The organism is Corynebacterium sp. CCUG 65737, assembly GCF_024454115.1.
Classification (GTDB): domain Bacteria; phylum Actinomycetota; class Actinomycetes; order Mycobacteriales; family Mycobacteriaceae; genus Corynebacterium; species Corynebacterium genitalium.
Genome location: NZ_JAGPZB010000002.1, coordinates 57,017 through 114,687 on the forward strand (window position 1 = coordinate 57,017; position 57,671 = coordinate 114,687).

At 62.3% G+C, this 57,671-nt stretch carries 52 protein-coding genes (1 of these 52 cut by a window edge); 38 read left to right on the forward strand and 14 right to left on the reverse strand.

The annotated features are described in order from the left end of the window. Window positions 1-37 precede the first annotated feature (37 nt). Window positions 38-343 (forward strand): hypothetical protein, encoded by a 306-nt coding sequence (locus tag KBX17_RS02275; protein ID WP_256018361.1) that lies wholly within the window; start codon window positions 38-40, stop codon window positions 341-343. Continuing rightward, window positions 331-597 (forward strand): hypothetical protein, encoded by a 267-nt coding sequence (locus KBX17_RS02280; RefSeq protein ID WP_255994819.1) that lies wholly within the window; start codon window positions 331-333, stop codon window positions 595-597. The genes KBX17_RS02275 and KBX17_RS02280 overlap by 13 nt, the downstream gene beginning before the upstream one ends. Window positions 598-608: 11 nt before the next feature. Here the strand turns inward: KBX17_RS02280 and treY are convergent, their stop codons facing one another. Genes treY through KBX17_RS02305 form a run of 5 tightly spaced genes read right to left on the reverse strand, consistent with a single transcriptional unit; the run spans window position 609 to window position 7,754 of the window. Beyond that, window positions 609-3,104, reverse strand: coding sequence for a malto-oligosyltrehalose synthase (gene treY, locus KBX17_RS02285; protein WP_256018363.1), 2,496 nt, complete (start codon window positions 3,102-3,104; stop codon window positions 609-611). 28 nt (window positions 3,105-3,132) lie between these two features. Further along, the gene (locus KBX17_RS02290) at window positions 3,133-3,696 is read right to left on the reverse strand and encodes a hypothetical protein (RefSeq protein WP_255994821.1); all 564 of its coding nucleotides are present in this window, start codon (window positions 3,694-3,696) and stop codon (window positions 3,133-3,135) included. 56 nt (window positions 3,697-3,752) lie between these two features. Further along, window positions 3,753-4,922, reverse strand: a complete 1,170-nt coding sequence (locus KBX17_RS02295; protein ID WP_256018364.1) for a BRCT domain-containing protein — start codon at window positions 4,920-4,922, stop codon at window positions 3,753-3,755. Then, window positions 4,919-7,168: a glycogen debranching protein GlgX gene (glgX, locus tag KBX17_RS02300; RefSeq protein ID WP_005289628.1), complete on the reverse strand. Its 2,250-nt coding sequence runs from the start codon at window positions 7,166-7,168 to the stop codon at window positions 4,919-4,921. Before glgX ends, KBX17_RS02295 begins: the two co-directional genes overlap by 4 nt. Window positions 7,169-7,193: 25 nt before the next feature. Continuing rightward, a complete protein-coding gene (locus KBX17_RS02305; RefSeq protein ID WP_255994823.1) occupies window positions 7,194-7,754 on the reverse strand; it encodes a TetR family transcriptional regulator in 561 nt (186 codons plus the stop codon). A gap of 133 nt (window positions 7,755-7,887) precedes the next feature. Here KBX17_RS02305 and KBX17_RS02310 point away from each other — a divergent pair, with 133 nt between their 5' ends. The 17 genes from KBX17_RS02310 (at window position 7,888) to KBX17_RS02390 (ending at window position 23,381) form a co-directional block, all read left to right on the forward strand. Beyond that, window positions 7,888-8,586, forward strand: a complete 699-nt coding sequence (locus KBX17_RS02310; protein WP_255994824.1) for a hypothetical protein — start codon at window positions 7,888-7,890, stop codon at window positions 8,584-8,586. Further along, window positions 8,577-9,089, forward strand: a complete 513-nt coding sequence (locus tag KBX17_RS02315) for a hypothetical protein (RefSeq protein WP_255997930.1) — start codon at window positions 8,577-8,579, stop codon at window positions 9,087-9,089. Before KBX17_RS02310 ends, KBX17_RS02315 begins: the two co-directional genes overlap by 10 nt. Window positions 9,090-9,124: 35 nt before the next feature. Continuing rightward, window positions 9,125-10,435, forward strand: coding sequence for a histidinol dehydrogenase (gene hisD, locus KBX17_RS02320; RefSeq protein WP_255997931.1), 1,311 nt, complete (start codon window positions 9,125-9,127; stop codon window positions 10,433-10,435). After that, window positions 10,435-11,526: a histidinol-phosphate transaminase gene (locus KBX17_RS02325; RefSeq protein WP_255997934.1), complete on the forward strand. Its 1,092-nt coding sequence runs from the start codon at window positions 10,435-10,437 to the stop codon at window positions 11,524-11,526. Before hisD ends, KBX17_RS02325 begins: the two co-directional genes overlap by 1 nt. Beyond that, complete coding sequence (gene hisB / locus KBX17_RS02330; protein ID WP_005289634.1) at window positions 11,519-12,121, forward strand: imidazoleglycerol-phosphate dehydratase HisB; 603 nt, start codon at window positions 11,519-11,521, stop codon at window positions 12,119-12,121. Before KBX17_RS02325 ends, hisB begins: the two co-directional genes overlap by 8 nt. Continuing rightward, the gene (locus KBX17_RS02335) at window positions 12,121-12,297 is read left to right on the forward strand and encodes a hypothetical protein (RefSeq protein WP_255994829.1); all 177 of its coding nucleotides are present in this window, start codon (window positions 12,121-12,123) and stop codon (window positions 12,295-12,297) included. Before hisB ends, KBX17_RS02335 begins: the two co-directional genes overlap by 1 nt. A gap of 5 nt (window positions 12,298-12,302) precedes the next feature. Then, entirely contained in the window at window positions 12,303-13,526 is a 1,224-nt protein-coding gene (locus KBX17_RS02340; protein ID WP_255994830.1) for an MFS transporter, read from the forward strand. A 10-nt stretch (window positions 13,527-13,536) separates the two neighbouring features. Beyond that, the gene (hisH, locus tag KBX17_RS02345) at window positions 13,537-14,175 is read left to right on the forward strand and encodes an imidazole glycerol phosphate synthase subunit HisH (protein WP_256018366.1); all 639 of its coding nucleotides are present in this window, start codon (window positions 13,537-13,539) and stop codon (window positions 14,173-14,175) included. A gap of 64 nt (window positions 14,176-14,239) precedes the next feature. After that, window positions 14,240-14,983, forward strand: coding sequence for a bifunctional 1-(5-phosphoribosyl)-5-((5-phosphoribosylamino)methylideneamino)imidazole-4-carboxamide isomerase/phosphoribosylanthranilate isomerase PriA (gene priA / locus KBX17_RS02350; RefSeq protein ID WP_255997940.1), 744 nt, complete (start codon window positions 14,240-14,242; stop codon window positions 14,981-14,983). Then, window positions 14,970-15,761: an inositol monophosphatase gene (locus KBX17_RS02355; RefSeq protein WP_370687578.1), complete on the forward strand. Its 792-nt coding sequence runs from the start codon at window positions 14,970-14,972 to the stop codon at window positions 15,759-15,761. The genes priA and KBX17_RS02355 overlap by 14 nt, the downstream gene beginning before the upstream one ends. A gap of 32 nt (window positions 15,762-15,793) precedes the next feature. After that, on the forward strand, window positions 15,794-16,570 hold the full coding sequence (hisF, locus tag KBX17_RS02360; protein ID WP_005289642.1) for an imidazole glycerol phosphate synthase subunit HisF: 777 nt from the start codon (window positions 15,794-15,796) through the stop codon (window positions 16,568-16,570). Beyond that, a complete protein-coding gene (gene hisI, locus KBX17_RS02365; protein ID WP_255994834.1) occupies window positions 16,552-16,944 on the forward strand; it encodes a phosphoribosyl-AMP cyclohydrolase in 393 nt (130 codons plus the stop codon). The genes hisF and hisI overlap by 19 nt, the downstream gene beginning before the upstream one ends. Then, window positions 16,934-17,593 (forward strand): TIGR02234 family membrane protein, encoded by a 660-nt coding sequence (locus KBX17_RS02370; protein WP_256018369.1) that lies wholly within the window; start codon window positions 16,934-16,936, stop codon window positions 17,591-17,593. Before hisI ends, KBX17_RS02370 begins: the two co-directional genes overlap by 11 nt. A gap of 20 nt (window positions 17,594-17,613) precedes the next feature. Beyond that, complete coding sequence (locus KBX17_RS02375) at window positions 17,614-18,441, forward strand: indole-3-glycerol-phosphate synthase (RefSeq protein ID WP_255997944.1); 828 nt, start codon at window positions 17,614-17,616, stop codon at window positions 18,439-18,441. 11 nt (window positions 18,442-18,452) lie between these two features. Beyond that, a complete protein-coding gene (gene lgt / locus KBX17_RS02380) occupies window positions 18,453-19,376 on the forward strand; it encodes a prolipoprotein diacylglyceryl transferase (RefSeq protein WP_256018370.1) in 924 nt (307 codons plus the stop codon). 117 nt (window positions 19,377-19,493) lie between these two features. After that, complete coding sequence (gene pyk / locus KBX17_RS02385) at window positions 19,494-20,921, forward strand: pyruvate kinase (RefSeq protein WP_256002497.1); 1,428 nt, start codon at window positions 19,494-19,496, stop codon at window positions 20,919-20,921. A 27-nt stretch (window positions 20,922-20,948) separates the two neighbouring features. Beyond that, window positions 20,949-23,381 (forward strand): excinuclease ABC subunit UvrA, encoded by a 2,433-nt coding sequence (locus KBX17_RS02390; RefSeq protein ID WP_256018372.1) that lies wholly within the window; start codon window positions 20,949-20,951, stop codon window positions 23,379-23,381. 37 nt (window positions 23,382-23,418) lie between these two features. On the opposite strand, the gene KBX17_RS02395 is transcribed toward KBX17_RS02390, so the two are convergent. The 3 genes from KBX17_RS02395 to KBX17_RS02405 are packed head-to-tail and all read right to left on the reverse strand — an operon-like array spanning window position 23,419 to window position 27,645. Next, window positions 23,419-24,147, reverse strand: a complete 729-nt coding sequence (locus tag KBX17_RS02395) for an aminotransferase class IV (protein ID WP_256018373.1) — start codon at window positions 24,145-24,147, stop codon at window positions 23,419-23,421. Beyond that, entirely contained in the window at window positions 24,144-26,015 is a 1,872-nt protein-coding gene (locus KBX17_RS02400) for a chorismate-binding protein (RefSeq protein WP_256018375.1), read from the reverse strand. The genes KBX17_RS02395 and KBX17_RS02400 overlap by 4 nt, the downstream gene beginning before the upstream one ends. A gap of 13 nt (window positions 26,016-26,028) precedes the next feature. Next, on the reverse strand, window positions 26,029-27,645 hold the full coding sequence (locus KBX17_RS02405; RefSeq protein WP_050748805.1) for an AbgT family transporter: 1,617 nt from the start codon (window positions 27,643-27,645) through the stop codon (window positions 26,029-26,031). Window positions 27,646-27,953: 308 nt separating this feature from the next. On the opposite strand from KBX17_RS02405, the gene KBX17_RS02410 reads away from it, so the two are divergent. The 3 genes from KBX17_RS02410 to KBX17_RS02420 all read left to right on the forward strand — a co-directional run bounded on the left by KBX17_RS02410 (window position 27,954) and on the right by KBX17_RS02420 (window position 30,451). Continuing rightward, complete coding sequence (locus KBX17_RS02410) at window positions 27,954-28,256, forward strand: hypothetical protein (protein ID WP_256018376.1); 303 nt, start codon at window positions 27,954-27,956, stop codon at window positions 28,254-28,256. A gap of 730 nt (window positions 28,257-28,986) precedes the next feature. Continuing rightward, window positions 28,987-29,289 (forward strand): helix-turn-helix transcriptional regulator, encoded by a 303-nt coding sequence (locus KBX17_RS02415; RefSeq protein WP_083770279.1) that lies wholly within the window; start codon window positions 28,987-28,989, stop codon window positions 29,287-29,289. Beyond that, on the forward strand, window positions 29,282-30,451 hold the full coding sequence (locus KBX17_RS02420) for an MFS transporter (protein ID WP_256018378.1): 1,170 nt from the start codon (window positions 29,282-29,284) through the stop codon (window positions 30,449-30,451). The genes KBX17_RS02415 and KBX17_RS02420 overlap by 8 nt, the downstream gene beginning before the upstream one ends. A gap of 893 nt (window positions 30,452-31,344) precedes the next feature. Here KBX17_RS02420 and KBX17_RS02425 read toward each other — a convergent pair. The 4 genes from KBX17_RS02425 to KBX17_RS02440 all read right to left on the reverse strand — a co-directional run bounded on the left by KBX17_RS02425 (window position 31,345) and on the right by KBX17_RS02440 (window position 36,361). Beyond that, window positions 31,345-31,998, reverse strand: coding sequence for a suppressor of fused domain protein (locus KBX17_RS02425; RefSeq protein ID WP_256018379.1), 654 nt, complete (start codon window positions 31,996-31,998; stop codon window positions 31,345-31,347). Between the two features lie 44 nt (window positions 31,999-32,042). After that, on the reverse strand, window positions 32,043-32,354 hold the full coding sequence (locus KBX17_RS02430) for a hypothetical protein (protein WP_256018381.1): 312 nt from the start codon (window positions 32,352-32,354) through the stop codon (window positions 32,043-32,045). Window positions 32,355-32,485: 131 nt separating this feature from the next. Next, the gene (locus KBX17_RS02435; RefSeq protein WP_305086159.1) at window positions 32,486-34,879 is read right to left on the reverse strand and encodes a glycogen/starch/alpha-glucan phosphorylase; all 2,394 of its coding nucleotides are present in this window, start codon (window positions 34,877-34,879) and stop codon (window positions 32,486-32,488) included. A 171-nt stretch (window positions 34,880-35,050) separates the two neighbouring features. After that, entirely contained in the window at window positions 35,051-36,361 is a 1,311-nt protein-coding gene (locus tag KBX17_RS02440; protein ID WP_256018384.1) for a DUF4921 family protein, read from the reverse strand. Window positions 36,362-36,392: 31 nt separating this feature from the next. Here KBX17_RS02440 and KBX17_RS02445 point away from each other — a divergent pair, with 31 nt between their 5' ends. After that, a complete protein-coding gene (locus KBX17_RS02445; protein ID WP_256018385.1) occupies window positions 36,393-36,788 on the forward strand; it encodes a hypothetical protein in 396 nt (131 codons plus the stop codon). Here the strand turns inward: KBX17_RS02445 and KBX17_RS02450 are convergent. Then, the gene (locus tag KBX17_RS02450) at window positions 36,758-37,984 is read right to left on the reverse strand and encodes a glycerate kinase (RefSeq protein ID WP_256018387.1); all 1,227 of its coding nucleotides are present in this window, start codon (window positions 37,982-37,984) and stop codon (window positions 36,758-36,760) included. The two genes, KBX17_RS02445 and KBX17_RS02450, sit on opposite strands and share 31 nt — an antisense overlap. A 146-nt stretch (window positions 37,985-38,130) precedes the next feature. Here KBX17_RS02450 and gdhA point away from each other — a divergent pair, with 146 nt between their 5' ends. The 10 genes from gdhA (at window position 38,131) to ffh (ending at window position 51,519) form a co-directional block, all read left to right on the forward strand. Next, window positions 38,131-39,474: an NADP-specific glutamate dehydrogenase gene (gene gdhA, locus KBX17_RS02455; protein WP_005289661.1), complete on the forward strand. Its 1,344-nt coding sequence runs from the start codon at window positions 38,131-38,133 to the stop codon at window positions 39,472-39,474. Window positions 39,475-39,554: 80 nt separating this feature from the next. Beyond that, a complete protein-coding gene (locus KBX17_RS02460) occupies window positions 39,555-40,358 on the forward strand; it encodes a DivIVA domain-containing protein (protein ID WP_005289662.1) in 804 nt (267 codons plus the stop codon). A gap of 74 nt (window positions 40,359-40,432) precedes the next feature. Further along, window positions 40,433-40,993 (forward strand): DUF177 domain-containing protein, encoded by a 561-nt coding sequence (locus KBX17_RS02465; protein WP_256018388.1) that lies wholly within the window; start codon window positions 40,433-40,435, stop codon window positions 40,991-40,993. Next, window positions 40,993-41,751, forward strand: coding sequence for a ribonuclease III (gene rnc, locus KBX17_RS02470; protein ID WP_005289664.1), 759 nt, complete (start codon window positions 40,993-40,995; stop codon window positions 41,749-41,751). Before KBX17_RS02465 ends, rnc begins: the two co-directional genes overlap by 1 nt. Next, window positions 41,752-42,588, forward strand: coding sequence for a bifunctional DNA-formamidopyrimidine glycosylase/DNA-(apurinic or apyrimidinic site) lyase (gene mutM / locus KBX17_RS02475; protein WP_255998299.1), 837 nt, complete (start codon window positions 41,752-41,754; stop codon window positions 42,586-42,588). It begins immediately after the preceding gene. A gap of 57 nt (window positions 42,589-42,645) precedes the next feature. Beyond that, window positions 42,646-44,193, forward strand: coding sequence for a sodium:alanine symporter family protein (locus KBX17_RS02480; RefSeq protein WP_256018390.1), 1,548 nt, complete (start codon window positions 42,646-42,648; stop codon window positions 44,191-44,193). A 10-nt stretch (window positions 44,194-44,203) separates the two neighbouring features. Continuing rightward, a complete protein-coding gene (locus tag KBX17_RS02485; protein WP_040423615.1) occupies window positions 44,204-44,488 on the forward strand; it encodes an acylphosphatase in 285 nt (94 codons plus the stop codon). A 37-nt stretch (window positions 44,489-44,525) separates the two neighbouring features. Further along, window positions 44,526-47,987 (forward strand): chromosome segregation protein SMC, encoded by a 3,462-nt coding sequence (gene smc / locus KBX17_RS02490; protein WP_256018392.1) that lies wholly within the window; start codon window positions 44,526-44,528, stop codon window positions 47,985-47,987. 34 nt (window positions 47,988-48,021) lie between these two features. Continuing rightward, window positions 48,022-49,701: a signal recognition particle-docking protein FtsY gene (gene ftsY / locus KBX17_RS02495; protein ID WP_370687011.1), complete on the forward strand. Its 1,680-nt coding sequence runs from the start codon at window positions 48,022-48,024 to the stop codon at window positions 49,699-49,701. A 75-nt stretch (window positions 49,702-49,776) separates the two neighbouring features. Next, window positions 49,777-51,519 carry a signal recognition particle protein gene (ffh, locus tag KBX17_RS02500; RefSeq protein ID WP_256018393.1) on the forward strand — a complete coding sequence of 581 codons (1,743 nt, stop codon included), beginning with the start codon at window positions 49,777-49,779 and terminating at the stop codon, window positions 51,517-51,519. Between the two features lie 124 nt (window positions 51,520-51,643). On the opposite strand, the gene KBX17_RS02505 is transcribed toward ffh, so the two are convergent. Further along, window positions 51,644-53,983 (reverse strand): acyltransferase family protein, encoded by a 2,340-nt coding sequence (locus tag KBX17_RS02505; protein WP_256018395.1) that lies wholly within the window; start codon window positions 53,981-53,983, stop codon window positions 51,644-51,646. Between the two features lie 274 nt (window positions 53,984-54,257). On the opposite strand from KBX17_RS02505, the gene rpsP reads away from it, so the two are divergent. The 5 genes from rpsP to lepB all read left to right on the forward strand — a co-directional run. Continuing rightward, the gene (gene rpsP, locus KBX17_RS02510; RefSeq protein ID WP_256018396.1) at window positions 54,258-54,770 is read left to right on the forward strand and encodes a 30S ribosomal protein S16; all 513 of its coding nucleotides are present in this window, start codon (window positions 54,258-54,260) and stop codon (window positions 54,768-54,770) included. Between the two features lie 82 nt (window positions 54,771-54,852). Then, window positions 54,853-55,362, forward strand: a complete 510-nt coding sequence (rimM, locus tag KBX17_RS02515) for a ribosome maturation factor RimM (RefSeq protein WP_255995846.1) — start codon at window positions 54,853-54,855, stop codon at window positions 55,360-55,362. Window positions 55,363-55,364: 2 nt separating this feature from the next. Then, a complete protein-coding gene (trmD, locus tag KBX17_RS02520) occupies window positions 55,365-56,570 on the forward strand; it encodes a tRNA (guanosine(37)-N1)-methyltransferase TrmD (protein WP_256018398.1) in 1,206 nt (401 codons plus the stop codon). A 117-nt stretch (window positions 56,571-56,687) separates the two neighbouring features. After that, entirely contained in the window at window positions 56,688-57,035 is a 348-nt protein-coding gene (gene rplS / locus KBX17_RS02525; RefSeq protein ID WP_005289675.1) for a 50S ribosomal protein L19, read from the forward strand. 219 nt (window positions 57,036-57,254) lie between these two features. Beyond that, window positions 57,255-57,671, forward strand: the 5' portion of a protein-coding gene (lepB, locus tag KBX17_RS02530; protein WP_083770353.1) for a signal peptidase I. It continues 285 nt past the right edge of the window; only the first 417 of its 702 coding nucleotides appear in the window; the start codon lies at window positions 57,255-57,257; the stop codon falls past the right edge of the window.

A 57,671-nucleotide genomic window follows, 5' to 3' on the forward strand; every position in this document is an offset into this window, starting at 1 on the left:
GCGGCTGTTCCTGGGCACTGCACCGGGCCAAGTAACAGTGATCGACCACGCATGGCTCACCGGATTCTGCGGCCGCCCGTACGGGCCGGCTGAAGAGCCGACACTTACCCTCAAAGCCGTGGACGGGGAAGTGAACTGGATCGGATTCAACCGCACCGGACTGATGCGCATCCTGCACGCCCTCGACTTCGCGATGCAGAGCCCATCACCGGAAGCGACCATCCCCGAACTGTTCAATAAGTGGATTGATGTCCACCAAGAAGCGAACAACGTCGACATGACCCCCGAGCAGTTCGAACTGAACATCCGCGAAGCGATCGGAGAACGCCAGTGGCTGACCTAAACACCTACCCGGAGCCGAGCGCCACCTTCTCTGGCGACGCATTCCTGCCCGATCCGCCCCCGAACCGGCCTCAGCCGAACTACGGCCCGTCGGCCCCGGCGGCGAACAAAGCGAAGAAGGACGACCCCTACGGCGAGAACTACGAGTTCTGGAAGCAAGGCCTGTCGCCCGTGAAGGTCTCCTACACCACCCAGCTGGTCCTGGCCGTGATCGTGGTCACCATTGTGGTGACCCTCGTGCTCATCTTCGCCTAGCCATTTTCCGCCTAGCTGTCCCAGCGGGCGGAGTCGAGGTGGTGGCTGACTAAAAGTGCGGTGGGCAGAACGTCGAGAAGCTCTGCGCACGGGATCGTGCCCTCGTAGGTTCTCCCGGTGAGGCGGTCTGTCCACTGACCTTCGGGGAGAGTGACGGTGGTGTCGCCCCATCCGCCACTGTCTTCGAGAATAAGGGGCCGGCGCACAGCCAAGCCGATCACGGAGAGGCTGGCCGAATCTGCTCCGCGCGCGATCCCCACAACATGGTTATCGGCCTCGCCGACAGCGAAGACTGCCTGATAGTCACCACCCAGGAAGATGTCCGGGTACTGGCGGCGCAGCATCGCGCCTTCGTGGACAACTGCCTGCTTCGCGCGGTCCGCCACGTCTTCTAGGTGCGGGTAGAGGCCAGTGCCGTCAGCATTATCGCGGGCGAAGCAGAGATCTGCGTAGTGGTCCTCGCTCTCCTTGAACTGGGAGAGCGTTTGTTCGCGGTTGACGTAATCAACAAAGCGGCGGTTATCCGGATCCACCAGGGATAGGTCGATGAACTCCTGGCCCTGGTAGGTGTCCGGGATACCCGGCCCCACGAGTTGAAGCAGCTTCCTGCCGAGGGAGACCTGGACAGCACCCCGGTGGATCTCCTTGACAAAGTCGGTGATCATGCCACTTGCCGGCCCCTCCACGACAGCGTCGACCCAGTCGGTGATGGCCTTTTCGAAGTCGTGGGCGTTGTCGAACCAGGAGGTGTGCACACCCGCCTCGCGCACCGCCTTGACGGCATAATCGCGCAGGCGCTGCTGAACATCTTCGGTGATCCCGTCAGCCGGCCACACCCCGATAATGTTCTGGATCAGGAAGTGCGCGGTGGCCTGATCTGGTGCGGGAACGAGCGCCGTGACTTGCGCGATGAGTTCAGCGAATGTCTTCGGGCGTTCTGTCAGCTCAATGATCCGTGCGCGGGTGTCCTCGCTGCGCTTCGTGTCATGGGTGGTCAGCGCCGTCATGGCGTGCGGCCACAAGTTATTGCGCTCTTGCTGGAGCAGGTGGAATTCAGCCGCCGAGACACCGAACCGTCCAGGTGCCCCGCCGACTTCCTGCAAGGCGACAAGGCGGCAGGCGCGGTAGAACAGCGTGTCCTCCACACCCTTGGCCATGACGGCTCCACAGACCTGCGCGAAACGCGTCTTCGCCTCACCGTTGGCCAGCAACGCCGCGGAGATCAGGTCAAGGGCAGCGCGCCGGGACGGGAAACGGCGCACCATGTCGGCCACGACAGTAGAAGTCTGACGTGACAGCGAGATGTAGTCAGCGCGGTACACCGGCATGGCAGCAATGAGGTCGATCACCGTCTTGGTCAAGTCTTCTTCGGAGACATTGGAGCCGGCGGTGGAGAAGTTGTCGCGGCGGATGGCGCGTGTCAGACGGCGGATCTCTGCGGCGAGCTCGGACTCGGCGACGTCGCGCTTGAGCTGGTGCTCTGCGGCCTCGGTGGCGGGCTCATCCCAGGTAGACCCGGACTGGCGCAAAGACAGCATGCTCATGGAGTCTTCGGCTTCGCGGTTGATGAAGATCCCGTCGAGTTCGCGCAACGCGTCGTAGCCGGTCGTGCCATCGACCGCCAGGCGTGGATCGAGCGGCTCGGTGACTCCGAGGATTTTCTCTGCGACCAGCCAGCGGTCATCCCCAATGAGGTCACGAAGTCGGTTGAGATACGTGAACGGATCCGCCAGACCGTCCGGGTGGTCGACGCGAATGCCGTCGATGAGATCTTCAGCAATGAGCTGACGCAGCACCCGGTGTGTGTGCTCGAAAACGAGCGGATCTTCCTGGCGGATACCGGCCAGCCCGTTGACGGAGAAGAAACGGCGGTAGGAAATGACACCGTCGCGCCAGTACATCAGCCGGTAGCTCTGGCGTTCGTAGACTTCACGCGGATCGTCGTCAAGCGAGTCGAAGGACCCAGGCCTCAGCGGGAAGTAGTTCTCGTAATACTTCAGGACCGGCTCATCGATCTCGTCGAGAAGCGTCAGCTCGAACTCGTCTTCGTCGCCAGGCTGCCCCAGCACCGGGAGCCCCAGTTTGCCGCCAGCGCCATTGTCTTCGTGCCAGTCGATGTCGAAGTAGGACTCGTACTCCGAGTCTTGGCCGTTCTTGAGTACATCCCACCACCACTTGTTCTTCTGCGGTGTCTCCACACCCAGGTGGTTGGGCACGATGTCCAGGATCAGACCCAGTCCCGCTTCGTGTGCCGTATGAGCCAGCGCTCGTAATCCCTCCAAACCTCCGAGCTCTGGGTTGACCACCGTTGGGTCGGTGACGTCATAGTTGTGGTTCGACTCCGGGTACGAGGTGAACACGGGGGAGAGGTACAGGTGGGAGATGCCCAGCGATTTCAGGTAGGGGACCTGGGCTTCCGCGTCCGCGAAACCGAAGCCGCGGCCCGACGGATCAGCCTGCGTCCCCCGCAACTGCAGACGGTAAGTGGACGTGATCGGGCGGTGCATGCTTCGCTCCTTAAATGGTGGGTACCCCTCACACCCTAGTCACGACAGGGAAACCAAGGGAGTACGTCATGACGGTCGCCTGCGGTACAGCCTTCGCAGCAGCTTCGATTGTGGTGTCCAGCACGAACAGGTCGCGCTGGTCGCGGGTGACGTACACGAGTCCGGTTTTCGGAACGAGCACTTCGAGAAAGTGCTGGTGCAGCATTTGAAACGTTTTCGGGTGCGACAGCCACGCCACTGCAGGCACATCGAAGGGGGCGATTTCGAATCCGCGTGGCGCAGTAGTGCCGAGTGCGCATGAAGCGTTGCGTACCTGGAACTCGACGCGGTGAGAATTCTGGCGCTCCAACAAGGTGTAGGCGGCAGAATCCCACGCCTGTTTCACGCTGAGGCCCCTGTCCCACAGGTCAATCTGGGACAGTAAGTGCCCGGTTTCGGAGATGAGCACTGCCACGACGTTGGGGGAGAGGTTGAGATACGCGGGCGAGTCCCCGCGCTCGCCCCAGGGTCGCTTTTCGACGACTTCCGCCCGCACCGGCAACGCGACGAACCCGGTGACAGGAAGCAGATCGGTAGAGCATGTGGTGGTCATGCCCTAGTTAGACTGCGCCACCGCCCCGTCTGGTTCCCGGTGCCGGACGGAAAAGGCTAGAAGGGAGGTTCCTCGTCGAGACCGAGCACGTTGAGTAGCTTCTCTGCTGGCCAAATGTCAATGTCTTGGCCTTTATCCATCAATTCCCGGGCCCTTTTTTCCTTTGACGTCATGGTGGCCCACTCGCCGGTGACCAGGATGGTTGTCTTCTTGGTCACGTTCTTTCCTACTTGGCCGCCCTGGTTGGCGATGCCATCCCAGAGCTGTCCTTTATCGAAAGGATCGAACTCTCCGGTGAGGGTGACGTTTTGCCCGTACAGGGGCGAGTTCGGGTCCGCATCGACTGCCGGATCCGGGATGGTGTCCGGGGTAGCCACAGATTGCCACGGCGCGGGACCCCTGTTGTTGCCCTGCTGCTCTTTTTTCGGGGTGTCTTTCTCAGCCTTGCTGGCCTTCTGGATGCTCGAGGCTGCACCGGAGAAGTCGCGCAACACAGGAATAACGCGGTCAGCGCTGACAGTGCCCATGGCGAAGCCGCTTGCGTGGACGAAGTCTTCCAGAGAGCCAGTGTGCTTGGCGTGCCGGGCGAGAGCATTCATCACCGATGCCGGGTCGGCGTCCACTCCGAAGAAGTCGGCGAGGGTGTCCAGCTTGTGGTTGGGCACGTCAAGTTCAGCTGCGCGAGCCTGCGTGAGCACACACGCGAAGGTGAGATCGGAAACAAGGCCTGCATAGTGCAGGGCAGATGCGTCGAAGTATCCGTTGTAGCCGACGAGGGGGCTATCGCCAATGAAGTCAGCTAACGCCTCCTTCGTCGGTGGTTCGAGGCTGAATCGCTCGGTGACCTCGCCGTCGGTGACGCGGGCGAGGTCCACTCGGTCCACAGAGCCCCAGTCCTGGCTGGCGGTGTGCACAGCCACGGCAACAAAGGAGAAACCGGTGATGGTGTCGACGTTGACGGACTCCCCGGTCAGCAACGCACACAGCTGCTGCGGGCCTTCCGTATCTCCGGGGGCAAAGCGCACCGTGACGGTTTCACCGCCGGATTCGATCGCGACCGTGCTTTCATCCCACGAGTCCCCGGAGCGAACCTCGGTGTTCGTGATGTCGTCGAGGTTGATCACCGTCGGTTCCGACGAGCCACGAAGCGCGGGCTCTAACTCCTCCGGGTGAATTTCCGCAGCAGCGCCGGTGACGACGACGCGCGTGCCGAGAGCTGAGATCATGACTCGGGGTTCACCCGGGTCGAACCGCCACCAACAACAGCGCCCTCTTCCGCTGCGTCCTGCTCTGCCTCATCGTCGCCGTCCTCGAAGACCGGCGGCTCGATCTGCCGCAGGACGAGGGTGGAGCGTGCCGGAACGTTCGCGGTACCCTGCGCCTCAATCTCCTCCTTCTCCGCCGGGTACCCGAGCGGCTCAGTGGTGTCGATGAGGACTTCCCACTTCGCGCCCATGTTCTTCGGCGGCAGGGTGAATTCGATGTCCTCGTGGTAGGCGTTGAACATCAACACGAAGGAATCGTCCACGACTTGCTGGCCACGGGAATCAGGCTCAGCAATCATGTTGCCGTTGAAGTAGACCTGCAGGGCCTTGCCAAAGGCGAAGCCCCAGTCATCATTGGTCATCATCTGACCGTCGGGAGCCAGCCACGCAATGTCGCGGTCCTGAGCGTCCATGCCCAGCGGACCGCCGGCCAGGAAGCGGCGACGGCGGAAGACAGGGTGCTCTTTACGGATGCTGATCAAACGGCGGGTGAAGTCGTGCAGTTCCTCCGACTCGTCCAGCCTGTTCCAGTCCATCCAGGCCAGCTCGTTGTCTTGGCAGTAGACGTTGTTGTTGCCGTTTTGCGTGCGGGCGAACTCGTCGCCGTGGGCGATCATCGGGGTCCCCTGGGAAAGCAACAACGTGGTCAGGAAGTTGCGGCGCTGGCGCGAACGCAGCTCCTGGATCTCCGGATCGTCGGTGGGGCCTTCTTCACCGTGGTTCCAGGAACGGTTGTGAGATTCACCGTCGCGGTTTTCCTCACCGTTGTCCCAGTTGTGCTTCTCGTTGTAACTGACCAGATCGTTGAGTGTGAAGCCGTCGTGGGCGGTGATGAAGTTGATCGACGCCGTCGGGCGGCGGCCGTTGTGGTTGTACAAGTCCGACGAACCGGTGAGTCGCGAAGCGAACTCGCCCAGGGTGGAGGGCTCACCGCGCCAAAAATCGCGGACGGTGTCGCGGTACTTACCGTTCCATTCGCTCCACAGCGGCGGGAAGTTGCCCACCTGGTAACCGTTCTCACCGACATCCCACGGTTCAGCGATGAGCTTGACCTGAGAGACGACTGGGTCCTGCTGGACCAAGTCGAAGAAGGTAGCCAAGCGGTCTACGTCGGAGAACTCACGCGCCAGAGTGGAAGCGAGGTCGAAACGGAAGCCGTCGACGTGCATCTCGGAGACCCAGTAGCGCAGAGAGTCCATGATGAGCTGCAGTGAGTGCGGGTCGCGGACGTTGAGGGAGTTACCGGTGCCGGTGTAGTCCATGTAGTGGAAGGCGTCACCGTCGACAAGCCTGTAGTACGCCTCGTTGTCGATGCCGCGGAACGCAATGGTGGGGCCTAGGTGGTTGCCCTCGGCGGTGTGGTTGTACACGACGTCGAGGATGATCTCCATGCCGGCCTCGTGGTAGGCGCGGACCATGCCCTTGAACTCGGCGACGGCATCGCCCGGCTTCTCGCTGGCGGCGTAATCCTGGTGCGGCGCGAAGAAGCCGAAGGTGTTGTAGCCCCAGTAGTTGCGCAGGCCCAAGTCCCGCAGGCGGTCATCCTGAAGGAACTGGTGGACGGGCATGAGCTCGACAGAGGTGACCCCCAAGTCTTGGAGGTACGCGATCACGCTCGGGTGCGCCATGCCGGCATAGGTGCCTCGCAAGTTCTCCGGGACATCGGGGTGCAGCTGCGTCATGCCCTTGACGTGGGTCTCATAAATGACAGTGTCATTATCCGGGATGCGCGGAGAACGGTCGTCGCCCCAGTCGAAGAACGGGTTGATCACCACGGACTTCATGGTGTGACCGAGCGAGTCTTCCTCGTTGCGGCCGGTGCCGGGTTCCTCGGCGTGAATGTCGTAGGAGAACAGGGAAGAATCTCCATCGAACTCGCCGTCGAATGCGCGGGCATACGGGTCGACGAGCAGTTTGGACGGGTCGCAGCGCTTGCCGTTTTCAGGGTCCCACGGGCCGTGGACCCGGTAGCCGTATCGCTGTCCCGGCAGGACGCCAGGAAGGTAGGCGTGCCAGACGTGGTTGTCTACCTCTTCGAGGGGAATACGCGTCTCGTTCTCCTCGCGGTCGAGCAGGCACAGCTCAACCTTCTCGGCGACGTTGGAGAAAAGGGCGAAGTTAGTGCCCGCACCGTCGTAGGTGGAGCCCAATGGGTAGGAGGATCCAGGCCAAACTTGGGTCTGCGCGTTCTCGCTAGGGGTTGTCATGAGACTCGATAGTAATAGCTCTAGCTCACTGTGCGTCGAGGCCCGCGAGCAGAAGGTCAATTGCCTGCTCAACGTGTTCTACGCTGCCGCGGGGAGCCGTGGCAGCCGAGGTTTGGCGGGCAGCTTCGTTGAACTGAACGCCGGCCTGGTGCATGTTCGCCGCTCCGAGAGTGAGATAGAGCAACCCGGTCGCGGTCGCGTCGATAAGCGCCGCGCGCTCGCTGTCTGCCGAGGGCCCGTCGCTGAGCGTCGCTTTGACTGCATCCAGGAGGTGCGCGTGAATGTCCGCGCCGGGTAGTGCTGCGGCTGTGGCGACCACGTCCGCGCCGTCGCGGTGGGAGAGAACAGCTCCGCGCAGGGCGGCGCAAGCTTCACGCGGCCCGGCATAAGTGCGCTCGAGGACTGGGGCGATAATGATTTCTGCCATCGCGCAAATGAGTTCCTGCTTGTTGTCCACATGCCAGTACAAGGCTCCAGGCGCGACGTCAAGCGACGCGGCGACCCGACGCATGGACACGTCAGCAAGGCCGTACTCGTCTAGGATGCCCACCGCCGCTTGTGCGATAGTGGACTGGGACAGCTGCATAACACGCAAGGGTACACCCGATATTCACAGCTACTTCACTGGTACTTCCCTGCGCAACAATTGAGTAACTGAAGCTTGACGCTGCTAGAGTGTCGGGAGCAGTTCTCGAAAACCTAGAGGAGAGTTCCGATTCATGTCTAACTCGAAGAAGGCCGTCGCCCTCGCCACCGCCGTCTTGGTTGCCCCCCTCGCACTAGCTGCGTGCGGCTCCGGCGAGGATCAGAGCGACGTCGTGTCCGAGGTGGCTACCGAAACCAACCAGGTCACCGCTGGCGCGGAGGTCGATCCGCTGGCTGATGAAAAGAAAGAGGACGACAAGGATAAGCCGGAGGGTGAGGGCGAGAACGCTGACGATCCTCAGGCACAGGGCGCTCCGAACCCGGGTGCTGGCGTGGTCAACCCCTTCGAGGACGGTACGCTGCCGACGCCTGACATTCAGCCGATCGAGAACGGGCAGCCCGCAAGCGAGGCTGACGTGCGGGCCATGACCGACACCATGAACCGCATTTACAACCCGGGCGATTTCGTTTCCTGGACCCGCGTGATCATGGACAACTCCTGCAAGAAGGTGGTCGACCAGACCAACCAGCAGCTGGCTAGCCAGGGCACCAGCCTGGAGAAGACCGAGCGCGAAATGCAGCTCGCAGTCGATGCTGCTAAGGCGCAGGGTCGTCCGATTCCGCCGGTCCCGGCGACGCAGACATCGCTTTCCGACGTGCGTGTGAACGGCGACACTGCTTCCGCCAACGTGACGGTGAACACCAACGGCCAGACCGAGTCCGGCGTGCAGCGCTTCGCTCGTGAGAACGGCCAGTGGAAGGTGTGCAACTAAAGCTTCGCTGGGGAGCGGGGGTCGTCGCACTCGGGGTCATCCTCGGGTGCGTCATCGGTGTCATATGGGGGTTCCTGCGCCCCGGCTATGTTGCCGAGGTTGTTGACGGCGGAGTTCAGATCAACCATGTGTTGAGTCCTGACAGCGTCGAATTCGCATCCTTCGGTTGGTTTGTCATCCTTTCTACTCTCCTCGGGCTGGCTGTCGGCCTTGTGGCGTACGGGACGGGGGAGCGGGAAAGCAACCTTTCCCGCATGGTTTTCGCCGCATGCGTGGCGTTGTTTTCTAGCTGGGCGCTGCACGTTCTCGGCCAATGGTCAGCTAATCTTGCCAACCCTCCGCACGCGGCAGCGGAGTCTGACACATTCACTTTGGTGCCCGCGTTCCAACCCGGCATCGCGTGGTGTGCTGCGCCGTTCATGGCGAGTCTGGCTTATTGGCTGGGGCTGGTCAGCACAGCCGCATTCGAAGGCGGACGGGGGAGTGTCCAAGTGGGTGAATAGGATGTACTTCAACAAGGTTTGAAGGAGATTCTCCCATGCTGAAAGTGACTGATCTGCGGGGCCAAACCCCGTCGAGCGCGCAGCTGCGCCGCATCCTGCCGCGTGGCGGGATGGATGTGGCGTCCGTCCTGCCCACTGTCACACCGATCATTGATGCGGTGAAGACCGGCGGTGCGCCAGCGGCTCTGGACTACGGTGAGCAATTTGACCGTGTGCGCCCTGCGTCCGTGCGTGTCCCGGCGGATGTCATGGCCGCTGCCGCAGACAATCTCGATGACTCTCTTCGCGCCGCTGTGCAGGAAGCGATTCGGAGGATCCGTACGGTCCACGCTGCGCAGAAGCCGCAGGAGCAGTCGACTGACGTCGCTCCCGGTGCGACTGTCACAGAAGTCTTCCTGCCGGTCCCGCGCGTGGGCCTGTACGTCCCGGGTGGTAAAGCTGTCTACCCGTCGTCGGTGCTCATGAACGTTATCCCGGCCCAGGAGGCGGGTGCAGAATCCCTCGTGGTGTGCAGCCCGCCGCAGGCAGAGTTCGGCGGGTGGCCGCACCCGACGATCCTGGCCGCCTGCTCAATGCTCGGTGTCGATGAGGTGTGGGCCGTCGGCGGTGCGCAGGCAGTCGCATTGCTCGCCTACGGCGACGATGAGGCGCAGCTTGAGCCGGTGGACATGATCACCGGTCCGGGAAACATTTTCGTCGCAGCCGCCAAGCGGGTAGTCAACGGTGTCGTGGGCATCGACGCGGAAGCCGGCCCGTCCGAGATCGCGGTGCTGGCAGACGACACCGCAGATCCGCTCTACGTCGCCGCCGACCTGATCTCCCAGGCCGAACACGATGAGAATGCTGCATCAGTGCTGATTACGTATTCGCCAGAGGTGGCGGAAGCCGTCGATATGCTTATCGACGAGCGTGCCACCGCAACCCTCAACGCCGACCGCGCGGGCACTGCTTTAGGCGGGCCGCAGTCGGGCATTGTGCTCGTTGATGATCTGGAGGCAGGCATTGCCGTCGCTGATGCCTATGCCGCTGAGCACCTAGAAATCCACACCCGCAACGCCGCGGACGTGGCCCGGCGCATCAAGCACGCCGGTGCGATTTTCATCGGCCCATTCTCCCCGGTGCCGCTGGGTGACTACATCGCTGGCTCCAACCACGTGCTGCCCACGTCTGGCACGGCGCGCTTCACTCCGGGCCTGACCACGCACACCTTCCTGCGGCCGGTCAATCTCATCGAGTACACCGAGGATGCGCTCGCCGAGGTTGCACCGCACATCATCACCCTGTCCACCGACGAACAACTGCCCGCCCACGGCGAGGCAATCAAGGCGCGAACGGAGGCGCAATAATGGCCGAGCTTTCTGATCTTCCGCTGCGCGAAGAACTGCGTGGCAAGTCCGCCTACGGCGCGCCCCAACTTGAGGTTCCGTACGCGCTGAACACGAACGAGAACCCGTACCCGCCGTCGCAGGCGCTGATCAGCGATCTGCTGGAAGAGATCTCTCGCGTCGCCGGTAGCCTCAACCGCTACCCGGAGCGCGACGCCGTGGAGCTGCGAGCGGACCTCGCGGCGTACGTGAGTAAGCAGACCGGCGTGGCAGTGACCGTGGACAATGTGTGGGCCGCCAACGGCTCCAACGAAGTCCTCCAACAGCTGTTACAGGCATTCGGTGGGCCCGGACGGACTGCCATGGGCTTTGCGCCGTCCTACTCCATGCACCCGATCCTGAGTGCAGGAACGCAGACGGAGTTTATCGGCATTGACCGCGGCGCTGACTTCCGCATCGATATCGATCACGCCATCAGCGAAATCAACGCACAGCAGCCGGACGTTGTGTTCGTCACCACCCCGAACAACCCGACCGGTGATGTCACCTCGATCGATGACATCGAGCGAATCCTCGACGCTGCGCCCGGCATCGTGATTGTCGACGAAGCATACGCGGAATTCTCCCCCTCGCCATCCGCCGTGACGCTGGTGGAGAAATACCCGACCAAGCTGGTGGTCTCCCGCACGATGTCGAAGGCGTTCGACTTCGCCGGCGGTCGTCTCGGCTACTTCGTCGCTGATCCTGCCTTCATTGAGGCCGTCATGCTTGTCCGCCTGCCGTACCACCTGTCGGTCATTTCCCAGGCGGCTGCCCGTGTAGCGTTGCGGCATGCGGACGAGACGCTCGGAAACGTCGAAAAGCTCGCGAGCGAACGCAAGCACGTCCAAGATGCGCTCGCAGAGATGGGATACGAGGTCGTGCCGAGCGAGTCGAACTTCCTCTTCTTCGGGCACTTCGCCGACACCCACGCATCGTGGCAGCAGTTTCTGGACCGCGGTGTCTTGATCCGTGATATCGGCGTGCCGGGGTATCTTCGTGTGACAATTGGTTTGGACGAGGAGAATGACGCATTCTTGACCGCGGCGAAGGAGATTAAGAGCAATGACTGACCGCGTGGGTACAGCGACCCGCACCACCAGCGAGTCCGACATCTCGGTGGAAATCAACCTCGACGGCACGGGCAACGTCGACGTTGACACTGGACTGCCGTTCTTCGACCACATGCTCACGGCTTTCGGCACCCACGGGTCCTTCGATCTGACCATCAAGGCGCGCGGAGACATCGAGATTGACGCGCACCACACCATCGAGGACACCGCGATCACGCTGGGCTGGGCGCTGATCGACGCTGTGGGGGACAAGAAGGGCATCCGCCGCTTCGGCTCCATGGCACTGCCGATGGATGAGACCCTGGTCAGCGCCGTGGTGGACATCTCCAACCGGCCGTACTTTGTCATGAACGGTGAACCGGAGTCCATGGAATGGCAGATCATCGGCGGGCACTACGCCACTGTGATCAACCGCCACTTCTTTGAGACGCTCGCCTACAACGCGCGCATCACCCTGCACGTCAACGTCGAATACGGCCGCGATCCGCACCACATCACCGAGGCCGAGTACAAGGCTGTAGCGCGTGCTTTGCGTGCCGCCTACGAGATCGACCCCCGGGTCAGCGGCGTGCCGTCAACGAAGGGCGCGCTGTAATGGAGGTTGGTTCCAGCATCGCCGTGTGGATGCTGTTCATCCTGGCCGGCCTGTTGGTTGGCGGGACGTGGTCGTTCTACCAGCAGGGCAATAAGCCAGTGACGATCGTGCTGGGCATTCTGGCACTACTGTCACTTTCCGGTGCGCTCATCGTGCTGTTCGGGGCGATGCCGTGACATCTGTGGCACCCGTGTCACCTGGAACGCCCGGACAGCCCACCTCTGTGTGGGCTGTCCGCGGGTTTGTGCCAGCGCTTGTCGCCGTAGCCGCGGCCTTCGGCTCGTGGGGCATGCTGCTCCCGGTCGTTCCAGTGGCCGTGCTGGACTCCGGCGGATCGTCGGCGCTGGCGGGCGCGTCAACAGGCGTATTCATGCTCGCAACGGTGATCACGCAGGTGTTCATGCCCCGGTTACTGCGGCGCTTCACCTACCGATCCGCGATCGCGGTGTCCGCCGTGTTGCTCGGTGTGCCGGCCCTACTGTTCGAACTGTCGATGGCGCCGGCAATGGTCCTGGCCGTTTCCGTTGTGCGCGGTGTCGGCTTCGGTGCCATGACGGTGTCCGAATCCGCGATCATTCCAGAGCTCGTGCCCCGGAAAATGCTGGGTAAGGCCACGGGAGTGTTCGGTGCCTCTGGCGGCTTAGCGCAGATGCTCACACTGCCGCTCGGTCTTTTCATCGGGGAACGCGTTGGCTACCTGCCGGTGTGGATCATCGCACTGGTCATTGCCGGCGCGGGGTTGGTGTCGTGCTTCTTCATTCCTGCGGTCAAGGGTGCCCCGGCCGCCCCCGTGATGGAAGGCGCGGTCTCCGCACCAACGTGGAAACTACTGCTCATCCCGGCGATGGCTCTGGCGGTCGGATCATTAGCATTCAGTCTCATCGCCAACTTCCTGCCCGCTGCAGCACGCGACATGGGCATCGCATCCGGCACCGCACTGGGCGGCGTCTTGCTCGCCGTGGTGAACCTCGCCGTCATGCTGGCTCGCATCGGCGCCGGATCGGTGGCCGATCGCCGCGGTGAACCGGGAACCCTCATGATCCCCTTCCAGGTCTGTCTTGGCGCGAGCATGTTCCTTTTCGCCTGGTGCCTCGCCGCAGGGGCATCGGAGTGGTGGCTTGTCGTCGCGGCCCTGCTATTCGGTGCCGGATTCGGAGTGATTCAGAACGAATCCCTACTCACCATGTTCCATCGCCTGCCGCAGTCGAAGGTGAGCCATGCCTCCGCAGTGTGGAACATTTCCTTCGACGGTGGGCAAGGAATCGGGTCGTTCTTCTTCGGGCTGATCATCGCTGGCATCGGCGCGACAGGGTCCTTTGTTGTCGGCGGGATGATCGTCATCGCCGGGATCATGCTGTCTGTTGCCGATTGGGCTGTGGGCAGGCGGCGCTTGGCTGCGCGTTAGAATCACGCCCATGAGTTCAGTTGTCGCCCTCCTTGATTACGGTGCCGGAAACTTGCGGTCTGCGCAGCGCGCCCTCGAGCACGTAGGTGCAAATGTGGTGGTCACCCGTGAACCCATGGTCGCCGTCGAGGCGGATGGCCTGGTCGTGCCGGGGGTGGGGGCGTACGACGCGTGCATGAAGGGCCTGCGCGAGGTTGCTGGGCCGCGGATCATCGGGAAACGCCTAGCGGGGGACCGGCCGGTGTTCGGCATCTGCGTGGGGTTGCAGGTCATGTTTGACCGCGGAGTTGAGCACGGGATTGAGACGGAAGGCTGCGGGGAGTGGCCAGGAGTCGTCGATAAGCTCTCTGCCCCCGTGTTGCCGCACATGGGCTGGAACACCGTCGATGTTGCCGATGGCTCCGACATGTTTGCGGGCCTAGAGGCGGAAACGCGGTTCTACTTCGTGCACTCCTACGGTGTGCAAACCTGGGAAATGCAGGAGGACGAGTTCATCGCGTACCCGAAGGTGTCGTGGTCCACGCACGGTGACTCCCGTTTTGTGGCAGCAGTGGAAAACGGGCCGTTGTGGGCGACTCAATTCCACCCGGAGAAGTCCGGTGACGCTGGGTTGCACCTGTTGGAGAACTGGGTCAAGACGATCGGGTAGAGGCGAGGATCGACAGCTCCGTGGATGTGCTCATATGAATCTCAGTCTCTACTAGGATGTGAATATGGATTTCACTGTGCTGCCCGCTGTTGACGTTGTAGACGGCCAGGCTGTGCGCCTGGATCAAGGTGAGGCGGGCACGGAGAAGAGCTATGGTGCCCCGCTCGAAGCTGCGCTGCAGTGGCAGGAGCAGGGGGCTCAGTGGCTGCACTTTGTGGATCTGGATGCGGCGTTCGGCCGCGGATCCAATCATGAGCTCATGGCGGAGATCACCCGTGAGCTATCGATCAACGTGGAGTTGACCGGCGGGATCCGCGACGACGCGACGTTGGAGCGAGCGCTTGCCACCGGGGCGAAACGCGTGAACATCGGCACCGCGGCGCTGGAGAACCCGGATTGGGCGGCTGATGCCATTGCCCGTTATGGCGAGGCGATCGCGATCGACATCGCGGTGCGTGAGGAGGGCGGCCAATGGCGCACGAAGGGCCGTGGCTGGACGTCTGACGGCGGCGACCTGTGGGAGGTTCTCGAATTCTTTGATGCCGCCGCGTGCGCACGTTTTGTGGTGACCGACGTGAGCAAAGACGGCACGCTGACCGGGCCCAACGTTGATTTGCTTCGCGACGTCTCCGCCGCCACGGATGCCGCCGTGACCGCGTCAGGCGGAGTATCCACCTTGGATGACATTGCCGAGATTGTGCAGTACGCCGAAGAAGGCATCGACAGCGTCATTGTGGGCAAGGCGCTGTACGAAAACCGCTTCACGCTGCGCGAGGCACTGGAGTTGGTGAACCATGGGCATGGATGAGATTCACGAGTACCTGCGGATTGCGGAGGACGCAGCGGATCAAGCCCGCCGGATGTTCACCGAGGGCCTCGGTGCCGCTCCCGCCTTGCACAAGGGTGGCGGCGACTATGCCACCGAAATCGACTTGCAGATCGAGAGCATGCTGCGTGAGCAGCTTGCCTACACCACGGGCATTTCTGTCCTTGGTGAAGAAGAGGGGGGAGTGTTGCGCTCCGACGCGTCATGGGTCGTCGACCCGATCGACGGCACCGCGAACTTCGCCTCCGGAAACCCGAACTGTGCAGTGCTCATCTCCCTGGTTGTGGACAAGCAACCGGTGCTGTCCGTGACCGACATCCCGCTTCTGGATATGCGCCTCACTGCCCGGGAAGGGTCCCATGTGTGGCTCAACGACCGCCAGCTGCCGCGGTTGACGGACTCCCCCATCGTGAGCAACCAAGTCGGTGTCGGAGCTGTCGGTTCCGACGACACAAACCGGATCCCGCCGGATAGCCGCCTGCGGTTGGTCAAGGAGCTCGAGCGGACAAACATGCGCCCCCGTATTAGCGGCTCGGTCGGTATCGACCTCGCGTTCGTCGCTCAAGGCATCTACGAGGCAGCGGTGAGTTTCTCTCCGCACCCATGGGACAACGCCGCCGGCGTGCTGCTCACCCGCTGCGCAGGGGCAGTGGTCACCGACATCGACGGGGAGCCGTGGACGCTGGACTCCATCGGTGTGATCGCCGGGTCACCCGGGGCGCACGAAAGGGTGCTCAGTACCATTAAGTCGATCCAGTAACCCCGACAACCCCCCATGAAGGAGTGTCTGCAGTGACGGTGGCAACCCGTGTCATTCCGTGCTTGGACGTGGACAACGGCCGCGTGGTCAAAGGCGTCAACTTCGAGAATCTCCGCGACGCGGGTGATCCGGTTGAACTGGCGAAGCTGTACGGGCAGCAGGGGGCTGACGAGTTGACGTTCCTCGACGTGACCGCCTCGAAGGAAGGCCGCGGCACGATGCTGGAGGTTGTCCGCCGCACCGCGGAGCAGGTCTTCATCCCCCTGACGGTCGGCGGTGGGGTGCGCACAGCTGACGACGTCCGCGAGCTGCTGCGGGCGGGTGCTGACAAAGTCTCCGTCAACACGGCGGCTATCGCCCGGCCGGAACTTCTCGGTGAGTTATCGCGCCAGTTCGGCGCACAGTGCATCGTGCTGTCCGTCGATGCCCGCCGCGTTCCCGAAGGAGGCCAACCCCAACCCAGCGGTTTCGAGGTGACCACCCACGGCGGCACCCGCTCCGCCGGTATTGACGCGATCGAGTGGGCCCAGACCGGAGAAAAGCTCGGCGTCGGCGAAATCTTGCTCAACTCCATGGACGGTGATGGCACGAAGGCCGGATTCGACATCGAGCTCACCCAGCGGGTGCGCGAAGCTGTGTCCATCCCGATCATCGCCTCCGGCGGCGCCGGGGCAGCCGAGCACTTCCCGCCGGCCGTTCATGCTGGTGCGGACGCAGTGTTGGCGGCGTCTATCTTCCATTTCGGTGAAGTCTCCATCCCCGAGGTGAAGCAGGCGTTGGCAGATGCCGGATGCGAGGTGCGTCTGTGATTCCGGAAAAGCCAGAGGCTGCAGTGTTGGATCCGCTCATCCGTGACCGCGTCCGCTTCAATGCCGACGGACTCGTCCCCGCGATCGTGCAGGCGTCGGGGACCGGCGAGGTGCTCATGATGGCGTGGATGGATGCGCCTGCGCTGGCCTACACCTTGGCCACTCGGCAGGGAACGTATTATTCGCGCTCCCGCGGTGAGTACTGGATCAAGGGTCTGACCAGCGGCCATACCCAGCATGTGGACGAGGTACGGCTCGACTGCGACGGGGACACCGTGCTCCTTTCAGTCCAGCAAGTCGGTGGCGCGTGCCACACAGGTGACCGTACGTGCTTCGAGGCGGACCTACTGCTGGGAGCGGACGATGAACGCTAGGCGCATAGGTCCGCTGCTCATGGGGCTGGGGGCGATAGTCCTCTGGCTCGCATCGCGGCTGACATGGATGACCGTCTCGTACGCTGATGACCGCACAGGTGATGGCCAGATAGGGGTTGCCGGCGGCGAGTGGTCGACGGAAGTCACAGCCGTTGTTCTCCTCTTGCTCGCCGCGACCGTGGCAGGGCTTGCGCTGACGAAGATCGGCCGTCGCATTGTCGGTGCCGTCGGGGCTGCCGCTGCGGCGCTGGTGACGGTGCCACCGCTGACAGTGCTTGTCGCATCGCCGGATCCTGAACGCATCAAGGCTCTGCTCACCTACGGCGGGGAAGAGGGCGCAATCGGTTCCACGACGGGCCAGGCGGCCCTGCCGGAGTGGGCGCAGATCGTGGAGGTGACCACGCATGTCGCCGGCCCGCTGGTCGGCTTGCTAGGCGCCCTGGCCGCAGCTGCAGGCGGAATTGCCCTGGCATTACGGCCCGGTGAGGACACAGCCACCAAGAATAAATACGAAAAGGCGTCGCAGCGCCGCGAGAAGATCGAGCAGGATCTGCAGGATGAACCCGAGTCGGGCCGCGTGCTGTGGGACGCTATCGACGCGGACATCGATCCGACTGATCAGGACGCTCAATTTCGCCGGGGCACGTAGACCCGATACTCTTTTGAAGTATGACCGCGGTGCAAGGTGAACGGAAGGTCAATCCCGTTGTGGCTGGTGTCCTAGCCGATGTCGCCGCCCGCGAAGCCAATATCCCCTTCAAAGAGATCAAGGCGCGCTCGCGTTCCCTGACCGATACCCGCGATGTGATGGGGGCACTCAAGGGACCGGGGTGCGGCGTGATCGTGGAGATCAAACGCACTTCACCCGTGCACGGCCCCACCGGTGCCAGTGACCTCCGGCAGCTCGCGGCCGACATTGAAGCCGGGGGAGCGGCACTGATCGCCTGCCAGACCGAGCGGTTGCGTTTCGACGGTTCCCTCCACGACATGCAGGAGGCCCGCCGGGCCACCGGACTGCCGATGGTCTGCCGAGACGTCATCGTCGACCCCTACCAAATCCACGAAGCCCGCTGCTTCGGCGCCGACATGGTGCCGCTGCAAGTCGGGCTTTTAGAACAAGCGCGCCTGGAAAGCCTGCTCGACCGCGTCGAGTCCCTGAACATGGTCGCCATGGCAGAGGTGCGCACGCCGGAAGAAGCGGACCGCGCGCTGAAGGCGGGAGCCACGGTGATCGGGGTCAACTCATGGACGTTCGACACGAACGAGGTCAACCGTGAAGCGTTCAGCGAGATCGAGCCCGGATTGCCGGAAAGCGTCTTCCGCATCAGTCTCGGTGGTGTGCGCAACGCCCGCGACCTCATGTCCGCAGCCTCCATTGGGGCTGACGCTGTCATTGCCGGTGAGGCCGTCATGTCGAGCGACGACATCACCGCGGCCACCCGCACACTGGTGGCCGCCGGCCAGCACCCGGCCTGCCCGTCGCGCCGCAGCAGCTAAGCTAAGTATCCGTGAGCACCCACATCCTTGCCAACATCCCCTCGCCGCCGCAGGGCGTCTGGTACCTCGGGCCGATCCCGATCCGCGCCTACGCGCTGTGCATCATTACCGGCATCATCGTCGCCATGGCGCTGACCTTGCGCCGCTATGAAGCCCGCGGCGGCAACCCGGACATGGTCTGGGACGCTGCGATTGTGGCTATCCCGGCGGGCATCATCGGCGGCCGCGCCTACCACGTGATCACGCAGTACGACGATTACTTCGGCCCCGGCAAGGATCCGCTGCAGGTCTTCAATTTCTCTGCCGGCGGGCTGGGCATTATGGGAGCGGTGGCTCTAGGAACGCTCGCGGTGTGGGGTTTGTTCAAATACCGCGGTGTGCCGCTGGCACCGTTCGCGGACTCAGTCGGTCCGACGATCATCCTGGCTCAAGCGATCGGCCGACTAGGCAACTACTTCAACCAGGAGCTCTACGGCCGCCCGACTGACGTCCCATGGGCGCTGGACATTTACTACCGCGTCGACGAGGCCGGCAATTTCGCTCCGCTGACCGGCCGATCAACGGGCGAAGTCATCGCGAGTGTGCACCCCACGTTCCTCTACGAAATGATCTGGAACATCGCCGCCTTCTGCTTCCTGCTGTGGGTGGAGAAGCGCTTCAACTTGGGCCGCGGCCGCGTTTTCGTCCTGTACGTCGCCTCCTACACGCTCGGCCGCGTACTTATGGAGTTCATGCGCGCCGATGAAGCGCACCTGATCTTCGGCATCCGCATCAACATGTTCATCTCCGCGGTTATCTTCATCGCGGCCGTCATCGTGTTCATCCGGATGCGCTCCGGGCGTGAGACTCCCGAAGAAGTTGATCCCGGGTATCAGGCGGAAAAAGAGACTGCGGAAGGCGACGTCGATAAGCGGAAATCACCTGAAAAGCGCTGAGTGCGCACACTGCGAACACTGCTCGGCGAAAGACGCTGTGTTTCGGTAGCGTGGGGCGCGTATCCAATCTCTCGCGAGAAAACCCACGAGATGAACCACGAGACGAAGTAGGAAATTGTGGATAGACGCACCAAGATCGTTTGCACTCTCGGACCAGCTGTAGCCAGCAAGGACGCCATTCTCGGACTCGTGAGCGACGGCATGGACGTTGCCCGGTTGAACTTCTCCCACGGCGACTACCCCGACCACGAGCAGAACTACCGCTGGGTGCGTGAGGCCACCGATGAGACCGGCCACGCAGTGGGTATTCTCGCCGACCTGCAGGGGCCGAAGATCCGTCTCGGCCGCTTTGAAGGTGACGGCAAGACCTACTGGGAGACCGGTGAAGAGGTCCGCATCACTGTCGACGACATTGAAGGCACGCACGATCGTGTGTCGACGACCTACAAGAACCTCGCTGAAGATGCGCAGCCCGGCGACCGCTTGCTTGTCGACGACGGCAAGGTCGCCCTCGTCTGCAAAGAGGTCGAGGGAAACGACGTCGTCTGTGAAGTCGTTGAGGGCGGCCCCGTCTCCAACAACAAGGGTGTCTCCCTGCCGGGGATGAACATCTCCGTCCCGGCTCTGTCGGAGAAAGACAAGGCAGACCTGCGTTTCGCGCTGAACCTCGGAGTGGACTTCATCGCACTGTCGTTTGTGCGCTCACCGTCTGATGTCGACCTGGTTCACGAGATCATGGACGAGGTCGGCCGCCGCGTTCCGGTGATTGCAAAGCTGGAAAAGCCGGAAGCTGTGGACTCGCTGGAGTCCATCATTCTCGCCTTCGACGCCATCATGGTCGCCCGTGGTGACCTTGGTGTGGAGATCGCCCTTGAGCAGGTTCCGCTGGTGCAAAAGCGCGCGATCCAGATTGCCCGCGAGAACGCCAAGCCGGTCATCGTGGCTACTCAGATGCTCGACTCGATGATTGACAATTCCCGCCCAACACGCGCGGAGGCTTCCGACGTTGCCAACGCTGTGCTCGACGGCACCGACGCCGTGATGCTCTCGGGCGAGACGTCGGTCGGTGCGGACCCGCACAATGTTGTGCGCACCATGGACCGCATCGTCCGCGTTGCCGAGTCCATGGGTTCCGTGCCGCCGCTGAACCACATTCCGCGCACCAAGCGTGGCGTGATTTCCTACTCTGCCCGCGACATCGCTGAGCGCCTCAACTCGCGCGCGCTGGTCGCGTTCACCAGCTCGGGTGAGACCGCTCGTCGTCTGGCCCGCCTGCACTCCTACCTGCCGCTGCTGGTGTTCACCCCGCACCAGGCGGTCCGCTCCCAACTCGCCCTGACGTGGGGCGCGGAGACGTTCCTGTGCCCGCAGGTGGACAACACCGACGAGATGATGCAGACCGTCGACGAGATTCTGCTGTCCGTCGATGCGTATGACGAAGGCGATGTCATGGTCGTTGTGGCCGGCACCCCGCCGGGCGTGGCTGGCACGACCAACATGATTCACGTCCACCAGCTTGGTGAGGACACGCAGCGTCCGCAGTAGCCGCCAGCTCTGGTTACCCTGGTGGGTATGTCTGAAGCTGCTGAGCTAGCCGCCGGAATCGAAGTCAGGGACGCCCACCTGCACAATCTGCGGAATGTCGATGTGGACATTCCGCGGGGCACGCTCGTCGCGGTGACGGGTGTGTCCGGTTCGGGCAAATCCTCCCTCGCGTTCGGCACGATCCACGGCGAGGGGCAACGGCGCTACCTTGAATCGGTCGCGCCGTTCGCGCGCCGTCTCATCGGCTCCGCTGTGGATCCGCAGGTCAGTGAGATCAATGGCTTGCCGCCGACGGTCGCGCTCCAGCAGTCCACATCGGGTGGCGGTGCGCGGTCCACAGTGGGCACGGTTTCTGCACTGTCGAACAGTATCCGCTTGCTCTACTCGCGTGCGGGCGATAACCCGAAGGGCCTGTACTCCGATTCGTTCTCCCCGAACACACCTGAAGGCATGTGTCCGACGTGCCAGGGCACAGGTGTCGTCCACGAGCCCACGGAGCAGTCCATGGTGCCGGACCCGACGCTGTCCATTGAGGACGGCGCCATCCAGGCGTGGCCCGGCGCATGGGCGGGGAAGAACTTCCATGACATCCTAAAGACCCTGGGCTACGACCTCGATTCTCCGTGGCAAGAGCTGCCGCAAGAGGACCGGGACTGGATCCTCTTCACTGAGGAACGCCCGGTTGTGACGGTGAAGCCACTGCGCGGCGAGGACCAGATCCAGCGCAACTACAAAGGCACGTGGCGTTCGGTGGCCAGCTACTTGACCAATACTCTCGCCGAAACCCAGTCAGACACACTGCGCAAACGTGTCTTGTCCTACATGGAGTCGCGCACCTGTGAGACGTGCCATGGGCGTCGCCTTAACCCTGAGGCGCTGAAAGTCACCTACGCGGGCATGCCTATCGACGAGCTCGGCGCCCTGCCCCTCGACCGAGTCCACGAGGTGCTGGCCGAGCAGACCCCGGAAGACAATTCCGCCGAGGATCTTCTGCTCCAGCAGATTTTGCCCGCGCTGCAGTCGGCGCTCGACCTTGGGCTCGCTCACCTGAGTCTCGATCGCCCCGCGCCGACGCTGTCCGGCGGCGAACTGCAGCGCATCCGTCTCGCCGCGCAGTTGCGCTCGGGGCTGTTCGGCGTGGCGTACGTGCTCGACGAGCCGTCTGCGGGTTTGCACCCGGCAGAACGCGACGCAGTATTGGACATGTGCCGCCGTTTCATTGCCGCCGGCAATTCTGTCCTGCTCGTGGAGCACGACATGGAGCTCGTTGCCCAGACCGATTGGCTGGTCGACGTCGGCCCGCTCGCCGGCGAGCAGGGCGGCAAAGTGGTCTACTCCGGCCTCACGAGCGACTACAACGTGGACACTCCTACAGCTCACGCACTGAACAATCGTGCGCTGACGTTGAACGACGCACCGCGTGAGGCCACGGGAACGCTCACTCTTGAAGGGGTGCGCGCCCGGTCGATCGAGGGTGCCGCCGTGGATTTCGGGCTCGGGCAGTTCACTGCCGTGGCCGGCGTGTCTGGTTCTGGCAAATCCACCCTTGTCAGCACGGTTCTTGCCGGAGTGCTGTGTGAAGCTGCCGCTGCAGTGACGGATCAGGATGATGAAGACGCATCGCAGGAGCCGGCGGAGTGGAGCGTGGAGAAGCGCAGCGGCTTCGACGCAGTCAGCCGCGTCGTGCAGATCACGCAGAAACCGATCGGCCGCACGCCGCGCTCGACACTGGCCACATACACCGGGCTTTTCGACGGCGTACGCAAACTCTTCGCCTCCACCGACGAAGCGAAAAAGCGGGGCTGGACGGTCTCGCGGTTTTCCTACAACGTCAAGCACGGGCAGTGCCCAACCTGCGGCGGCGCCGGGAAGATCGAGGTGGAGCTGGTGTTCCTCCCCGGCTCCTACACCACGTGCCCGGACTGCGAGGGTGCCCGCTACAACGACGAGACCCTCGAGGTGACGTGGCAGGGGCGCACGATCGCGGATGTCCTGGAACTCACCGTGGATGACGCTGCCGGGGTATTCGCCGACGAACCAACGATCTTAAGGGCCGTTGAAACCCTGCAGGCAGTGGGACTGGGGTATCTCCGCTTAGGGCAGGGAGCACCGGAACTCTCTGGCGGTGAGGCGCAACGCATTAAGCTCGCCACCGAGCTGCAGCGCTCCCGTAATTCCCGGCGCGGCCACACCGTGTACCTCCTCGACGAACCGACGACAGGCCTGCACCCGGCGGATGTGGAGCTGCTGGTCAAGGAACTCAATGGGCTCGTTGATGCAGGACAAACCGTCATCGTGGTTGAGCACGATCTATCGGTCATTGCGCAGGCGGACCGAGTCATCGAGATGGGCCCGGGCGCGGGTGCCGACGGCGGACGAGTGATTGCCGAGGGCACCCCGGCTGAGTTAGCCGAGTTTGATACTGCGACGGGGAAGGTGTTGGCTTCCCGTTCGGCTTAGTTCGGAGTCACCACGGTTGAGACACGGCTAGGAGCCGTCAGGCGGATTTTGCAAAGTTGCCCCACCACCACGCCTGCCATTCGGCGGCGCGCGGGTGCGCCGGTGGTTTCGTCGTACCCGGGCCTCGAATCTCGGTGACGGGACTGATGCCGTGCAGTGAGTTAGCGAACCACAGCGGCACATCGTCGTCAGGGTAGAGGGGACGGCTGGACACGCTCAGTCCGATTGCTCGAGCGCGGTCGACGATCTGCGCTGAAGTGACACTGGGCAGCCAGGTGCCGGACGGCAGCACGAGAGTGTCGCCGTCCCAGGCGAGCAGCGCACCGGTAGTGGTTTCGAGCATGTCACCTTCGGCACCGACGATCACAGTGTCGTCCGTGCCGGGCAGTTGGTGTCTGTCCCGGTACTGCGCTAAGGCGTCCAAATCCGGCCCTTTGAGCAATGGCTGCGTTCGCGGGTCGGGTGCAGTCGGCGTGTAGGTGAGCACGGTCGTCGTGCGTGGCGCGGGGGCGGGGCGCACATCGAGAAACAACCGGGAGCCGCGGCGAGCGATCCGCGGAAAGAGGTCGCCAGCTGAGATGAGCGGCAGCATCGCTTGGACGAATCCGTCCGGGACGCCCCCGAAACGCTCTAGGTGATGCGTGAGACCGTTCGCGCGACCGTCGCGGTGACGCCACGAATCAGCGCGGTCGAACGGGCCAGCCACACGAGAGGACGCAGGGGCGCAGGGAGCGAAGGTACCATTGATCCATTCGTAGGACCTCACTTGCAAGCCCCCAGAACCGCGTCGGCTTTGAGCTGTTTCTCTGCGACCTCTGCGTCTGGATCGGAAGCCAGCACGATTGCGCCACCTGCGCCGACGCTCATGCGGTCCCCTTCCCTCACCGCGGTGCGGATCACCACGGAAAGGTCCGCCTGCCCGTCGAACCCGAGATAGCCCAGCGCACCGGAGTACACCCCGCGCGGGCCAGTTTCCAGCCGGTCGATGATCTCGCAGGTGCGCACCTTCGGCGCGCCCGTCATGGATCCCGGCGGGAACGTCGCCCGCAACAGATCAATGAGAGTCGCATCGGGGTTGAGCTCACCGGTGATCGTGGAGACCAACTGCTGCACGGTGGCGTAGCGCTCGACGGCCATGAGGCTGGGCACATGCACGGAGCCGGGGCGGCACACGCGCGCTACGTCATTGCGCATGAGGTCGACGATCATGAGGTTTTCGGCGTGGGTTTTGTCGTCGTGAAGCAACGCGGGATCTTGATCCGCCGCAATGGTGCCCTTGATTGGTTTCGCTTCCACGCGACGATCGCGGACCGTGAGGAACCGCTCCGGCGATGCGCTCATGACCTCCACACCAGCGAAGACGAGGTGCGCGGCGTACGGCGCCGGATTGTGCGCGCGGAGAGCGGGATAGAGCTCGCCAGAGGCTTGAGCTTCGAAGGCATCGGTCAGGCACACCTCGTAACTCTCGCCGGCGTGCAGCGCGTCCTGCGCTAGCCCGATGCGTTCGCGGTAATCGAGGGTGCGCCATGAGCCGTTGCTTATCGACGTTCCCTCGTCCCCCTCATCCACCCCGCCCAGCAGTGCTTCAAGCTGGTCGAGGAGTTCCTCTGCGTCCCCGAGGCCGCACAGGTGCGCGGTGTGCTCCCAGTGGTCGTACACGATGAAGGACTGCGGCCGCACGAAGTAGGCGTCGGGGACAGGGGAGGTGTGTCGGCCGAGATCCGCGCTGGGCAGCGTGAGCTGAGCGCACTCGTACCCGAGGTAACCGACCCACCCGCCGGTGAACGGGAGGTCGACGGGGGACTGGATACCCGCGGCCAGTTCTTGCTCAAGGACGCCCAAGATGTCGGGATCGTCGCCGAGGCGGTAGGAGACCGACCGGCTCAGAGGACCGGCGGTGTCGCCCAGGATCGAATACCGTCCGCGGTCGGTATCCGCCGAATCCAGCCAAAACGCGTCGTTCCCGCGGGCGCGAAGAGCAGCGAAGACACTCTGGCAATCGAGATCGATGTCGACTGCACGGTGGGTGAGCGTCCAGCTGCCGAGGCGAAGGAAATTCTCCATGATGGTGCGTCCGTGCTCTGTCAGGATCGACTCAGGGTGGAACTGCACACCCCAGTGCGGGCGGCCGACCACTTCGAGAGCTTGAATGACTCCATCCTCGCTGCGGGCATGCACCGCGATCTTTGGCCCGCCATCCTCGTGGCCATGAATCGGGGTTTCAATGTGCAGCGAGTGGTAACGCACCGCCTTGAAGTCCTGCGGGACTCCAGCGAAGATTCCCTCGCCGCTGTGGCTAATCGTGCTCGCGAACCCGTGCCGGGGCTCCGGCGCGCGGGTGACCGTCGCGCCCGCGAGGTGAGCGAGCCCTTGGTGCCCCAGGCACACACCGAGAAGGGGAGTTTCCGAAGCGGCTTCGATGATTGCGCGGGAGGCCGCGAAGTCATCGTCGTTGGTTGGGGTGCCCGGTCCAGGAGAGATGATGACGTGGGTGAAACGGCCGGAGGAGACATCGTCGATAAGCGACAATGCGTCAGCCGCAGGGACGACCGCCGGCTCCTCGCCCGAGACTTCCGCGATGAGATGGGCGAGGTTGAACGTGTAGGAGTCGTAGTTGTCTACAAGCAGAATCATGTCGGGCGGAGATTTACCCGCCGTACGTCATCGGCGTACCCGGGCCGAGCGGAATACCGGCGAAGTACCACAACAGGAAGAACAAGAACCAGCCGATGATCATCGACAATGAGTACGGCAGCGACAGGGAGATCAGCGTGCCCACACCGGCCTTCTTGTAGTACTGCTGCAGGTACGTCAGCGCGAGCGCGAAGTACGGCGACATGGGGGTGAGAATGTTCGTCGGGGAATCGCCCATGCGGTACAGCATCTGGGTGACCTCCGGGGACACGCCGACGTACATCATCATCGGCACCACGATCGGCGCCATGAGTGCCCACTGTGCGGAACCGGACGTGATGAACAGGTTGATCACCGCGACCATGATGACGAAGCAGGCGAACAGCACGACCGTCGGCAGATCCCAACGCTGCAAGAGCTCCGAACCGGTAATCGCCGTCCACGCGCCCAAGTTCGACCACTGGAACCACGCCAGGAACTGGGCCACGACGAAGAACAGCACCATCATCGGCAGCATGCTCTTCAGACCTTTCGCCATGAAATCCGGAACATCGGAAGCCTGCGTGATGGTCTTAGCCACAAGGCCGTAGACCAGACCCGTGAGGAAGAAGATCAAGGTGATGGGCACGGCCACCTGGCGGATCAGCGGGGACTCCATGAAGCCCTCGTCCGGGCGCGCGAACGGGGAGCCCGGAATGAAGAGCAACAGGAAGTAGATCACCATGAACACAACCAGGGTGACGCCTGCCCAGATCAGCCCCTTGACCTCGTGCGGTGCGAGCTCCAGGTCCTCATCCGTGACCGGCCCGGACGACTCGGAGTCATCCTGAGCGTCTTCGTTTTCAGCACTGTCAGATTCTTCCGCGAGCTCGTCCGGGTCCTTGCTGGCGTCGTCGAAAGAGAGCTCGCTCTCATCGATCTCGTCGTGGTCGACCAGGTCGCGAGCTTTCTTATCCACGTACAGCTCGGTGACAGCGGTGATGATGAGCGACAGGACAATCGCGGACGGAATGACGAAGAAGATGTTCGCCAGCGGGGAGACCTCATACGCATCATCGACCAGGTTGGCCGCAGAGGTGGAAATACCGGCCAACAGCAGGTCCGTGATGTTCAGGATCAACGAGGAGTTGAAGCCCGCAGACGAGGCCGCAAATGCCACCATCGCCCCCACGACCGGGGATCGGTTCTTCGCGTGGAAGGCCATGGCGCCCAGCGGGATGATGATGACGTAGATCGCGTCGGAGGCCACAGAGCCAGTCACACCGGCAAGCGCCACCATGAAGGTGAGCATCTTCGGGCTGACGCGAGCAACCATCGCCCGGATCGCAGCCGAAAGCATGCCCGTCTGTTCGGCGACAGCGACACCGAGCATGACCACGAGGATCACACCCAGCGGCGGGAAGGAGACGAAGTTCTCCACCGCGTCGGTGACCATCATCGACAGCCCCTCCGATGTCAGGAGGTTCTTGACATAAACAGTCTCACCGGAGGCCGGATCCACAGCGGACATGCCCACCATTGAGCCGATCCAGGAGGACACAGCAACGATGCCGGCAATGATGACGAACAGCCAGAACGGGTGGGGGAGCTTGTTGCCGACAGTCTCAATGAAACCGAGGAAGCCGCCCATCGACGAACCGTCGGAGGACACCTTCTTATCGCCCTTTTTGCTTTTTGCTTTCGACGACTCGTCCCCAGCCACCTTCGGCTTCTGGGAGGTCGCGTTCACTGAGGTAGAACCAGCCATGGTCTGCCTTTCCGGGTCACGTTCCTAAACAGGGGTCCGTACGCGCGCAAAAACGCGACTGTGAAGCAGGCTACACTCCACAACCGCGCTTGCGTGAAACTTTGGATTCACCGGACTGAGCATGTAATCAATCATCGACGCACAACGATCTTGAAAGGGAAACCATCCAGTCGACGTTCAAAAGGAGAAGCATGTTCCGCAAACGTATCGCTACCCTCGCAGTGGCAGCCACGGTCTCGCTCGGTGCCACAGCCGTGGACACGCCGGTTGCTTCCGCAGAGCCGTTGCCATCCTTGCCAGCCGTACTGGGGTCCGCCGAGTCGCTCTACAAGGAGGCGGTCATCGCGGTTATCAAGATGCTCATGTTCCCGCTCGGGCTGTCGAGCCTTGTTCTCGCGCAGTTCGCGCCGCGGGAGCTAGTGTGCGACGGTCTCGTCCCGCGGTTCTGCACTGAGGAAGAGTTGGAGCACCGAAGGACGGCGCCCCGCGTATAGCTGTTGTTGATCGGGGTCGGCTCGATCGTCCATACCTCGTTCGCGTAGTCGCCGGGTCACGTTCCTACACGGCGGTCCATATGCGCGCAAAAACGCGACTGTGAAGCAGGCTACAGTTCATTTTTCAAACGTCGAAGGATCCTTCACTCGTTGCGCTATTAGGGGGATGCCACCTCTTGGATACCAAACGCACGGCGCCATGACGGACAGTGATTGCATTCCAGCTTGATCCCCATAGCGGGCTCTACGATCGGAATAAAGTTTTAAGTGGGTAGTTGTCTTGTAGCTTCAACCTTTCCGGACGTGCCCCCAGGACGCTTCACCGTAGTGACTTACATCCTGCTAACCACTAGAAAACTTGGAATATCCGCCTCTATCAATTCATCAGCATGCAGGTTCTCCTGCCTAACCTGTCCATCTCAACGAGATCTGATCAGAAGCTGCGAGGGGATATTGAAGGTTGGCACCTACCAAAGTGGATGATTGTCGAGGAACCCAGAGTCTGGATCGCAATCTACTGATTTCCCGGACATCTAAAAGAGCTTAACTGTCTTTAGAGGGTCAAAAATTCGGTCGATTTCTGCAGGTAGAACGCGATCGCTCACTGTGAAGACGGGATCCGTTTACCTAACACGTAGTTACGGAAGCCGGCCTGCGATGCGAGTAATTGTTCAACTATTGTTGCACGATTGTCGTTTGGCGATTACCTTGCGCACAGGGAGGATATGGCATGAATTCAAGACAGTACACACACCCCACTTTGGAAGAAATATCGCTCGAACAGATATTTTCTGCCCTATCTGATCCTGTCCGGTTGCAAATTTTAAAAACTCTTTCTGATGGGTCCGAAAGAGACAGCATTACTCTCGCAGAAGATCTGCCCAGGTCTACCCTCAGCTACCACACACGGAAGCTGAGGGAGTGTGGTCTTACCTGGACGCGTAGTCAAGGTAGATCCTGCCTAATCTCACTTCGAAAAGAAGTCAATGAGAAGTTTCCAGGATTATTGGAAGGAATAATTCGAAATGCTTAAAAAGCTGTGGCCCTACCTATTGGGAAGCGTGGCCTTAGGGTTAGACGCATACGTCATTGCAGGCTTATTGTCCAACATCGCGAAAGACTTGGACGCATCCGAGTCCATCATCGGTTTGGGAGTAACTGCTTTCACCGCAGCATACGCCTTATCGGGACCGATCCTCTCAGGAAAAGCTGGAGTACATGCCCGCAAGAGCTTAGTAATTGGCATTATTGTATTTTCGCTGGCAAACCTCGCCACTGCACTCTCCCCTAACGCTGTGACCTTCATTTTATCGCGCGTAATAGCAGGCTCTGCAGCGGGCGTCTATTCTCCACTATCGTCCGCAGTTGCGGCCCACAGCGTACCTGAAGAAAAAAGCGGCAAAGCACTCTCTCTTGTTCTAGCAGGCCTCGCTCTAGGTACTGTTCTCGGTGTCCCCACCGGCTTAATCATTGCAACTAATTTCGGGTGGCGGTTAACTATCGCGATGATTACTGCAATAGGATTAATTGCACTCCTAGGGGTGGCCCTCAATAAAAAGCAAACGGTTCCGACTATTCCTGCATCTTCCTTCAAGGAGCGGGCGAAGGTCATGGCAAAAAAGACTAATATATTCACTATATTAGTGACGTTATTTGTGGGCACCGCTTCCCTAGGTCTCTACACCTACATATCGACGGTGCTAGCGCATACCCCTCTAGACAATCATCAGATTGTGGGAATCTGGGTATGGGGAATTGGCGGCGCTATCGGCGCTTTTGGGGTAGGGCATCTACTTGATGGGTTTAGAAAGCCAAGAACACTCACTTTGAGCATTATTTGCGCAATGGCCCTATCTTTCATTGCTATACTATACGGTGCAACGAACATGATCGTGGTTGTCGCAGCCATCTTTGCTTGGGGTCTACTGGGGTGGTCTTCGCTGGCCCCTCAACAAAAAACTCTCCTAGAGACGAATCCTTCAGATGGGGCTACCGCTGTAGCGGCAAATTCATCAGCCAACTATTTGGGTTCAGCCCTTGGTTCCGCACTTGGAGCTTTAGTAGTTCCTAATTTCGACTTTCTACTTTGGGGCGCGCTCGCGTTCGTTCTCTTGGGGGGGATTATGCATGGTTTCGCAGTTAGGGAAGAAAAGCGAGCGTCCTATGTGCAACCACATAATTCGGCTACAGTCTAATTCTATTTAACTTATAAGTCAGTTGAATTTTAAACCAGAGCCTTATTCTTTCGTTGAAAAGTTCTTCTTTTTAAAGTATCGGTCCTCCGCAGGATCTAAGGCTTTCAAAACCACCGTTTATGAACCCACCTTAGGCAACTATCCGGAGGGCTGCGACAAGCTGGTTCGTTTCTGGAAGGAATTATTGACAAACGAAAGGAACCCGCGCTTTACGACATGGCGTGAAGCTTTAGATCTTCACCAATTTTTGGCAGAAATTAGCAGCTACCAGAAGGGGGCTGTACTCTACCCGTCTGGGCCCCAAAGGTTTCAACTTGACAGAAGTAGTTCCGAAAGATTGGGATAGCCATTAACTATTCTGGCGGAAACCTTGGCCGACTGACCTTTTCGCTAACGCAATACCCTCAGCCTGGCGCTCACGGATAATGGCCCGCTCAAACTTCGCAAACGAACCAAAATGCCGAGCATTGGATCCGCACGCGGATCCGTGGTGCCTTTCGCAAACGTGAGATTCTAATGAAGAAAAGTAACAGTCACGCCCGTGTCGGTAAGTTCATCAACCATACCGCGCGAATCCGTGTGCGCGGTGGAAACTATTGCTGACAACAGCCTGACAGAATCGTTTAGCGTCACGCGCAAGCGTGAAGTACTGCGCGCTCGGAAAGTCTAATCCAATCATGTGCTACCAAGGAGTTTTCCAATGGTGCATGCGCTACAGTACGCACCGGCGACACTCTTAGTGCGACTTTGAACCTCGATGCTTTAAAGCCCTCACTTCGGTAACGTTGGAGCAAAATCAATCCCATAATCCATCCTCGCCTTTATAAAAGGGAATAAACTGAAGTGACATCATAGGGCACACTCCACAACTGCACCTGCGGGAAAATTATCTTTTAGACCACTGGCGGACGGCCGGGATGGGCACCTTCTGCAAAACCAGCTTCGTAGAGGAGATCGAGCACCTTGACCCCAGCTAGGTAGGCTTCAATTTCCTGCGCGTACAGCGGGAAAAGACCCAAGAAGTGGACTGTCACACCGCCGAACTGTGTCTTGAGCAGGTCGAACTCAGTATCCAGGGAAACCGCGCCACCGAGAACGAATCCAGAGAAGTCACTGCCCGGATAGGTTTCCTCCAGGGACTCACCCCACTGGGAAGAGGAGCCATACGACAACCACGAGTTCGTGCTCCGGGGCAAGCGCGCAGTCATCTTCAGCAAGTCTAGCGGCCATGAGATCCCTTCTCGCCCTTCATTCGCACTCGACGTGACCTCATCTAGGGGCCAGTCACCCGGCAGAGTCATGATCAACTCAATGCGATCGAAGTCTTGTCTGCCCTGAGGCATCTCCATCTTGTGCCAGCTCATACCGGACGTGACCAGTGTCCATAATGGACGCTCTTCGGTGGGCCGCCAGCAGTAGATGTGGACCGGTTGCTCGTCCAGTCCGAGTATTTCGTGGTAGACCCAGTAGTCCTCACCGAGGACGGGGGTGAACCGCGAAGCGACGAGGTCGTCGGGATTGAACTCTTGTCCTGCAATGTTGTCCATGGTTGGTTTCCTTCCGCATGCGAATTCAGGGGCCGGGAAGAGAATTACCAGCCGTCCTCGCCTGCTTCGACCCTGCTATCGATCAGCGCGCGGATCGGCTCGTTGTACCACTCCTCCAGGATCTCCTCTTCCGCCAGGCGCATGGCTTGTGCGTGGCAACGACCAGTGACTTCACCCGGTATCCACGGGTTGTCTCCGTTTTCTTGGCGCCACTGGGCGATGAGTCGATAGAAGTGATCATCACAGCGCTCGCAGGCTGCTTCGTTTGCTTCCTCGAAAGCGGCATGAATCGTTTCTTTGTCGGTAGGTCGACCAAGTTCTTCATGTGCCGCACGAATCGTCTCTCGGGAAATCATTGGTACATCCTTCTAATGTCGTGGTATTGGCCATTAATAAGGCAGGCGGTGTTGCGGGGGGTGGGTGGTGCTAGGTAATGAGCTGTTTCCTGCCCCGATCCGCTGCGCAGGGGCGGATTCGAGCAGGGGACTTAGCGGTTGATCGGGGTCGGCTCGATCTTCCACACCTCGTTCGCGTAGTCGCGGATGGTGCGGTCGGAGGAGAAGCGGCCGGACTCGCAGATGTTGATCCAGCACATGCGTGCCCAGTGCAGCGGGTCCGCGTAGTACTCGGCTGCCATGCGGTCGCGGGTCTCCTTGTAAGAGTCAAAGTCACCGAGGACGTAGTACGGATCGGCGGTGTTCCAGCCGCCGTCGATAAGCAGGGAGTCGCGCAGATCGGCGAACATGCCGGTGCCGGAGTCGTCGAGGGTGCCGTCGGTAAGCGCATCGATCGCACGCTTGATGGCGGGGTTGTTCTCGTAGACCTCCTGGGGCTGGTAGTTCTCCTTGAGCTCCGGCAGCTCCTCCTCGCATGCGCCGAAGATGTAGGCGTTGTCCTCGCCGACGGAATCGACGATCTCCACGTTCGCGCCGTCCATGGTGCCCAGGGTCAACGCACCGTTCATCATGAACTTCATGTTGGAGGTACCGGAAGCTTCCTTACCGGCGGTGGAGATCTGCTCTGAGACGTCGGTGGCAGGAATGATCTGTTCCGCCGGGGAGACGTTGTAGTTCTCCACGAACACAACGCGCAGGAACTCGGAGACCTCCGGGTCGTTGTTCACCAGGTCACCGATGGCGTTGATGAGTTTGATGATGCCCTTGGCGCGGTCGTAACCGGGGGCCGCCTTCGCGCCGAAGATGAAGGTGCGCTTGGGCACGTCACGCTCACCGTCGTGCTTGATGCGGAAGTACAGGTCCAGGATGTAGAGCGCGTTGAGCAGCTGGCGCTTGTACTCGTGCAGGCGCTTGATCTGGGTGTCGTAGACGGACTCGGGATCGATCTCCACGTGCTCGTGGACGCGAACCCAGTCGGCAAAGTCGCGCTTGTTGGAGGACTTGATAGCGCGCAGTTCCTTCATCACTGCGTCATCGTCAGCGTAGCGGCGCAACTCCTTGAGCTTGTCCATGTCGGTGACCCATGCGTCAGAACCGACGAGACGGTCCAGCAACTCCGACAGACGCGGGTTGCACATGCGCAGCCAACGGCGCGGGGTGACACCGTTGGTCTTGTTGTTGAACTTCTCCGGGTACAGCTCGTGCCAGTAACCCAGGGTGTCGCGTTTGATGATCTCGGTGTGGATCGCGGCGACACCGTTGATGGAGTACGCGGCGTAGCAGGCGATCCACGCCATGTGCACCTTGTTGTCGTGCACAGGCGAGTATTGGTGAATCGTGTCGGGAGAAAGCTGGCGGGACGCCATGTCCTCGCGGTAGCGGCGGTCGATCTCCACAACGATCTCCCACACTCGGCCGAAGAGCTGCTGGAAGATGGATACGTCCCAGGTTTCCAGGGCCTCCTGGAGGACAGTGTGGTTGGTGTAGGCGAACGTGTTGGTGACAACGTCCCAGGCATCTTCCCAGGTCATGCCGTGGTCATCGAGCAGGATGCGCATGAGTTCCGGGATGCCCAGCACCGGGTGGGTGTCGTTGAGCTGCACGGAGTTGTAGTCGGCAAAACCGCGCAGGTCGTCCCCGTGGTGCTCGATGTAGTTGTCCACCATCTCCTGCAGCGAGGCGGAGACGAAGAAGTACTGCTGGCGCACGCGCAGCACCTTGCCGTCGTAGGTGGTGTCGTTCGGGTAGAGCACGCGGGTCAGGTCATGCACGGCCTCGCGCTCAAGGATGGCGTCAGAGAAGCGCTGGGAGTTGAATGCGTCGTAGTCGAACTCGCTCATCGGGGAGGCGTCCCACAGGCGCAAGGTGCCTACGTTGTCGGTGCCGTACCCGGTGATGGGCATGTCGTAGGGGATGGCACGGACGTGCATGTCGTCGAATTTGACGATGCGCTGCTGCGTGCCGCGGCGGACCGCGAACGGGTGGAAGCTCTCACGCCACGCGTCCGGGTGCTCCTTCTGGAAGCCGTCAACGATCTCCTGGCGGAACAGGCCGTAGCGGTAGAGGATGCCGTAGCCGGTGACCGGGTAGTCCTGCGCGGCGGCAGAGTCGAGGAAGCACGCAGCCAGGCGGCCCAGGCCGCCGTTACCCAGCGCGGCGTCGTGCTCAGCTTCGAGCACATCGAGGAAGTCGTGGTCATTCTCTGCTGCTGCGCGCTTCGCATCGTCCACCAGCCCAAGGTTGGTCAGGTTGTTCAGCAGCGCGCGACCCATGAGGAACTCTGCGGAGAAGTACGCCTGCTGGCGGGTGGCAGAGTACGCCTCGCGAGTAGCCTCCCACTTGTCGCCGATGTTCTGGATGACGGCCAGGGACAGGCCGGTCCAGAACTTCTTGCGGGATGCGGAGTCGGGGGCGGAACCAGAGACCGAGCGGACGTGGCCTCCAACAGTGTCAACGAATGCGGGCGGATGTGCTGGCATGTTCATTGCGGTGTTTACCTCAGTTATTCATCTGGTTTCATCAGGGTGCGCTTTCGTGCGCCTGCCACTGTACCGAGATTGCGGATACTGGGTGCCGCCCCAACTAGTGCACCCGCGCAACATCAGACGACATCGACCAGCACCGAGCAGCATCGGGTAATCCCGAGCAACACAGGGCTACTGCAGCACTGGGTTGTAGCGCAACGCGTTGCGCACGGGAGAGCATTCTGTGGCGATGCGCAGCCTGTCGGCGAGTCGTCCCTCTTCACGCAACCGGTAGAGGTTGCTCACCATGCGGTCGCGGATGTCGTAGGGGGACAAGGTGTTCACGTAGACCTTGGTGCCGCCTTCGAAGCCGGCCAGGGTGGATACACGCCATTTCAGGTTGATGTGCCACGGCATGGGCATGTCCAGGTCGATGGGTTTGTGGTGCCATTCTTCGTTGCTCGGTACTTCCGGGCCGGTCGCCGCGTGGGCGGCGTGAATGAGGTCGGACATCCCGCGCACCTCGTCTGCTGTTTGCAGCCACGGTTCCGGGGTCGCGGACTTGGAGTAAATGTTCATGGTGGGGTAGCGGTGGCCGATGCCCGCCGTCATCACCGCGTGATCGTTCTCCGCGATGATGAGGTTGTGGTAGCTGGCGTAGTTGATGCCCCACTCGTTGTAAATGTTGGGGTTCTGGCGCAGTTTGTCTATCTCAAAGTCGGCTTGCACACCACGTTCGTCGATCGCAACGAGCTGCTTGTGCAGATGGTCGAACGAGGCACCGGCAGGAGCGAGCCAGTTTTGGAAGACGGACACGTACGGCGCGTAGCGGTTGCGTTCATAGAGGTCGCGCAAGGAATCGATGGTGAACGCGATGAACGCGTGGTGCTCGTCGGGCGTCAGGGTGCCGGAGGACGCGAGCTGGGAAGAGTCCTCCGCGCCGTCGACAAAGTGGCGGCTGCCGATGATCACGTCGTGTCCGCCGCCGAAGTAGGCGGGCACGTGCGCGAGCAATTCCTCTTCGGTCAGGTTGTCGTCGTGGCCGCCGGCTTTCAGGCGCATGCGCACAACGTCGAAGACGTGGTGGCGCCCGGCATCGTCGGCGAGGTAGCGCTCCATGTGGTCTTCGCGGGAGGTGTCCATGTGGAAGCCGTAGTTCTTCGCCCAGTAGTCGTAGGAGACGATCTCGAAGAGGTTAGGCACGCGGCGGAACATCGGCTGCGTGTCATCTAATTCATGCGGCAACAGGTCGCGGAGGATCTCCCACCCGCCGTCGCGCTGGACAATGCGGGATTTCTCCGGCGGGGTCTTCAGCTTACGGTCCGCGCAGAAATTGCAGGAGTCGGTGAAGTCGTGCGGCTCCAGGGAGTGCGGTTCTTGCTTGGGTACGGCCAGCGGCCGGTTGCCGCGCCCCGGCACCGTCCACACCTGGGTGCCCGAGAACGGGTTGTACTGTTTGATGGTTCCGTCCGCCATGTGGCTGATCGGGTCGCGGTGAGTCATGCTCCTCAAGGCTATTAGCTAGTCTGTTTTCATGCCTGCTATTCAGTTTGACGTGCTTGTTCCCGACGATTCCGCCGCGCGCGAAGTGGGGGAGGCATTCACGCGTGCGGTGGAGATTTTGGTGCGGCGCGGCAAGCTTAGCGACGGCTCCGTCCGCCACACCGGCACACCCGACCTCCACGGGGACACCCTTGAGCAGCTGCGCGGCGCCTACCGCGAAGAGCGTGGGGAAGAGCCGGACGGGGCAGTCGTGCACCGCTACGTCATTGAGGCCGACGGGGCTAGTTCCATCAACAGCCTGGCCATGGGCTTGTCGCGCGTACTCACCCCGAAGGCGGATTTGCCGAAGGATCCGGTGGCGCTGGAGCGCCAGATGGACTTCGAGCTTCCGGCTGTCTATCCCTGGGCCGTGGAAGTGTTGAGGTAATCCACCGCGGCCTGGGCGCCGGCGCGAATGAGTTGATTGCGAACGTCCTCCTCGGACTCGCCGGGCTCACCGATCTCCACCGTGATCACATCGTCCGGCAGCTCTTCTTCGAAGCCGCCCGCGATGACTGCGACGGTAGCACCGGTGCCCTCTGCGAGCTCGGCGACGACGGAGACCACCTTGCCGCCCGCGGACTGCTCGTCGTATGTGCCCTCGCCGGTGACTACGAGGTTAGCCCCAGCGATCTTCTCCTTGAGGCCGTAGGAAGAGGCGACGGTGCGGGCACCGGAGACGACGTGGACGTGCTCGTCGTTGCCGTGCAGGAACCGCGACAGCCACGTGATGCCCACGGGCAGCGCGCCGGCGGCACCGTAGCCGGGCTGGTCCGGGTCGATGCCGGTGAACTCGCAGAAGTGGTGCAACGCGGCGTCGACACGCTCGATGTCTTCGTCGCTGGCACCCTTCTGTGGACCGAAGATGCGGGCAGCGCCACGTGGGCCGGTTGCGGGGAACTCGGAGTCCGCCAAGAGCACCCAGTCCACAGACGCTGCCGGAATGTTCAGCTGCGCGGTGTCGATGTCGTGGAGGTCGCCCAAGTTCCCGCCGCCGTGGCGCAAGGGGTGCCCGTTGGCATCCATCGGGTTGGCGCCTAGGGCAACGAGGATGCCGGTGCCACCGTCGATCGTGGCAGATCCGCCCATGCCCAGCACGATCGTTTTCGCGCCGCGGCTCTGCGCGTCAGCGATGAGAACCCCAGTGCCGTAGGTGTCGCCAGTGAGTGGGACAGGCTTGTCCTTGACAGCGGGTAGGCCTGTTGCTGCCGAGACGTCGATGTACGCGGTTTCCTCCGCGGCGTTGTAGACGTAGCTCGCCTCGGTGAGACGTCCAGCGGCATCGGTGGTGGGGAGAGTGACCACGGTGCCGTCGAAAAGCGAAGAAGTGCCTTCGCCCCCGTCCGCCATAGGCATGTGCTCAATGTCACAGTCGATGATGACGGACCGGATTCCTTCCGCAATCCATTCCGCAGCGTCGGCGGCAGAGGCCGTGCCCTTGAACGAGTCTGGGGCGACGATGACGCGGATGGTCCGCGCATCTGGCTGAAAATTAGCAGGTAGTCCCGCGTTGCCTTCGTCGTCGTTACGCGGGCCGAGGGCGGGGTAGGAGTGCGTCATCGAGGTCCTTTGTTCTTTGCTCATCCAGCTGGGTGTTGCCGGACGCGGTAGGTTCATTGCTGCTAGTTCACCGAAGACGATAGCAACGGGATGGCAGGAAAGAAGCGCGGTCGGCCGAGGCGGGACTATAGTGCTTACCTGTCAACCGTTAGAAAAGGAAAGGATCCAGCATGGCTAACTACGACGATGAAATGTCCGGTTACTACGACAAGCTGCTCCGCCGCAACGCCGGCGAACCCGAGTTCCACCAGGCAGTCGCTGAAGTCCTCGACTCCCTGAAGATCGTCCTGCAGAAGGATCCTCACTACAACGACTACGGCCTCATCGAGCGCCTCTGCGAGCCGGAACGCCAGATCATCTTCCGCGTGCCGTGGGTCACTGACTCCGGCGAGGTACGCGTTAACCGCGGCTTCCGCGTCCAGTTCAACTCCGCGCTGGGACCTTACAAAGGCGGCCTACGCTTCCACCCGAGCGTGAACCTCGGCATCATCAAATTCCTCGGCTTCGAGCAGATCTTCAAGAACTCCCTGACCGGCCTGCCCATCGGCGGCGGCAAGGGCGGCTCCGACTTTGACCCGAAGGGCAAGTCCGAGCAGGAGATCATGCGTTTCTGCCAGTCCTTCATGACAGAGCTGCACCGCCATATCGGTGAGTACCGCGATGTTCCGGCGGGTGACATCGGTGTCGGCGGCCGCGAGGTCGGCTACCTATTTGGCCAGTACCGCCGCCTTTCTAACGAGCACGAGTCCGGTGTCCTCACCGGCAAAGGCCTGACATGGGGCGGTTCCCTGGTCCGCACCGAGGCCACCGGCTACGGCGTTGTCTACATCACCAACGAGGCCATGAAGCACAACGGTGACTCCTTTGACGGAGCTAAGGTCATCGTCTCTGGCTCCGGCAACGTAGCCACCTACGCCATCCAGAAGGCGCAGGAGCTTGGCGCCACCGTCATCGGTTTCTCCGACTCGTCCGGCTGGGTGGAGACGCCGAACGGTGTCAACCTTGAGCTGCTCCGTGAGATCAAGGAAGTCCGCCGCGGCCGCGTTGACGAGTACTGCAAGGAGGCAGAAGGCACCTTCCACTCCGACGGCTCCATCTGGGACCTGTCCGCCGATGTCGCTCTGCCGTGCGCAACCCAGAACGAGCTCGACGGCGATCACGCCCAAAAACTCGTGGACAACGGCGTGAAGTATGTCGCCGAGGGTGCGAATATGCCGTCCACCGCTGATGCCATTGAGGTCTTCCGCAAGTCCGGCACCCACTTCATTCCGGGCAAGGCCGCTAACGCCGGCGGCGTGGCAACCTCTGCACTGGAGATGCAGCAGAACGCCTCCCGTGACTCCTGGTCCTTCGACTACACCGACGAGCGCCTCAAGCGCATCATGGAGAACATCTTCCGCAACATCTCCGATACTGCGGCAGAATACGATCACGAAGGTGACTACGTTGTCGGCTCCAACATCGCCGGCTTCAAGAAGGTCGCCGACGCTATGCTTGCTCAGGGCGTTATCTAGCCTGATCTAGGCTGCGCCACCTGCAACACACCGCCCCGGCCTGCCGGGGCTTTAGTGTTTCTACCAGTACTTTAGAAGTCATGTACCGCGTATTTGAAGCATTGGATGAGTTGGTCACCACTGTCGAGCAGGCTTACGGCGTGCCCATGACATCGAACTGCATGGTTCCCCGTAACGAAGTGCTCGCGCTGCTTGACGACATCCGCAACGCCCTCCCCGTCGAAGTCGACGATGCACAAGACGTCCTGGACAAGCAGGACGAGATCCTCCGCGGCGCCGAGGAGCGCGCAGACGAGATGATCGTCGAGGCCGAAGATCAAGCTCAGCGCCTTGTCTCCGACGCCCACAACGAGTCCGAGTCGATGCTGGGTGAGGCGCAGCAGCGCGCCACCATGCTCGTTGCCACCGCCGAAGACGACGCGAACACGCTCGTCGACCGCGCACGCGAGGAGGCCGACACAACGGTCGACCGCGCCCGTCGCGAGTCTGAGCGCCTTATCGCTGACGGTAACGAATCCTACGAGCGCTCTGTGGCCGAAGGCCGCGAAGAGCAGCAGCGTCTCGTCTCCGAGGCTGAGGTCACCCGCCGCGCCGACGAGGAAGCGCACCGTATCGTCGAGACCGCCCACACCGAGTCCAACCGCCTGCGCACTGAATGCGATGAGTACGTCGACTCCAAGTTGGGCGAGTTCGAGGAAACTTTGACCAGTGTGCTGCGCACCGTCTCCTCTGACCGTTCCGCTCTGCGCCACGGCGCCGGAGCATCCGGCCGTGCTACGCACGCCGATGGGTACGCTCGTTACGACCGTGAGCGCGCTGAGCGTCCAGAGCGCCCCGACCGTGCCGACCGCGCTGATCGCGCCCGTCGCCCGCGCTCGAACTAGCGCATCACCGCCCCTGCCACCTGCTCTGCCTGAATCTGTCGCGGGGGCGGGGACACGGTAGGCTTGTGCGCGTTATGGCTACGAATCCGTTTGTCTTCGATGTAGCCGACGTCCTGCGCGGCGACGGCCTTCCGAAAACTCTCACTCACACCGGCCCATCCCCTTCACGCATCGGCCCCGAGATGATCGCGATCCCGGAAGGCGCCGACGTTGAGGTGGAGGCAACGATCACGCCGCTGGGCAGTGGCGTGCTCGTTGATGCTACAGCGACCGCTCAGCTGCAAGGCCAGTGCGCCCGCTGCCTGCGTCCCCTCACCCCGACCGAGACCCTGACCGTCTCCCAGGTCTTTTCCGGTGGAGACGACTTCATCACCGGCGACGCTGAGGATGACGCGGATGCCGGCTCCGGCGACGATGTGCCCCGCATTGTGGACGACACAGTCGATCTGGAACAGGCGTTTGTCGACGAAGCAGGCCTGAACCTGCCGTTCAACCCCACCTGCCAGCCGGAGTGCCCGGAAGATTCCGAGGTTCCCGCGCCCGACGGTATCTCCGAAGAAGAGACGGACCGCGTCGACCCGCGCTGGGCCGGTTTGGAGAAGTTCCTCGGCGACGGGGACAGCGGGAGCAAATAGTGCCGCGGGCGAAGAAGAACAAGATCTCGGGTTCTCAGGCGTGGGCTGAGGCGTTCGCGGGAATCGATCACGCTTCACTGCTCGAGCGTCTCGGTGTTGACGTTGAGCCTGATCTGCTGAAACTGGCGCTGACTCACCGGTCTTTCGCGAATGAGCACGGGACCCTACCGAACAACGAGCGTCTCGAGTTCGTTGGTGACGCCGTGCTGGGCCTCACGATTGCCAACGAGCTGTTCGACCGTTTCCCGTCCCGGCCGGAGTCTGACCTGTCGCCCATGCGCGCCCGCATCGTCTCGCGCTACGGGTTGGCGGATGTTGCTCGCAGCATCGACCTCGGCGCACACGTCCTTTTGGGGAAAGGCGAGGAAGCCACCGGTGGCCGCAAGAAGGACTCGATCTTGGCGGACACGACCGAGGCTGTGCTGGGTGCGATCTACCGGCAGCACGGCTTTGATGTGACCCGCGACGTGATTACCCGGCTCTTCGACGACAAGATCGAGAACGCGCATTGGATCCAGGACTGGAAGACGGAGCTGCAAGAACGCGTCGCAGAGCTCGGCGGCAACCCGCCCGTCTACACCGCCACGGCCAAGGGGCCGGAGCACGAGCAGATCTTCACCGCCGAAGTCGCCATCGACGGGGTTCGCCGTGGCGTAGGCCGCGGCCAGAACAAGAAGACAGCGGAGCAGAACTCGGCCCGCGAGGCATTCTTCTTCCTCAAGGAGCACCCTGAAGCTGTCGCGCTGAGGCAGAAGTAAATGCCCGAACTCCCCGAAGTCGAGGTAGTCCGGCGGGGGTTGGACACGCACATCGTCGGCAGCACCTTCGACACCGTCGAGGTGCTTCACCCGCGCGCTGTGCGCGGCAACGATGTCGATCTCACGGAGATCCTGCCTGGCCTGAGTGTCACGGGCACAGGTAGGCGCGGCAAGTTCATGTGGCTCGAGCTTTCCGACGGCGCCGCGGTCATGGTCCACCTCCGCATGTCCGGCCAGATGATCGTCGGGGAACCAGGGCTCGTCGACAGCCCTCATCTGCGCATCCGCGCGCTCATGCACGGCGTGGGTTCCGCGCCATTCGAGCTCGACTTCATTGACCAGCGCACATTCGGGTCCTGGCAGTATACGCAGCTTATCGACGGCATCCCCGCCGCCATCCCGCATATCGCCCCGGACCCGTTCGAGACGGATTTTGACCCAGTGGCTACCGCCCGTGCGATCCGGAAGAAGAACGTGGCCATTAAGACGGTTTTGCTGGACCAGTCGGTGGTCAGCGGCATCGGTTCTATTTATGCCGACGAGGCTATGTGGGCTGCAGGGATCAAACCCACCCGCAAGGGGCGCGCCCTACGGCAGCGCGACGCAGTCCGGTTGCTGGAGGAATCTCGCGCCGTGATGGCCCGCGCGCTCCAGGCAGGCGGAACGAGCTTCGATTCGCTCTACGTCAACGTCAACGGCGCCTCCGGTTACTTCTCCCGATCCTTGAATGCGTACGGGCAGGCGGACGAGCCGTGCGCCCGCTGCGGTACCCCCATCGCCCGGACCGTGGTCAATGGCCGATCCAGTTATTTTTGCCCGGTCTGCCAGGTGCTTTAGGCACTGCTCCTAGTAACCATTACGTCGATGGGGCGGGTTGCCGATAAACTCCCCGGCATGGAAACCGCCTTAAACGTTGTTGACGGCACCATCAACGACATTCTCTGGACATACATCGTTCCACTCTTCCTGGTGCTGGGTGGGCTGTACTTCGGCCTGCGCACGATCTTCGTGCAGATTCGGTCGTTGCCGGACATGTTCAAAGCCATTACCGAGTCCCCAAAGGGCAAGGACCGGGAAGGGCGCGACCTGGATGAGGAATACGGTGGGCTCTCCGCGTTCAAGTCCTTCACCATCTCTGCTGCCTCCCGTGTGGGCACCGGCAACGTCGCCGGTGTTGCCCTGGCTATCTCTGTCGGCGGTCCCGGCGCTGTGTTCTGGATGTGGATGCTCGCCCTTCTCGGAGGAGCGACGGCCTTCGTTGAGTCGACGCTTGCCCAGCTGTGGAAGACCAAGGACGAGGACGGCAACTACCACGGTGGCCCCGCTTACTACATGACCCGCGGTCTGGGCTGGGCCCCGCTGGCCACGATCTTTTCCGTCTTTCTCGCGTTGACCTACGGGTTCGTCTACAACGCCATCCAGACCAACTCGATCGTTGAGGCAGTCGGCGGTTCCCTGGGCACCGACTCACTGGTTATGAAGGGCGCGGTCGCAGCGATTATCGCGGCGCTGACTGCAGTGGTCATCTTCGGCGGTGTCACACGCATCGCTAACTGGACCCAGGTCATCGTGCCGTTCATGGCCGGCGCATACATCATCATGGGTGTCACCGTCGTTGTGTTGAACATCGGCGAGGTCCCTGGCATGGTCAGCCTCATCGTGGGCCACGCCCTCGGCTTCCAGCAGGTTGCTGGTGCCACGGTCGGCTTAGCGCTCATGCAGGGCATGCGCCGCGGCTTGTTCTCCAACGAGGCCGGCATGGGCTCCGCCCCGAACGCCGCTGCGACTGCAACCGTGTCCCACCCGGTCAAGCAGGGCCTAGTGCAAACGCTCGGCGTGTACTTTGACACCCTCATCGTCTGTTCCATCACGGCCTTCGTCGTGCTGCTCGGCCCGGCGGTGAGTTACGGAAAAGACGACATCCAGGGCGCCGCGTTGACCCAGTCCGCGCTGGCTGATTCCGTCGGTGCATGGGGCGCCCACGCGATCACATTCATCCTGTTCTTCCTGGCGTTCTCCTCCGTGCTGGGCAACTACTACCTTGCACAGGCCAATGTGGAGTACCTGACGGAGAACAAGACCGTCATGCTCGTCTTCCGCCTTGTGGTGATTGGCTTCGTCATCTTCGGTGCATTCGGCTCCGTGCCGCTCGTGTGGGCGCTCGGCGACACCATGGCTGGTCTGCTGGCCGTCTTCAACATCGCGGCAATTGTTCCGCTTGGCGGAGTGGCCATCAAGCTGCTGAAGAACTTCAACGAGCAACGCCAGCAGGGCATGGATCCGGTCTTCCACCGCGACATGCTGCCTGAGGTGAAGAACGTCGAGTTCTGGGACGGCTCCGACCCAGTCACCCGCCGCAGCATCGAAGATCGTGTCACCGCACGCGATGCACGCCGCTCTGGCGAAAGCAACGACGAGGGCGGGCTGACAGAAGCACGCTAATCTGGTCTGCATGGCAGACACACGCATGACAGCCCACGTTCACGGACACGTCCAAGGCGTGGGCTTTCGCTATTGGGTGAAATCCCAGGCGAAGAAGCACAACATCACCGGTTACGCGAAGAACCTCGAAGATGGCCGCGTGGAGGTTGTGGCTGAGGGGGAAGAGGCGGACGTCGATAAGCTTCTGGCGCTGTTGCGCGAAGACCCGTCGACGGCCGACCGCCCGGGGAACGTGACTCACGTGGAGGCGCAGCACAGTGAGCCGAAGGGCGCGCAGGGTTTTGAGGAGCGGTAGGTACTCCGTCAACTAACTGTCGACTAGAATCACCCGAATGCACCTCAGTTCGTTGACGCTTAAAGGATTCAAGTCCTTCGCGTCGTCGACGACGATGAAATTCGAGCCGGGCATCTGCGCGGTCGTTGGCCCGAACGGTTCTGGCAAGTCGAACGTGGTCGATGCGCTGGCGTGGGTGATGGGGGAGCAGGGGGCCAAGAATCTCCGCGGCGGGAAGATGGAGGACGTCATCTTCGCTGGTGCCGGCGAGCGCAAGCAGCTCGGTCGCGCGGAGGTGACGCTGACGTTCGACAACTCGGACCGCAAGCTGCCCATCGAGTACACGCAGGTGGCCATCACCCGCCGCATGTTCCGCGATGGCGCGTCGGAGTATGAGATCAACGGCTCCAAGGCTCGCCTGATGGATATTCAGGAGCTGCTGTCGGACTCCGGCATCGGCCGCGAGATGCACATCATCGTCGGCCAGGGCAAGCTCAACGAGATTCTCGAGTCGCGTCCGGAGGACCGCCGCGCGTTCATCGAGGAAGCTGCCGGTGTGCTCAAGCACCGCCGCCGCAAGGAGAAAGCACAGCGCACACTCACGGGCATGCAGGCGAACCTGGACCGCCTCACCGACCTCACCGACGAGCTGGGCAAGCAGCTCAAGCCGTTGGCGCGCCAAGCCGAGGCAGCGCAGCGGGCGGCCACGGTCCAGGCGGATCTGCGCGACGCTCGCCTGAAAATCGCAGGCCACAGGGTGGTCACTCTTCGCGCTTCGCTTATCGACGCCACTCGTGCAGCCGAACTCCACGCCCAGAAAGTCCAGGACGTCACCGCCGAGTTGGAAGACGCCGAAGGACACCAGCAGACAGTAGAAGAAAACCAGGCTCGCGCGACGGCCGCTGCTGACGCTGCGCAACAGCTCTGGTTCGGCCTGTCGTCGCTGGCAGAGCGAACGTCGGCAACACTGCGCATTGCCACCGAACGCGCCCGTCATGCTGACGAGATTGTGGACTACCGCGGCCAGGATCCGAAGAAGTTGATCGCGCTTGCCGAGCGGGCGGAGGAAGACCACGCCGCGAAACAGGCCGCGCACGACAAGGCCCAGGCTGCATTGAACGCTGTGCTGTCCGAAGTCGCGGAACTGAAGGAGAAAGCCACCGCGGCCGAAGCTGAGCACAAAGCCCAAGTCAGGGCGATTGCTGATCGGCGTGAAGGCGTGGTTCGCCTGCTCGCCCAGGAGGAAAGCCAAGCAGGAGCGGTTGAGTCCGCCCAGCAAGAAGTGGAAAGGCTTGCGGCAGCGGCGGAGGAGACGCGCCAGCAGGCCCGCAATGCGGAGGAGCAGGCGGCTCAAGCTGCTGAGAAGCTGGCGTCCGTCGACAGTGAGCGGGAGCCTCTCGTCCAGGCGCACACCCGCGCCGGGGCGGAAGCCGATGCGGCGGAGAAGCGCCTCGACCAGCTCCGTGAGGAGCAAAAACAGCGTGAGAAGACTGTCTACTCTCTATCTGCTCGCATCTCCACACTCGCTGAAACCGCCCCGGTCGCCGACGCGGCCGATGTCTTAGGCCAAGGTTTCGCCCCGCTGGCCGACTGGGTCAAGGCAGAAGCAGGGTTGGAGAAAGCTTTGGCAGCGGCGCTCGGGCCGCACGCTGAGGCTCTTGCCGGCGAGGTCGGCGAGGAGGTTGCGGGTGAGCTCGGTCAGGCGACGCGCACTGTGGTGGTGGACACCCAGGCCGGTGGCCGCTCCTGGCGTCTCGACGGTGCACCCCCAGCCGGTACGACCTGGCTGCTCGATCACGTGACACTGGCACCGGAGATCACCGGCCCTGTCACGCGTGTGCTTGTCGATGTCATTCTGGCCAAGAATGTCACCTCCGCCCGTGCTGCGGTGCAGGATGATCCGCGCCTGCGTGCCGTGACGGCGGGCGGCACCGTCGTCGGTGAGGGCTGGATCGCGGCCGGATCCGGTGGTGCGTCGTCGGTTGAGGTCGCCGCCCAGATAGAACAAGCGACAGCGGAACTGGAACGCGCTCAGGCTGCGCTCGATGAGCTCTCCGGCACCCTTGAGGGCGCGAAGATCGCTGCGGAGGAAGCCCGGGTCGCAGCCGCCTCAGCGAAAGCTGCGCTCAAGGAGCACGACGCGCACGCCGCCTCGTGGAAACGCGACCACCAACGCCTGACCAGGCAGGCGCAGCAGGCGCGGCAGCAGCATGAGCGCGCCGCCAAACAAGCCACCGAGGCAGAAATCCGGCTCGCTGACCGGGTGAAGCACCTTGCGGAGACCCGCGACCGGCTGTCCCGGGTCGAGCAGCCCGACACTGACGAAGAGGCAGATTCTACTGCCCGCGACGAGGCTGCTGCGCAATTAGCGGACGCCCGATCCCGCGAAATGGAAGCCACACTGGCCGCCCGTTCCGCCCAACAGGCGGTGGAGCAGGTTGCGGGCCGGGGCGCTGCGCTGCGTCGTCAAGCGGAAAGCGAACAGCAAGCCAAAGCACGTCATGAGGCGGCAATGGCGCGGAAGCGAGCCCAGGCACAGCTCGCGCAGACCGTGGCAGCGCACGCCGAAACGCTGCAAGAACGCATCGCCGACGCGCTCAACCGCGCGACCGAACAGCGCGACGAGCTCACCTCCCAGGTCAAGCAGCTCACCGCCGCGCAGTCACAAGCGCGCGAGAAAGTCAGCGCGTTGCGCCAGCAGTTGAGCCGGCTTGGTGACACCGCACATGCCGCTGACATCGCCCGTGAGCAGGCGCAGGTGCGCATCTCCGAGGCGGAGGAGAAGATCGTCGAGCAGCTCGGCATCGCCATCGACGATCTTCTCGAGGGGTACACGCCCGGCGAAGACTTCGACAAGGATGCCGAAACCAAGCGCCTCAAGCAGGCCGAGAAGGATCTCGCCGCGTTAGGCAAGGTCAACCCGCTGGCGCTGGAAGAGTACAAGGCGATGGAGGAGCGGTACAGCTTCCTGTCCACCCAGCTCGCTGATGTCGTCCAGGCGCGGAAAGATCTCACCGGGGTGATCGATGACGTCGATAAGCAAATCCTGCAGCTGTTCACCGACGCGTGGCACGACGTGGAACGCGAATTCCCCCGCGTATTCCAGACGCTGTTTCCCGGCGGTGAAGCGCGGCTGCTGCTGACTGACCCTTCGGACATGCTCGCCACCGGGATCGAGATCGAGGCGCGTCCCCCGGGCAAGAAGGTCAAACGGCTCTCGCTGCTCTCCGGCGGGGAGAAGTCACTCACGGCGTTGGCGATGCTCGTGGCCATTTTCCGTGCCCGCCCGAGCCCGTTCTACGTGTTGGACGAGGTCGAAGCAGCGCTTGACGACGTCAACCTCCGTCGCCTCATCGCCCTCCTCGAAGAGCTCCGCGAGGACTCGCAGCTCATTGTGATCACCCACCAGAAGCCGACGATGGATGTCGCGAACGTGCTCTACGGCGTGACCATGCGTGGCGACGGTGTGACCCGCGTGATCTCCCAGCGCATGAGCCCCTCGCCGAACCCGCAGGAGTAGGGTGCCGCCCCGCTCGCTGTGATCTGGTGGCACTATGGGGGCCATGATGAATTCAACCGTTCTGTGGATCATTGTCGCCGTCATCGTGGTGCTTCTCATCATCGTGGGCATCATCGTGGTGGTGGGCAACAACCGCAAGAAGTCCAAGACCGTCTCCTTTGACAAGGCGGAGCCGGAGGAGCCGAAGGAACTCACCCAGCAGGAGAAGTCCGGTAACTACCAGGCTAAAGGCGGTTTCAACTTCGCCCCGGCGGGTGCTGCGACCGCGGAGAAAGAGCCCGTGCGTGTCGACGAGCCCTTGAACACGCCGACACCCGCCGAGCCTGAGCCGGCAGCTGCTGCGGCCAGCGCTGAGCCTGATGCTGTGGTGGATGTTGACGGTGATCCGGTCGTCGACGACGACATCGTCGAGGTCGACGAGCCTGTCGAGGTCGAGGAGCCGGTTGAGGAAGAGCCGGTTGAGGACGAACTGCTTGATGACGCACCGGCCGAGGCTGTTGATCCGGACGGTTTGAGCGTGGGTAAGCCACTCGGGGCGATGTCCGCCAATCCGGAAGCTGGTGCGGCTGATGATGCAGCTGAGGATGCCGTGTCTGCCCAGGTGCACGACGACGCAGCCGATGTTGCCGAGCCGGCTGCCCCAGTCAACCAGACCCCGGAAGAGGAAGCAGAAGAAGCGGCTGAAATCGCCCGCACCACTGCGGATGTGGCTGAGGAAGCCCGTGCGCAGACCCCGGTGCCCGAAGGCGAACCTGCCCCTCAGCAGCAGCCACTGGATGACATTGCCCCGGCTGCTGGCCGCATCGGCCGTTTGCGCGGTCGCCTGTCCCGCTCCCAGAACGCCATCGGTCAGGGCCTGCTGGGCATTCTCACCGCCGGTGATTTGGACGAGGACGCGTGGGAAGAGATCGAAGACACCCTCATCATGGCAGACCTCGGTGCAGAGCTGACCATGAAGGTGACGGAGAATCTGCGCGCGAAGATCGCTGAGCGCGGTGTGGCCTCTGAGGAAGAAGCTCGCGCCATGCTGCGGGAGACCCTCATCGAGGCAGGCCGTCCCGAGCTGGACCGCTCCATCAAAGCGATGCCGAATGAGGGCAAGCCCGCCGTCATTCTGGTCGTGGGTGTGAACGGCACCGGCAAGACCACTACGACGGGCAAGCTTGCCCGCGTGCTCATCTCCATGGGCCACCGCGTTGTGCTGGGCGCGGCTGATACCTTCCGTGCTGCAGCCGCCGACCAGCTTGAGACCTGGGGTCGCCGTGTCGGTGCGTCCACGGTCCGTGGTGCTGAGGGCGCTGACCCCGCCGCAGTTGCTTTCGACGCGGTGAAGACCGGCGTCGAGGAGCAGGCTGACGTGGTCATCGTCGACACCGCTGGGCGCCTGCACACCTCGACCGGCCTGATGGATCAGTTGGGCAAGGTCAAGCGCGTCGTCGAGAAGAAGTCTCAGGTCGATGAGGTGCTTCTCGTGCTCGACGCGACGGTGGGGCAGAACGGCCTGATGCAAGCCCGCGTGTTCAAGGACGTTGTGGAGATCACCGGTGTGGTGCTGACCAAACTCGACGGCACCGCCAAGGGCGGCATCGTCTTCCAGGTGCAGGAAGAACTCGGCGTGCCCGTCAAGCTCGTCGGCCTCGGCGAGGGCGCGGACGATCTCGCACCGTTCGAAGTGGAGGGCTTTGTCGACGCGCTGCTTGGCACGTCCAAATAGCAATGTGATTTAGGCGGTGGGTAGCAGCTAGGCTGTACCCACCACTTTTTTCATTTGCTACGAGGGAGCTTTTTCGTGTTCGAGTCATTGTCAGACCGCTTGCAAACAGCGCTGAAAGGTCTGCGGGGCAAGGGCAAACTCACGGAAGAGGACATTAACGCCACCGCCCGTGAGATCCGCATCGCGCTGCTTGAAGCCGATGTCTCCCTGACCGTCGTCCGCGCCTTCATCAAGCGGGTCAAGGAGCGCGCGCTCGGTGCCGACGTGTCTGAGGCGCTCAACCCGGCGCAGCAAGTGATCAAGATCGTCGACGAGGAACTGACCAACATCCTCGGTGGCGAGACGCGCCGCCTGAACCTGGCGAAGAACCCGCCGACCGTGATCATGCTGGCCGGTCTGCAAGGTGCCGGTAAGACCACCCTGGCCGGTAAGCTCGCACTGCACCTGAAGAAGCAAGGGCACGCCCCCATGCTTGTGGCCTGCGACCTGCAGCGCCCTGGTGCTGTCCAGCAGCTGCAGATCGTCGGCGAGCGCGCCGGGGTGCGTACTTTCGCGCCGGACCCGGGTACCTCGCTGGATTCCGCAGAACACGAAATGGGCACCTCTCACGGCGATCCGGTTTCCGTGGCCCAGGCGAGTATCGACGAAGCCCGCCGCACGAACGCCGACGTGGTCATCATCGATACCGCCGGCCGGTTGGGTATTGACGAAACCCTGATGACCCAGGCCCGCAACATCCGCAACGCGGTCAACCCGGACGAAGTCCTCTTCGTCATCGATGCCATGATCGGCCAGGACGCGGTGACCACCGCGCAAGCCTTCGCTGACGGTGTGGACTTCACCGGCGTCGTGTTGACCAAGCTCGACGGTGACGCCCGCGGTGGTGCAGCGCTGTCGATTCGTGAGGTGACGGGCAAGCCGATCCTGTTTGCGTCGACAGGCGAAAAGCTCGAAGACTTCGATGTCTTCCACCCGGACCGCATGTCCAGCCGCATCCTCGGCATGGGTGACCTGCTCTCCCTGATCGAGCAGGCAGAGACCATGATGGACCAGCAGAAGGCGGAAGAAGCCGCCATGAAGCTGGGGTCCGGCGAACTGACGCTGGAGGACTTCCTGGATCAGCTGCTGATGATCCGCCGCATGGGGCCGATCGGCAACCTGTTGAAAATGATGCCCGGCGGCAAGCAAATGAACGACATGGCTGACATGGTCGACGAGAAGCAGCTCGACCGCATCCAGGCCATCATCCGCGGTATGACCCCGCAGGAGCGTGAGGACCCGAAGATCCTCAACGCTTCCAGGCGCAAGCGGATTGCTAACGGTTCCGGCGTCACCGTCGCTGACGTCAACCAGCTGGTGGAGCGCTTCTTTGAGGCGAAGAAGATGATGAGCAAGATGGCTAACCAGTTCGGCATGTCCGGAATGCCCGGCATGCCGGGGATGCCTGGCATGGGCGGCGGCCGGTCCGCGACGAAGAAGCAGCCGAAGGGCCGCAAGAACAAGAAGGGCAAGCGCAAGCCGCCGAAGAAGCAGAACGGGCCGAAGATGCCGCCGATGGGCGGAGCACCCGGCGCCCCCGCCGGTCCTGGTGGTCCTGGTGGAATGCCGGGGATGCCCGGGATGGACGGCCTCGATCCGGCTGAGCTGAAGAAGATTCAGGAGCAGCTGCCTCCCGGCATGGACGGGCTGGACCTGGGCAACCTGAACAACATGGACATGAACGAGATGATGAAGCGCATGGGCGGCGTGCCCGGAATGGGAGGCATGCCCGGCATGGGCGGCGGCTTCCCGGGCTTCGGGGGGAAGAAAAGGAAATAAGGTCCGAGAGTTACTCGGACCCGGAATACTGCTCGAGCTTATAAGCCGATCTGCATGTTTCTCACCAGGGCTTTCACGTGAGCAGTATTACGGAAAACCCCGAGTAGTATTCCGGTGTCGCGCGTTAGTTGAAGATCAATTTGCCCGGTTCTCCCGGCGCGGGGTTGTTCGGGTCCGCGGGTGCGTAGGGTCCGTTGGGGTGAGCCTCGCCGGTAGGGTCCCCGTCGTCGGTGGCAGGGTCAGCATTCTCCGGTGCAGGCGGCGTGGTCGGGCTGCTTTCGCCGGTGGCTTCAGTGGCATCGGTGGCATCGGTGGCATCGGTGCCGCCGTTGTGCGGAATCTCCAGGGCGTCGAAGATCTCTCTGAGCTTCTCCCACACCAGCGGGGTGGTGGTTCGCGCGTAGGCGTTGGAGATGTGGTTCTGATCGCGGTAGACGTAAAGGTTGCCGATGATCGGCGGGCACAGCGTGTCGTCGCAGAACCAGTCGGACGTATCCAGGGACCACTGCTGGTTCTCCGGGAAGAGGAACGCCTCGCCCGGGTCTTCGTATCCGTAGACGGTTTCGCGGACGGTCGAGCAGGCTTCCATGGAGTTGCCGGCAACGAGGCACTCGTTGGGGTCCATGTGCTCGCCCTCGCGGCTGAATACCCACGGGTTGTCGCGAATGCCCAGGAAGGGGATGTCGTTCAGGCGGAGAGTGTCCCACACGTTTGCGTAGGCGGCTGGAACGAGGTCAGGGCCGACACTGCCTTCGCCGGCGCGGCCGGCCGGCCGGGTCGAGGTGGACACCGCCAGGTCCGGGTCGAGGTCGATGATCTTTTGGAAGGCTTGCTGGGACCACTCGGCACACACTTCAGACACAGTGTCCAGATCATCGAGGACTAGCGGGCACTCCTGACGCATGTACGGTACGACCTTGAACCCGTGTTCGCGGCCGAGGATGTCCAGGGGGATGACCCAGGGCTCCGAGTGGGAGCCGCCGAAAAGAACCACGGTGGTGTCGGCTTCGGTGTCGCCGTAAACGCAATGCTCGCCAGGCATCATGTCGGCTGGCTGGTCCATCCAGATCAAGCAGCCGTCATCAACGGTCGGCGGGAACATGTCAGCGATCAAGGTGGGGTCCGGTTCGGCTTGGGCCTCCGGTACATCGGCGCCGAAACGCGCCATCACGCCCGGGTAGGTGGCCGCGTCCAGGACGCCCTCGGCGTTGTCCACTTGGCGGGCAAAGACCGGCTGAATCGCCAGCAGACCTGCCAACAGTAGTGCGATGACGGCACCGCCGGCGGCGCGGAGGCGGCCAGGAAGCGTCGTCAAGCTTGCTTTGGCGCGTTGAACGGGCTTGTCCGTCGTTTTAGGGCGCTTGGCGTGCTGGCGCAACGGGTCTTCGACCAAGCTGTAGGTCAGGTGCGCGAGCGCGAGCGACAGGCCGATGACGAGGATGCCCAAAGCGATCGACGGCGTGTCGCGTTGCGATCTCACCGTGAACAGAATGAGCAGCGGCCAGTGCCACAAGTAGAGGGAGTAGGCCACCTTGCCCAACCACTTCATCGGGGAGGACGCCAGTACGCGGGCGACAGCGTGATCCGGCCCGGCCACGACGACCAGCGCTGCACCCAGCAGCGGGAGCAGCGCGGCGGGGCCGGGGAATGCCAGCGAGGTGGAGATGACAAAGCCGGTGATCGTGATCATCACTAGGCCGAGACCCGCTGCGAACGAGCGGAGGCGTGCCGGGATGACGTCGGCGAAGGGAATCATGGCCAGCAGTGCACCGAAGCTCAGCTCCCACAGGCGGGAAGGGAAGGCGTAGTAGTTCTCCGGCGTGCCGACGAGCCCGTGCCGCGACGCGTAGGCAAAGGACGCGATCGTGACCAGTGAGAGCACGACAATGGCGCCGCGGCGCAGTCGCTTAACACCGATATGTGCGCGGGTAGCCAACAGCGCCACGATGATGCCGGCCGCGATGGCGAAGAGGTAGAACTGCCCCTGCACACTCATAGACCACAGGTGCTGCAGCGGGGATGTCTCCGAACCCGCGGCGGCATAGGCGGCGTCCTGCGCAGCGAGCTCGTAGTTCTGGTAGTACAACACGGACGCGGTGAACTGCTGAGTCAGCTCTAGGCTGAGCAACTCCGGCGTGAGATACTTGATCCCCAGGTAGGTCGCGGATAGCACCACCGCCAGCGCTGGCAGAAGACGCCGTGCGGTGCGCCACAACGGCCACCAAGGGTTGAGCGACGGGTTCGGGCGGACTGCATAGCGCAGCTGCGCACCCATGAAGAAATAACCGGACAGCAGCAGGAAGACATCCACACCGCCGGAAACGCGCCCGACGAAGACGTGGAAGACTACGACTAAGGCGATGGCAAACCCGCGCAGGCCGTCAAGGTCGTTGCGGTACGTCAGCCTAGGCAAGGGGGCTTGCCCCTGCTCGCGTGGCTTCTGTGTGCTTACCGTGGTAGTCATGCAATCTTGTCCGGCGTGTCTCGCTCGTATGTTTTGTTGATCCCCGCAGACCTTACCGCGCTTTCCCTGTAAACCTCATAACCCACGCCTCTTTTGGTGTATAGGCCAGCAGCGGGTAGGGTGATTCGAGCTGCGTAAGCGCCGACCCCGGTAGTGCCAGTACAGCACACAACCGGCCGGCCAGTCACACGCAGGGAAATCTAAGGGTTGAACCGGTCCGCCAATAAGCGGCGGATGTCTGCACTGCCCAGTGACCGTAAGGAAGTACTTAAACATGGCTGTCAAGATCAAGCTGCAGCGCGTGGGCAAGATCCGCAATGCCCAGTACCGTGTCGTCGTTGCCGATGCCCGCACCCGTCGCGATGGTCAGGTCATCGAGAACATCGGTATCTACCACCCGAAGGAAGAGCCGTCGCTCATCCGCATCGATTCCGAGCGTGCACAGTACTGGCTCGGCGTCGGCGCACAGCCGACGGAGCCGGTTGCGGCTCTGCTCAAGGTGACCGGCGACTGGCAGAAGCACAAGGGCCTCGACGGTGCAGAGGGCACCCTCAAGGTTGCTGATGAGAAGCCGTCCAAGCTCGACCTGTTCAACCAGGCTCTTGAGGAAGCTGCTGGCGGCCCGACCGCTGAGGCCATCACCGAGAAGCGCAAGAAGGCTAAGGAAGAGGCAGAGGCTAAGGCTGCTGCTGAAGCTGAGGCTGCAGAGGCAGCTGAGGCTGAGGCTGAGTCCGATGACGCTGCTGAGGACGCACCGGCTGAAGAGGCTGAGGCAGAAGAGAACTAGTCGCCATCCCGCGAACCTCTCTGGGCTAGGACCTGGGGAGGTTTTCTCATGCCCGGAAGGAGATCGCGGTAGCCTGAGCTGCATGGAAATCAGGATTGGCAGGGTAGTGAAATCTCATGGTGTCCGCGGTGAGGTGGTTGTGGAGCCACTCGCGGACGACGAGGACATTCATTTCGCTCAAGGCGAGGTGCTCCACGGCCGACAGGCCGGCAAGGAGCGAGACCTGACCGTCACATCGGTGCGTCCGCATCAGAAGCGCCTGCTGGTCACGTTCGAGGAGGTTGCGGACCGCACTGCCGCAGAATCTCTGCGCGGCATGCAGTTCTTCGCCGAGCCGCTCGAGCGCGACGAGGACTCCGACGAGTACTACGACCACGAGCTCATCGGTCTGAAAGTGCTCCTTGACCATGCCGGAGGCACGCACATCGGCGAGGTCACGGGCGTGATGACCATGCCCAACCGCAAACTCCTCGAAGTGGATTACCACGGTAAAGAAGTGCTGGTGCCGTTCGTGATGGACATCGTGCCGGAGATCGACCTGGATGAGGGCTACCTGGTGATTACTCCGCCGGAGGGTCTGTTGGAGCTGTGAGCATGAGACTGGACATCATCACGATCTTCCCCGAGTACCTCGACCCGCTGCGCCACGCGCTGTTGGGCAAAGCGATCGAGCAGGGGATCCTCTCCGTCGGCGTGCACAATCTGCGCGACTGGGCCACCGGCAACCACAAAGCGGTGGACGATTCGCCGCTCGGCGGCGGCCCCGGCATGGTCATGCTCCCGGAAGTGTGGGGCCAAGCGCTCGATCACGTGGCGCAGCTTCCGCTTATCGACGGCAGCGCCCCCCAACTCCACTCCGCGACCCCGCACCGCAACGACAAAGCGCGCCATGACGACGTCGCCGCTGTGGCGCCGCGGCCGTACCAGGAAGAGAGGGACTGCCGGGCGGGCGAGGATTCAGAAGCGCCCTTGCTGCTCGTACCCACGCCCGCCGGGGCGCCGTTCACCCAGGCGGATGCGCGGGCGTGGTCGCGCGAAGAGCACATTGTTATCGCCTGCGGGCGCTATGAAGGCATCGACCAGCGTGTGTTCGTGGACGCCGCGCAGCGCTACCGGGTGCGGGAGGTCTCCATCGGCGACTACGTGCTCATCGGCGGGGAAGTGGCGGCATTGGTCATCGCTGAGGCCGTGACGCGACTCATTCCCGGCGTGCTGGGCAACACCGAAAGCCACGAGGAAGACAGTTTCTCTGACGGCCTAGTCGAGGGACCTTCCTACACTAAGCCGCGTCAGTGGCGGGGACTCTCGGCACCGGAGGTGCTGGTATCGGGAGACCACGGCAAGATCGCCCGGTGGCGCCGTGATGAGGCTTTGCGCAGGACGCAGCAGGTGCGGCCGGAACTCGTCGATAAGCTGCGCGCAGAAGGTGGGCTGGATGGAGATGACCTATTCACGCTCGATGCGCGGGATGTCTCCACCGACATCGCGGTGATCATGAATGCGGTCGCGTGGGAAAAGTCCCAGGGCAAAGTGGCGAAGAAGCTGCGCCGGGCGGGATTCATGGATGCCGCCGTGACAGTGGAGCTGCAGGATCAGATGTGTGTGGTGGACAATGCCGTCGTCACGCAATATTTGCAGGCTGAAGACGGCCCGCTGCTCGATCCGGTGTACCGCGTTGTTGTGGAGGGCCGCACGGCGCTGCCGCTGAAGGACGCGACTCAGGCCGTGGTCAACGCACTTCCCGGTGTCCAGTACTGGTACGGAACGACGACGGAGAAAACCGCACGGCGATTTGGGTGAACCCCTGGTGGTGTGCTTGAATATTCGGGTCATGTAGCCGACACGAACCAGCCGAGCGCCTTGCATAGGGAAGAGCCGCTAGGGTCCTCTGTCCAAATCTGAAAAGGAACATTCGTTATGTCTAACGGCATTATCGACAAGGTCGACGCAGGCCAGCTGCGCGATGACATCCCCGACTTCCGTCCCGGTGACACCCTGGGTGTCCACGTGAAGGTTATTGAGGGCAACGTTACCCGTACCCAGCTCTTCGAGGGCTTCGTGGTCCGCCGCCAGGGTTCTGGTATCCGCGAGACCTTCACTGTCCGCAAGATCTCCTTCGGCATCGGTGTGGAGCGTACCTTCCCGGTTCACTCCCCGAACATCGACCACATCGAGGTTGTCCGCCGCGGCCGTGTCCGCCGCGCGAAGCTGTACTACATGCGCGATTTGCGCGGTAAGGCAGCGCGCATCAAGGAGCGCCGCTAAGCTCCTGCCGTGCGAAACGCCCTCACCTGGTGGTGGGGGCGTTTGGATTTCCTGGTGCTAAGGTGATTGCCCGTGACCCACAACCCTGATCCCCGGTCTTCCCGCCGAACCGCCCCGTGGCCCGAACTTCCGCAGCAGTCCGGTAGTCCTGTGACGGCGCGGTACCAGCCCCGCCCTTCTGGTGAGCCGAAGAAGGCACCGAAGGACGACAAGGCCACGATGCCGTGGTACGTGGAGATCCCCATGGTGGTCGTGCTGACGCTGGGATTGATCTTCCTGCTCCAGACGTTTGTGGGACGCGTTTACCTGATTCCGTCGGCGTCGATGGAACCGACGCTGCACGGCTGTGAGGGCTGCAACGGTGACCGCATCTTCGTAGAGAAGGTCTCCTATTACTTCTCCGACCCGGAGCCGGGCGACATTGTGGTCTTCGAGGGCACTGACTCCTGGAACACCAATTACGTGTCTAACCGCTCGGACAACCCGATTGTGGCTGGGCTGCAGCAGCTCGGTTCGTACGTGGGCTTGGTCGCCCCCGACGAGAACGATTTGGTCAAGCGCATTGTCGCAACCGGTGGCCAGACCGTGTCGTGCCAGGCGGGAGACCCTGCCGTGATGGTTGACGACGAGCCGATT

Coding starts and splice junctions, on each gene's coding strand:
- trmD (WP_256018398.1), top strand. CDS start 55,365: ATGAGACTGGACATCATCACGATCTTCCCCGAGTACCTCGACCCGCTG.
- KBX17_RS02440 (WP_256018384.1), bottom strand. CDS start 36,361: ATGACTCACCGCGACCCGATCAGCCACATGGCGGACGGAACCATCAAA.
- KBX17_RS02335 (WP_255994829.1), top strand. CDS start 12,121: ATGGAGGTTGGTTCCAGCATCGCCGTGTGGATGCTGTTCATCCTGGCC.
- KBX17_RS02415 (WP_083770279.1), top strand. CDS start 28,987: ATGAATTCAAGACAGTACACACACCCCACTTTGGAAGAAATATCGCTC.
- KBX17_RS02480 (WP_256018390.1), top strand. CDS start 42,646: ATGGAAACCGCCTTAAACGTTGTTGACGGCACCATCAACGACATTCTC.
- KBX17_RS02485 (WP_040423615.1), top strand. CDS start 44,204: ATGGCAGACACACGCATGACAGCCCACGTTCACGGACACGTCCAAGGC.
- KBX17_RS02290 (WP_255994821.1), bottom strand. CDS start 3,696: ATGACCACCACATGCTCTACCGATCTGCTTCCTGTCACCGGGTTCGTC.
- KBX17_RS02370 (WP_256018369.1), top strand. CDS start 16,934: ATGAACGCTAGGCGCATAGGTCCGCTGCTCATGGGGCTGGGGGCGATA.
- KBX17_RS02450 (WP_256018387.1), bottom strand. CDS start 37,984: ATGAGCAAAGAACAAAGGACCTCGATGACGCACTCCTACCCCGCCCTC.
- KBX17_RS02305 (WP_255994823.1), bottom strand. CDS start 7,754: ATGCAGCTGTCCCAGTCCACTATCGCACAAGCGGCGGTGGGCATCCTA.
- KBX17_RS02420 (WP_256018378.1), top strand. CDS start 29,282: ATGCTTAAAAAGCTGTGGCCCTACCTATTGGGAAGCGTGGCCTTAGGG.
- KBX17_RS02375 (WP_255997944.1), top strand. CDS start 17,614: ATGACCGCGGTGCAAGGTGAACGGAAGGTCAATCCCGTTGTGGCTGGT.
- KBX17_RS02445 (WP_256018385.1), top strand. CDS start 36,393: ATGCCTGCTATTCAGTTTGACGTGCTTGTTCCCGACGATTCCGCCGCG.
- KBX17_RS02435 (WP_305086159.1), bottom strand. CDS start 34,879: ATGAACATGCCAGCACATCCGCCCGCATTCGTTGACACTGTTGGAGGC.
- KBX17_RS02460 (WP_005289662.1), top strand. CDS start 39,555: ATGTACCGCGTATTTGAAGCATTGGATGAGTTGGTCACCACTGTCGAG.
- KBX17_RS02390 (WP_256018372.1), top strand. CDS start 20,949: ATGTCTGAAGCTGCTGAGCTAGCCGCCGGAATCGAAGTCAGGGACGCC.
- KBX17_RS02425 (WP_256018379.1), bottom strand. CDS start 31,998: ATGGACAACATTGCAGGACAAGAGTTCAATCCCGACGACCTCGTCGCT.
- ftsY (WP_370687011.1), top strand. CDS start 48,022: ATGGGGGCCATGATGAATTCAACCGTTCTGTGGATCATTGTCGCCGTC.
- hisB (WP_005289634.1), top strand. CDS start 11,519: ATGACTGACCGCGTGGGTACAGCGACCCGCACCACCAGCGAGTCCGAC.
- KBX17_RS02505 (WP_256018395.1), bottom strand. CDS start 53,983: ATGACTACCACGGTAAGCACACAGAAGCCACGCGAGCAGGGGCAAGCC.
- gdhA (WP_005289661.1), top strand. CDS start 38,131: ATGGCTAACTACGACGATGAAATGTCCGGTTACTACGACAAGCTGCTC.
- KBX17_RS02355 (WP_370687578.1), top strand. CDS start 14,970: ATGGGCATGGATGAGATTCACGAGTACCTGCGGATTGCGGAGGACGCA.
- rplS (WP_005289675.1), top strand. CDS start 56,688: ATGTCTAACGGCATTATCGACAAGGTCGACGCAGGCCAGCTGCGCGAT.
- KBX17_RS02410 (WP_256018376.1), top strand. CDS start 27,954: ATGTTCCGCAAACGTATCGCTACCCTCGCAGTGGCAGCCACGGTCTCG.
- KBX17_RS02465 (WP_256018388.1), top strand. CDS start 40,433: ATGGCTACGAATCCGTTTGTCTTCGATGTAGCCGACGTCCTGCGCGGC.
- KBX17_RS02325 (WP_255997934.1), top strand. CDS start 10,435: ATGGCCGAGCTTTCTGATCTTCCGCTGCGCGAAGAACTGCGTGGCAAG.
- KBX17_RS02430 (WP_256018381.1), bottom strand. CDS start 32,354: ATGATTTCCCGAGAGACGATTCGTGCGGCACATGAAGAACTTGGTCGA.
- treY (WP_256018363.1), bottom strand. CDS start 3,104: ATGCACCGCCCGATCACGTCCACTTACCGTCTGCAGTTGCGGGGGACG.
- priA (WP_255997940.1), top strand. CDS start 14,240: ATGGATTTCACTGTGCTGCCCGCTGTTGACGTTGTAGACGGCCAGGCT.
- hisD (WP_255997931.1), top strand. CDS start 9,125: ATGCTGAAAGTGACTGATCTGCGGGGCCAAACCCCGTCGAGCGCGCAG.
- KBX17_RS02295 (WP_256018364.1), bottom strand. CDS start 4,922: ATGATCTCAGCTCTCGGCACGCGCGTCGTCGTCACCGGCGCTGCTGCG.
- hisH (WP_256018366.1), top strand. CDS start 13,537: ATGAGTTCAGTTGTCGCCCTCCTTGATTACGGTGCCGGAAACTTGCGG.
- rimM (WP_255995846.1), top strand. CDS start 54,853: ATGGAAATCAGGATTGGCAGGGTAGTGAAATCTCATGGTGTCCGCGGT.
- smc (WP_256018392.1), top strand. CDS start 44,526: ATGCACCTCAGTTCGTTGACGCTTAAAGGATTCAAGTCCTTCGCGTCG.
- KBX17_RS02310 (WP_255994824.1), top strand. CDS start 7,888: ATGTCTAACTCGAAGAAGGCCGTCGCCCTCGCCACCGCCGTCTTGGTT.
- KBX17_RS02405 (WP_050748805.1), bottom strand. CDS start 27,645: ATGGGCGGCTTCCTCGGTTTCATTGAGACTGTCGGCAACAAGCTCCCC.
- glgX (WP_005289628.1), bottom strand. CDS start 7,168: ATGACAACCCCTAGCGAGAACGCGCAGACCCAAGTTTGGCCTGGATCC.
- KBX17_RS02400 (WP_256018375.1), bottom strand. CDS start 26,015: ATGATTCTGCTTGTAGACAACTACGACTCCTACACGTTCAACCTCGCC.
- rpsP (WP_256018396.1), top strand. CDS start 54,258: ATGGCTGTCAAGATCAAGCTGCAGCGCGTGGGCAAGATCCGCAATGCC.
- mutM (WP_255998299.1), top strand. CDS start 41,752: ATGCCCGAACTCCCCGAAGTCGAGGTAGTCCGGCGGGGGTTGGACACG.
- hisI (WP_255994834.1), top strand. CDS start 16,552: ATGCGAGGTGCGTCTGTGATTCCGGAAAAGCCAGAGGCTGCAGTGTTG.